Raw genomic sequence first — 55,641 nt, forward strand, 5'->3', positions numbered from 1 at the left:
ACGACTATGTCCGATCTCCCACCCACCCCTCCGTCCTTCCCCCATCGGCGTCCCCACGCTAGTCACCTCCCCGCTGCCTCCGGCGAGGTGCGGTGCCGGGCGGCGCGGGCCAGGCAAGATCCGAAAGAGACGGCCTAGTGCCCCCTCCACGGATCGCCCGATCAGTCGACCCCCAGCAGGCGCCTCAAGTCCTCGGGACGGGAGGCCAGTTCCGAGGCGGCCGACTGGTGGACGATGACGCCCTTCTGCATCACCGCCACGCTCCCGGCGACGGACAGGGCCAGCCCCAGGTTCTGCTCGACGAGGACGACCGACATGCCCTGCTCGCTCACCTCGCGGATCACCTCGCCCACCTGGGAGACGATCGCCGGCGCGAGGCCGTCGGACGGCTCGTCGAGGAGCAGCAGGCGCGGATTGCCCAGCAGGGCCCGGGCGATCGCGAGCATCTGCTGCTCCCCTCCGGAGAGCTGGTCGCCACGGTGACCGAGCCGCTCCCCCAGGCGCGGCAGCAGGCCGAGGACGCGGGCCCTGGTCCAGGGGCCGCGCGCCGGGCTCCGCGAGGCGATCGTCAGGTGTTCGTCCACGGTCAGCGGGGCGAACACCCTGCGCCCCTGGGGGACCACGCCGACCCCCGCCCGGGCGATCACGTCGACACGGGCTCCGGCCAGCTCCCGGCCGTCGAGGACGACGCTGCCTTCGTAGGGGCGGACGAGCCCCATGACGGTCGAGATGAGGGTGGTCTTCCCGACCCCGTTCCGCCCGAGGAGGGCGACGGTCCCGCCCTCCTCGAGGTCCAGGTCCACACCGCCGAGGACGACGCCCCCGGCATAGCCGGAGCGCAGTCCGCGCATGCGCAGGAGCGGGTTCACGAGGTGACCTCCATGGTGCCGAGGTAGGCGGTCTGGACTTCGGCGGAGGCGCGCACCTCGTCCGGGGAGCCGGTCTTCAGATGTCTGCCGAGGTGCATGACCGTCACCGTGTCGGCGAGCTCGAAGACCATGTCGAGGTCGTGCTCGATGAGCAGGACGGTGACCTCCCGGGGCAGGGCGGCGATCAGTTCGGTGAGCCGCGCCGTCTCCGCCGGCGACATGCCGGCGGCCGGTTCGTCCAGGAGCAGCAGCCGGGGTTCGGTCCCCAGCGCCACGGCGACCTCCAGTTGGCGGCGCTCGCCGTGCGAGAGCTCGGCGGCCGTGAGGCCGTGCCGGGCGGGCAGGCCCACCCGGTCGAGCAGTTCGTCCGCCTGCGCGATCGCCGCGGCTCTGGAGCCGGTGCGAGAACCGGTCCGCGAACCGGTGCGAGAACCGCTGCGGCGTACCACGGCGAGCAGCACGTTCTCCAGCACGGTCTCGCGCAGGAAGAGACTGGAGTGCTGGAACGTCGCCGCGACGCCGAGCCCGACCCGGCGGTGTACGGGCAGCCGGGTCACGTCCCGTCCGTCGACGTGGATGGTTCCGGCAGTGGTCGGCAAGGTTCCCGAGATCAGGCCGAACAGCGTGGACTTGCCCGCACCGTTCGGGCCGATGATCGCGTGCCGGGCACCCGCCCGCACCGTCAGGTCGACCTCGTCCAGGGCCCGGAAGGAGCCGAAGTGCCGGGATGCCCGGCGCAGTTCCAGTAGATCGTGAGCTGTCACGCCGTCCTCTTCCGGGTGAGCCTGTGCGGGATGCGTACGCCGGCCAGTCCTCGGGGCAGCGTGTAGACGGCGATGACGAAGAGCAGTCCGAGCAGCAGCGGTCCGCGGCCGGCGACGGCTTCGAGGTTTCCGAGGTAGTCGCGGGTGAGCCAGACCAGGGCGGCGCCGGCGCAGGCCCCCCGCATCGAGCCGGAGCCTCCGATGACCACGGCCAGCAGGGCCAGCGCGGCGATCTCGAAGCCGGCGTCGCCGGGCGAGACGAACCGCTGGACCGACACCCACAGGGCCCCGGCGGCTCCGGCCAGTGCTCCGGCGCCGCAGTAGACGGTCAGGGCGTACCGCTGGGTGGGGTAGCCGATCGCCCGCATGCGGGGCTCGTTGTCGCGGATGCCGCGCAGGGCCAGGGCGAAGGAGGTCGAGCCCAGGCGGGCGACCGCCGCGTAGAGCAGCAGGAACACGGCCAGGACGTAGAAGTAGACGAGTCCGTCGAGCTCCAGGGCGGGCATGCCGGGCAGCGGTACGACGGGCGGGACGCCCGACATGCCGTCGGTGCCGTTGGTCAGGGACTTCCAGTTGACGGCGGCGCTGTAGACGATCTCCCCGATGGCCAGCGTGAGCATCAGGAACACCACGCCCCGGGCTCTCACGGCCAGCCATCCGGTCCCCGCCGCCACCAGCGCGGAGACGGCCGCGGCGACGAGGAGTTGGAGGGGGCCGATGTCGGTGATGCGCGTCGCCACGATCGCCGCCGTATAGGCGCCGACGCCGAAGTAGGCGGACTGGCCGAGGGTCGGCAGCCCGGTCAGACCGGTGAGCAGGTTCACGCTCAGTACGAGGAGGGCGAACACCAGGATCCGCGACAGGGTGCCGACGGCGTACGGGCCCAGCACGAAGGGGGCCAGGGCGAGCACGCCGGCCACGGCGGTCGCCGACAGCCGCCGCCGGGTCGCGGAGCCGGCGGATGCGGGAGCAGAGGATGCGGGAGCAGAGGATGCGGGCGCGGCGGATGCGGAGCCGGCGGATGCGGGTGGCCTCATGCGCGCACCGCCGAAGCGACGAGGCCGTGCGGGCGGACCACGAGGACGAGCAGCATGGTGCCGAAGAGGAGGAAGGGGGCGTACTCCGGGAGCAGCGCCACCCCGAGCGTCTGCACCTGGCCGATCAGGAGCGCTCCGGCGAGTGCGCCGCGCACCGATCCGAGGCCCCCCACGACCACGACGACGAGGGAGAGGACGAGCACGGTCTCGTCGACGCCCGGCCCGGGGCCGAGGATCGGCGCTCCGAGGACTCCGCCGACCGTCGCCAGGGCGGCGCCGGACGCGAAGACTCCGTAGAGCACCTTGCGGATGTCGACGCCGAGCGCGCGGACCATGTCCCGGTCGGCGACGGTGGCCCGGACGAGGGCGCCGAGCGAACTGCGCTCGAAGACGAGGTACACGAGGAGCGCGAGGCCGGCCGCGACGGCGATGAACACCAGCCGGTAGACCGGATAGGAGTGGCCGAGGAGGCCGACCGTCCCGCGCAGGGCCGTGGGCGGGTCCGTGGGCAGTACGTCTCCGCCGAAGGACGCGGCGAGGAGGTCCGCCACGATGAAGGTGATGCCGAGCGTCAGCACGGCTTGGTCCAGGTGTCCGCGGCGGGCCAGGGGCTGGGTGAGGAAGGTGAGCGCGGCACCGCCCATGGTGCCCACCAGGACGCCCGCCAGCAGTGCGAGCAGGAGCCCCGACAGGCTGCCGTCGGACAGGGCGTAGGCGACGTAGGCCCCGGCCAGGTAGAGGGTGCCGTGCGCGAGGTTGAGCACGTCCATCATGCCGAAGACCAGGGAGAGTCCGACCGCGATCGTGAAGAGCAGCAGACCGAAGGCGACCCCGTCGACGACGCTGACGAAGTTGCCGTCCAACCATCCGGACATGTTCAGCCGCCCAGTCTGCCGAGCTCGGAACTGACCGTGTTGGCACCCTGCTTGACCTCGCGCAGGTACCAGGGCTGGACGGGCGTCCCGCCGCTGTTGAACCGCCAGGTGCCGCGCGGGCTGTCGATGTCGCCCACCCGGGCGATGGCCGCGTTGACCGATGCGGAGGTCACCGTGGAACCGGCCGCCTTGATCGCCTTGTCGAGGACCTGCGCCGCGTCCCATGACGCCATCGCGTACGTGGTCGGGGCCGTGCCGTGGGCGGCCGTGTACGCCGGTGCGAACTGCTTGTTGGCGGGATTGTCCAGGTCCGCACTGTAGTTGAGGGCCGTGAGGATGCCGTTGGCCGCGTCTCCCTGCCCCTTGAGCACGCCGCCTTCGGTGAGGAAGCCGGGCGCGTAGAGCGGGATCTTGCCGGCCAGTCCGAAGTCCCGGTACTGCTTGACGAAGTCGACGGCCGCGCCGCCGGCGTAGAAGCAGAAGACGGCCTTCGCGCCGGACTTCTCGATCTGCGCGAGGTACGGCTGGAAGTTCTTGGTGCCCGGGAACGGCGTGTAGACCTCCTCCCCCGCGATCGTGCCGCCCGCCGGGAGGAAGGTGGACTTGAAGCCCTCCACCTCGTCCTTGCCCGCCTGGTATCCCGCGGCGATCAGGAAGACCGGACCGCCGGACCGCTCGGCCACGTGCTTGCCGAGTGCCTTGCCCGGTTCGTCGTTGACGTACGAGGTGCGCCAGATGTAGGTGGTTCCGGTGAGTGTCGTGGGCGAGGCGTTCGAGCCGACGAGCGGGACCTTGCCGGTCTCGAACAGGTCCTTGACGCCGTTGATGGTGGCCGAGCTGACCACCCCGCTCACCGCGAGCACCCGGTCCTGCTTGACCAGCTTCTCCGCTGCGGCCTTGCCCGAGTCGGCCGTCTCCCCCTCGTCGGCGACCACGATCTCCACCTCGCGGCCGCCGAGCTTGCCGCCGTGCTGCGCGACGTAGAGCTCGAAGCCCTGCTTCATGTCGTCGCCCAGCGCCTTGTAGGTCCCCGACTGCGGGACGAGGAGCCCGATCTTCACGGGCCCGCTCTGCTGCTCCTCGCCGGTCCCGAGGCTCGCGCCACCACACGCGGTGGTCAGCAAGAGCGCCGTCGATGCGGCGACCAGACCAACGGGACGAAACCGACCTGCCATGGGAACTCCGTACGTTGTCAACCAGCCCTGAAGGGCGGGATGTTGCTGATGAGATCGCCGTGGGGAGTCCCAGGCGCGGAAGATCCGGCGCTCAGGTCCAGGCCTGGCCTCCGGTCGAAGTGACACGTGTCTATCGCGCTTTTGCGACGCTCGTCAAGACTACGCAAGATATACGCCCGCACCCGCCCCGGACCCCTTGACCCGCGCCCTGCGCATGGCGCAATACTGACCCTCGTCAAATTCACGCTATAGATATTCCGGCTACGGGCCCATGATCAGTCAGGGAGTGAAGCACCATGACCGACGATCCATCACGGCGCAAAGTCCTCAAGAACAGCGGGGTGTTGGCGGGCGCCGCACTGCTCTCCGGGGCGGGCGGGCGCGCGGCACAGGCCTCCCCGCGCACCGCGGCCGAGTCCTCACCCGTCGTGAAACTGCCCTCGGGCCGACTGCGCGGGGCCACGGAGGGGGGTCTCGCCGTGTTCAAGGGCGTGCCCTACGCGGCGCCGCCGGTCGGCGCCCTCCGCTGGCGGCCGGCCCAGCCCCATCCCGGCTGGCAGGGCACGCGCGACGCGACCGCCTTCGGCCCCAGCGCCCCGCAGCCCTACCGGGAGGGAGGCGACCAGGTGCTCGGCACCCACGGCTCGCCCCCCTTCGACGAGGACTGCCTCACGCTCAACGTCTGGACGCCCGGAACCGACGCCGCCAAGCGGCCGGTCATGGTGTGGATCCACGGCGGCGGCTTCATCTCGGGGTCCGGCTCGATGCCCAACTACTCCGGCGAAACCTTCTCGCGCGACGGCGACCTCGTGGTCGTGACCGTCAACTACCGTCTGGGCCCGCTGGGTTACCTCTACTTCGGCGAGGAGGGCGCCGGGGGCAACTTCTGGCTCACCGACCAACTCGCCGCGCTGCGCTGGGTGCGCGACAACATCGCCGCGTTCGGCGGCGACCCCGACGACATCACCCTCGCCGGCCAGTCGGGCGGCGCCCTGTCGGTCGCGGCGCTGGCCGGCGCCCGCACCGCTCGGCGGCCGGTTCGCCCGCTGTTCCGGCGCGCCATCCTGCAGAGCCCACCACTCGGGCTGAAGATCCCCACCCGCTCCGAATCCCTCGAGCGCACCGCCGCCTTCCTGGACATCCTGGGCGCCAAGAACGTGTCGGAACTGCGGGCCGTGCCCTGGCCGCGCCTGATCGCCGCCACCTTCGACATGTTCGGGCGCACCGGACGCTGGGGCTACTGGTCGACCCCGTTCCTGCCGGTGATCGACGGAGTCACCCTGGACCGTGACCCCGCCGACCTGCTGCTCGGCGGAGCCGGGGCGGACATCGACGTCCTGATCGGCTGGACCAGGGAGGAGGCCAACTTCGCCTTCGCGCTGAGCGATCCGTACGCCGCCGCGACCAAGGAGCAGGTGCTGGCCAGGGCTCGGGACACTTTCGGGAACCGGGCGGAGCAGGCGTACACCGCGTACCAGGAGGCCCGGCCGGGCGCCCGCCCGGTGGACGTACTGATGGACCTGATCACCGACGACCTGTTCCGCATGCCCGCCGTGGCGCTGGCCGAGCGGCGCGCGGCCCGCGGACGTCCGGTCTGGGCCTACCAGTTCAACCTTCCGACGCCGGCGCACGGCGGTCGGCTCGCGGCCGCACACTGCCTGGAACTGCCGTTCGTGTTCAACAACTTCGACAAGTGGTCGCAGGCGCCCTTCCTCGCGGGGCTGAACCCGAGGGTCCGTGACGGTCTCGCCTCCACGATGCACACGGCGTGGATCTCCTTCATCCGCACCGGCGACCCGAATCACCACCCCATGCCGCAATGGGGTCGATACGACCAGGACACCCGCACGACCATGGCCCTCGACTCGGTCACCACCTCCGTCGGCGACCTCGCGGGGTACTGGCGTCGCCTCCACCATCCGGCAGAGCGGTAACCGGTCATCCTCCGGGGGTCGCCCGACGGGACGGGCGACCCCCCACAGGTCTCGCGGTCTCCGCCTCCGAGCGCTTCCTCCGGCTGCCGGATGACAAACGCCCTGCTCGTAGCCCTGGGCAACCGTGATGTCCAGCAGGTGAGTTACTGGCCGGAAGGCATGGAACGGTGCGCACCGCTCCGGTACCTTTCCGTCACGTCGCCGCCACACCCGGGGCACAGGGCCCCATGGGACTTGCGGCGCGAAGGACCCGACACCTGTTGACGACATTGACCGAAGTCTTCACAGTCCGGCCGTACACCCCGCACTGCCAGGTGATCCACACCGAAGGCGATCACGCTGTCATCGGCATCTCCCCCGGAAACAGCTACTTCTCCGCGCAGCGCGTCATCGACCTCGCCCAGTGGGGCATGCGCAATTTCGCGCAGGTCGATCTCATCTACACCGACCTGCACGTGGCCGAGATGTACGAGGCCCTGGGCTACGACCCCGACGAAGCCCGGCGCAAGGCGGTCAAGAACCTGCGGGGCGTCCGTGCCAAGGTCAACAACGCGGCGGCCGAAGCCGATCCCACCGGCACGCGTTTACGCGCCCGGCCCATGTCCGCCCTCACCGACATCCCCGCGTACCGCGCGCTCCACGCGCATCTGTACGACCTGCTCGACACCGACCCGGAATTCCGCAGCACCTGCAATTCCCTGGTCGACTCGTTCCTCTCCTCCAAGGTGCTGGGCGGCAAGACCGCCACCACCCGGCAGCGCGAAGTCTGCCTGGAGTACGTCTGCGCCGAAGCGCCGCTCTTCCTCGACACCCCCGCGATCCTCGGGGTGCCGTCCTCCCTGAACTGTTACCACCAGCTCCTGCCGATGGCGGAACTGCTCTACTCGCGCGGCTCGGGCCTGCGCGCCTCCCGCAACCAGGGCCACGCCGTCATCACCCCCGCCGAAGGAGCCACCGATGTCCACTGAGACCCTCCTCGACTTCCCGTTCTCCGCGCGCGGCGACCAGCTCCCCCACCAGGTGGAGGAGCTGCGCGACGAGCCGGTCAAGCGGGTCCGCACGATCGCCGGGGACGAAGCCTGGCTCGTCTCCTCCTACGAGCTGTGCAAGCAGGTCCTCGAGGATCCCAGATTCAGCCTGAAGGACACCTCCGCCCCCGGGGTGCCCCGCCAGTACGCGCTGACGATCCCGCCCGAGGTCGTCAACAACATGGGCAACATCACCGGCGCCGGGCTGCGCAAGGCCGTCCTGAAGGCGATCAACCCCAAGACCGACGGCCTCACCGACTGGATGCGCGGCCACGCCTCCGAGCTCGTCGACGGTCTCCTCGCCCACGGGGCGCCGGTCGACCTGCGCGGCCAGTTCACCAACCCGTACGCCGAGAACCTGCACTGCCGCATCCTGGGCATCCCGCAGGCCGACGCCCCGCGCCTGGCGTCCAGCCTCGACATCGCGTTCATGAACTCGGCCTGCCCCGTCACCGGTGCCAAGCTCAACTGGGACCGGGACATGGCCTATATGGTCGAGCGTCTCGACGACCCCGCGACCACCGGGCTCGTCTGCGAGCTGGCGGCCCTGCGTCAGGACCCCCAGTACGCCCACCTCACCGACGAGATGCTCGCCACCGTCGGGGTGACCCTGTTCGGCGCCGGCGTCATCTCCACCATGGGCTTCCTGACCATGGCCGTCTTCTCCCTCCTCCAGAACCCGGACGTGTGGGAGCAGTTGCGGAAGGCGCCGGAGAAGATCCCGGCCGCCGTGGACGAACTCCTGCGGGTCAACCTCTCGATCGCCGACGGCCTGCCCCGCCTGGCCCTCGAAGACCTCACCCTCGGGGACGTCGAGGTGAAGAAGGGGGAGCTCCTCCTCGTCCTGGTCGAGGCCGCCAACACCGACCCGGCCGTGTACGGCGACCCCCACGTCGTCGACATCGACCGGGAGAACGCGGGCACCCACCTCTCCTTCGGCGGCGGACCGCACTACTGCCCCGCCACCGCCCTCGGCAAGCGGCACGCCGAGATCGCCATCGAGGTGCTCCTGGAGAAGATGCCCCGCCTCCAGCTCGCCGTACCGGTGGACCAGCTCGTCTGGCGCACCCGGTTCATGAAGCGCCTCCCCGAGCGGCTCCCCGTCCTCTGGTAGCAGGGCGGTGGGACTAGGGGTCACGGCCGGACCTTCCGGTCGGGACCCCTCGTCCCGGCACACCGGCACACCGGCACACCGGCACACCGGCACACGGGCGGGGCCGGTCGGCGGGTCAGTCCTCGGTGCGGCCCAGGTCGGGGCGGTCGCGCAGCTCCACCGTGCGGGTGGCCGAGGCGTGCAGTTCGAGGACGGTGATCTCGTTGCGGCCCGCCCGGAGCACCGGGGCGGGGACGTACAGGGTGGCCTGTGCGCCGCGGGACCAGTAACGGCCCAGGGCGAAGCCGTTGATCCAGACGCTGCCCTTGGTCCAGCCGGGCAGGGCGAGGAAGCCGTCGGCCGGCTCCTCGATGTCGGTGTACCCGCGGTGGAAGGCGGGGCCCACCGGCGGCGCCATCGGATCGAAGGCGCCGAAGGGCACAGCTGCGAGGTCGGCGGGATCGTCCAGGGGCAGGGCTCGGCTGGTCCACCGTTCCGGGGCACGGCCGTTGACGAGGACCCGGCCGAGCAGTCCCTTCCGGTCGTGGATGCCCGGTCCGTAGTTGACCCGGCCCTGGTTCTCGACGAGGACGGACAGCCGGGCTCCGGGGCGGGGGACGGTGAAGGCGAGGGCGTGCTCGTGGTTCTCGCGTTCGAGTACGCCGACGGGCTGGCCGTCCACGAAGACCTGCGCGCGGTCGCGCACGTCCTGGACGGACAGCACGGCCGGGCCGTGGGCCGCCAGCCGGGTCTCGTACAGGACGAAGCCGAAGTCCTGGCCGAGTTGCTCCATCGTGAGCGGCCGGTCGCCCTCCACCGGTCCGCCGAGGAGGTCTGCGCACTCCAACAAGGGTGCGGAGTGGGTGAGTTCGATGGTTCCGTGGTCGAGCTTCGCGCCGGGGGCGGGCACCGGCCCTTCGGGGACGGGGCCGTACTTCGCGAGGACCTCCCGGAAGGCCGTGTACTTGGCCGTGGGGTCGCCGGCCTCGTCCAGGAGCGCGTCGTAGTCGTACGAGGTGACCGTGGGCCGGTACGTGCCCTTGTCGTTCGCGCCGTTGGTGAAGCCGAAGTTCGTTCCGCCGTGGAACATGTAGATGTTCACGGAGGCGCCGGCGGCGAGCAGCCGGTCGAGGTCGGCCGCGGCGTCCTCGGCGCCGCGCACGGTATGGGGTCCGCCCCAGCGGTCGAACCAGCCGATCCAGAACTCCGAGCACATCAGGGGCCCTTCGGGGAGGTGCGCGCGCAGCTCCGTGAGCCCGGCCTCGACCTTGCTGCCGAGGTTGACGGTGCTCAGTACTCCTTCGAGGCTGCCGCGCGCCAGGTCCGCGGGCTGGTCGCAGGTGAACAGGGGGACGTCCACGCCGTGCCGGCGCAGCAGTCCGGCCAGTTCGGCGAGGTAGCCGGGGTCCTGGCCGTAGGCCCCGTACTCGTTCTCGAGCTGGACGGCGAGCACCGGGCCGCCCCGGCTGCCCAGCCGGGACAGCAGGGGCGGCAGGAGCGCGCCGAGGTACTCGTCCACGGCCCGCAGGAAGCGCGGATCGCGGCTGCGCAGTGCGATGCCCTCCTCGGCGAGGAGCCACGGGGGCAGGCCGCCCCCCTCCCATTCCGCGCAGATGTACGGGCCCGGGCGCAGCAGGACGTACAGGCCTTCGGCGGCGGCGAGGTCGAGGAACCGGGGCAGGTCGAGACCCCCGTCGAGCCGGAACTCCCGGCGCCGCGGGGCGTGGAGGTTCCACGGGACGTAGGTCTCGACCGTGTTGAGGCCCAGCAGGCGTGCCTTGTGGAGCCGGTCGGCCCATTGCTCCGGATGGACGCGGAAGTAGTGCAGTGCACCGGAGACGATGCGGAACGGCCGGTCGTCGAGACGGAAGCCGTCTGCGGCGATCTCCAGTCGGGGCATGCCGTGCGCTCCTAGGGGAGGGGGGAAGGTGTGGACGGGGTCAGCTCAGGGGGCGGCACAGCAGGGCGTCGGGAACCCCGCCGTGGTTCCACTTCCAGGTGTGGGCGACACCGGCGATGTACTCGGTGTCGTTGCACTGGCCCTTGTAGCGGCCCGGCGCCCAGTCGCTGGCGTTCGAGCCGCCGGTGGCCGGGCGGCTGTCACCCTTGTCGAACCAGAGCAGGCGGTTCGTGGCAGGCAGGGTGGCGGCGGCCGGTGCGCAGAGCAGGGCCGACATGGCGTTGCTGCGGACGCTGTAGCCGACCGCGAAGGAGTTCGCGGGGCACTGCAGCTTGTTGTAGCCGCTCGCCCAGTCACCCCCGGTGACGAATCGCTCGTCCGTGACCGTGGTCCAGGCGCCGCCCGCCTTGGCGGGTCCGCCCGCGTCGGTGCACAGGCCCCTGCCGGAGCTGCGGGCCAGGCCCGTCAGCCGCTCGGTGTCCGGGCAGTTGCCCTTCCGGTTGCCCGGGGACCAGTCCGGCTTGGCGGACATGACGGCGGAGACGTTGTAGTCGGCGTGGTCGAGGTCGAGCATGTTCCAGTGATTGACCTGCGGTACCCGGCCGGTCCGGCCGGCGGTTCCGACCAGCCTGTTCCAGTCGTCGGCGCGCCAGTCGCCGCCGTCCCCGATGCCCTGGCGGACGCCGGTGGCGCTGTAGGACAGCAGGGCCCAGTTGTCCATCGGGGCTCCGGCCGCGTTGGTCCAGCCGACGAGCGGCCAGATGGCGAAGTCGGTGTCGTTGGCGACGAGGATGTCGGTGAAGTTGTGCAGCCAGGCCTTTTCCTTGGCGTTGTCGGAGCCGAGGCCGCCGGCCCCGAACTCGCTGATCCACACCGGAGCGGTGAAGTGCTGGCCGGCCCGGGTGACGAACAGTGCCTCGGAGTCGACCACTTGGGCGAGCTGCTGGGGGGTGAAGTCCTGGTAGCGGGGGTCGTTGGTGGAGCCGGGTCCGCTGCCGGCGCCGGTGTTGGCGGGGCCGGTGTAGGCGTAGAAGTGCGCGGAGTAGACGAGCTTGCCGGATTCGATCAGCGTGTGGGAGAGGTTGGCCACCGGTGTCAGCTGCGGGCGCCCGTGCGGGAGTCCGGCGAGCGGGATGCCGTACCAGTTGATGCCCTCCATGACGATGAGCATGTCGGGGTCGGCCTTCAGGATCCGGTTCCCGGCCTCCTCGTAGGCGGCGTAGGCGTCGTGGTCGTCGTACCAGCCCCAGTTGGGGTCGTCCCAGGTGTCGCGGCGCACCTCGTTGCGCAGGTCGGCGCCCACCACCCGCTTGTCCGCCTTGTAGCGGTTCACCATGAACACCCAGTCGTCCACCCACTGCTGGGTGCTCTGGCTGCTGTTCCAGCGTTCGTTGCCGTCCAGTCCGCAGCAGAACCGGGCGGTGGTGGTGTGGTTGTTGAGAATGACCGCGAACCCGTCGGCGGTGAGCGCCGCGATGACCGCGTCGAGCACCTGCAGCGGGGTCTTGCCCTTCAGCTGGGGGTTCGCGGCGACCGCCGCGTCCGGGACGGGGACGGTGTCGTGGACGAGGGCGTTGGAGAAGGGCAGCCGGATGCTGTTGAGGCCCAGGTGATGGAAGTCGGCCAGGATGGCGGCCATGGGGGCGCGGTCCAGGCCGAGGGGCATGCTGTGGGCGGATATGCCCGCGTGGTGGCTGGCGGGATCGTTGATGTCCCCGCTGCCGGTCCATGTCCCTTGGGCGCCGGCCCAGTTGCCGGCCTTGAGCTTGAAGCGGTTGCCCGCGGCGTCGACGATCCAGCGGCCCCGGGTGCTGAGCGGTGCGGTCCAGGAGGCGGCCAGTTCGGGACCCGTGAGGACGGTGGGCGCCGCCGGGGCGCCTGCCGCGACGGGGGCGGGGGCCGTCGCGCCGGCCGCGGTCGTGGTGCCGAGGAGCAGCGCGGACAGCACGGCGAGTGCCGAGGCCGCGCGTCGGAGCAGTGGTGTGCCTGTCACGTTGGATCCTTCGGAGAGGGAGGATGTGCCGTGCCGTGCCGTGCAGTTGCGGTTGCGGTGGTGTGTGCGGTTCCGTGTCGTGCTCTCGGGGCTCAGCCCTTGAGGCCGCTGGTGGCGATGCCCGCGACGATGTAGCGCTGGGCGACCAGGAACATGACGACCAGGGGGACGATCGTCACGACGGCTCCGGCGAACAGGCCGGGCAGGTTGATGGTCTGCGCGGTGAGGAACGTCGACAGGGCGATCTGGGCCGTCCAGGCCGACGGGTCCTGTCCGATGACCAGGGGCCACAGGAAGGAGTTCCAGCTGTCGATGAACGCCAGCGCGCCGAGCGAGGCGAGCATCGCCCCCGAGTTGGGCAGGGCGATCCGGCGGTAGAGGCCGACCCAGCCGAGCCCGTCCAGCCGTCCGGCTTCCTCGATCTCGGCCGGGAACTGGAGGTAGAAGTTGCGGAACAGCAGGACGGCGAAGGGGTTGAACAGGCCGGGCACGATGATGCCCCACAGCGTGTTCACGCCGCCCATGGAGCCGACCACGACGAAGGTCGGTACGAAGGTCACCGATCCGGGGATCATCAGGGTGGCGACCACCAGGCCGAGCAGGACCCCGCGTCCCGGTACGGGGATCCTGGCGAAGGCGTAGCCGGCGGCGGAGGCCAGGAGCGTGGAGACGGGGGCCGTGATGAGGGCGATCACGGTGGAGTTCGCCAGCGCCCGGCCCATGGACAGGGTCGGGTCGTCGAAGAGTGCGGAGAAGTTCTCGAAGTGCATCGTCGACGGCCACCAGGTCCAGTGCGGCGACGTGATGCCCCGGGCGTCCATCAGGGAGCCCCGCAGCATCAGGTAGAAGGGCGTCAGGAAGGCCGTGGTCAGCAGGCCCACCAGCAGTCCGCGCGCGCAGAGGCGCAGCGCTCCGGACAGTCTCGCTGCGGACGGTCTCGCTGCGGTCGTCATGGGCGGTTCACCCCTCGCTCCTGCCGAATCCGGTGAAGCGCCCCTGGATCAGGGTCACCCCGACGATGAGCGCGGTGAGCACGAAGGCTCCGGCCGATCCGAGTCCGTAGTCCTGGCTGCCCATCGCAGTGTTGTACAGGTAGCCCAGCGGGGTCTGGACGGGCGCCGAACCGGTCCCGGAGAGACCGCTGTTGAAGAGGTTGTAGAACTCGTCGAAGGCCTGGAAGGCGGCGATGAAGAGCAGCATGAGCACGGCGACGGAGGTGCCCCGCAGCATCGGCAGCGTGATCCTGCGCAGCAGCCGCAGGCCGGTCGCGCCGTCGAGGGCGGCGGCCTCGTAGAGATCGTGGGGGATGCCCTGGAGCCCGGCCAGGAAGAGCACCATGTAGAAGCCGACCTGGAGCCAGAGCCGGAGGGTGACCAGCACGATCCAGTACAGCGGCGGCGAGGTGGTCTGCAGCCAGGGGACCGGGTCCATGCCGAACCAGCCGCCGAGGGTGTTGGCGATGCCGGCCGGGAGCCCGTTGAACAGGCACATCTTCCACAGCAGCGAGGCGGCGACGTAGGACACGGCCGCCGGGATGAGGAAGACGGTGCGCAGCGCCGCCCGCCCCCGCCTGATCCGGTGGACCAGCAGGGCGAGCCCGAGGGAGGCGGCGAAGGTGACCGGCACGATGAAGGCGGTGAACAGCAGGATCTGCGTCAGGGAGCCGCGGAACGCCCCGTCGGAGAGCAGCGCCCGGTAGTTGTCCAGCCCCACCCACCGGCCGGGAGCGATGGTGCCGCGCGCGTCGCTCAGGCTGAGCAGGAAGCTCCAGCCGATGGCGACGTACTTGAAGACGCCGAGTCCGATCAGCATCGGAGCGGTGAGCAGCGCGAAGGCGATCCAGGCGGAGCGGCCGGCACGGGGGCGGCCCGCGCGGGGGCGACCGGCGCCGGGGCGACCGGCCCGGGCCGCCCCGGCCACGGACCGCCGGGACGGTCCCGGCCGCCCGGACGGCCCTGTGGTGTGCGGTGCGGAGAGCATCAGCCGCGCTGCTTGTCGATGGCGCCCTGGGCCTGCCTCACCGCGTCCGCCAGGACCTCCGCGGGGACCCCCTGCCCGCCGGTGATCTTCGCGGCGGCTGCCGAGAAGGCGGAGCTGACCGCGGTGTCCCAGGTGCCCGGGTTGGACTTGCCGTACTTGGCGGCCAGTTCCACGGCCTCCTTGGCGGCTCCGTCGGTGAGCTTCGCGGCCCCCGCCGCCACGGACTTGCGGGGCGGGACGTGGAACCCGTAGCTCTCGGCCCAGTCCTTCTGCAGGTCCGCCTGCCGGATCCACAGCCACTGGACGAACTTCTTCGCCGCGTCCACGCTCTTGCTCTTGGCGTTGACGCAGCTGGTCCAGCCCCCGACGCGCACGACGGGGGTGCCCCCGGCCTTGAAGGCGGGCCACGGCAGGACGCCGAAGTCCTCGCCCAGTGCGGTCTTGACGGCGGGCATGGCCCACAGGCCGCACCACTGCATCGGAACGACGCCCTGGACGAGGGCGGACGGGTCCCACCAGTCGGTGGTGAAGCCGAGGAGCAGGGACTTGTCCTCGTGCAGGCGCCGCAGGCCGGTCAGTGCCTCCAGTCCCTGTGGGGAGCCGAAGGCCACCGTGCCGTCGGTCACCAGGTCGCCGCCGTTCGAGCGGACGGCGAGGATCGGGCTGTCGCCGAGGCCGTCGTTGCCGAGGAACAGGCCCTTGCCGGACTTGGTGGTGAGGGCCTTGGCCGCCGCGACCAGCTCGTCGAAGGTGGTGGGCGGGGTGATGCCGGCCTGGGCCAGCACGCTCTTGCGGAAGTACAGCATCATGACGTCGTCGATCATCTTGACGCCGTAGAGCTTGCCGTCGACGCCCACACCGGCGAGGGCGTTGTCGTTGAAGTCCGGCCTGTCGCTGCCGTAGATCTCGTCGAGGGCGGCGATCTGGCCCCGGCGGGCCAGGCTCTCGCTGAAGTCGCCGATCTCGAAGACGTCCGGGGCCGCGTCGGTGAGCAGGGTCGCGTTGAGCTTGCCGGAGTAGTCGCCCGGAACCCAGGTGACCTTGACGGCGATGTCCGGGTGGGCCTTGGTGAAGGCGGTCGCGTAGCGCAGTGCGGCCTGCTGCGTGCCGGCCTCGCCGTACGCGTGGAACCAGACGTTCAGGGTGGTCTTCGTCCCGGCGGAGGCACCGGCGTTCGGGTCGGTGGAGCAGGCGGTGGTCACCACCGCTCCGGCGACGATCATCAGTGATCCGCCGAGAAAACGCCGTCGGCTAAGCTCGGTTCTGTGCGCGCTCATGTCGCATCCTTCCGTGAGGGTAGGCGGGATGTGGGTGTGTCCGGCCCGGTCCGGCCCGGTCGGTGCCCTCCATCAGTGCTTGCCGGCAGTGAGGGGCACCGGCCGGGTGGGCCGGGTGCGGTACGCGTGGTGCGCCGCTACGGGAGTGCCGCGGCGGCCGTGCTCGCCGGGAACAGCGCCTGGACCGCCACCGCGGCGGCTCCGCGGGCCCACTCCTCCCAGGGGAGCGGGCGCAGGGACAGGGGGCACTTGACCGCGGCCCCGAAGGCGTGTGCCGCGTAGGCGTCCTTGATGTGCTGTCCGAACAGGTCGTAGGTACCGGCTCCCTCGCCGCTGACCACGACGCGTTCCGGGCCCACGAGGTTGACCAGGGTGGCGATGCCGACGCCGATCGCGTGGCCCGCCCGGGCGAAGGCCTCGCGGGCCACGGGGTCCCCGTCGCGGGCCAGTTCCACGGCCCGGTCGAAGCCGAGGTCGGCCACTCCGGTCCCGCGGCGGACCGCTTCGAGGATCGCGCCGGTCGAGGCGATGGCCTCGACGCAGCCGACCGCGCCGCAGCGGCAGCGCGGACCGGCCGGGTCGACGGGGATGTGCCCCATCTCCCCGGCCACTCCGTAGGCGCCGGTCACCAGCTCTCCGTTGACGACGAGGGCGGAGCCGATCCCCGCGCCGATCGTGACCAGCGCGAAGTAGCCGGTGCCGACCCCCTCCCCGAACCAGTGCTCGGCAATGGTGAGTGCTTTGACGTCGTTCTCGATGGTGACCGTCAGACCGGTGGTGCCGGCCAGCGTCTCGGCGAGCGGTACGTCGCGCCAGCCGAGGCGGCCGGAGAAACGGACCCGGCCGCCGCCGCGGTCCACATCGCCCGAGACCGCGATGCCCAGGTGCCGGGTGCGGTCCCGGAACGCGGTGTCGGTGTCGAGCAGTTCGTCGACCAGTTCGGTCAACAGTCCTGCAACGGAGCTCGGTTCATGGCTGTCGAGGGTTCGTTCGGCCGTGGCCCGGACCCGGGCCCGCAGGTCGCACACCACGCCGAACAGCCGGTCGTCGCTGATCTTCACCCCGACGAAGAACTCCCGGTCCGGGGTGACGGCCAGCGGGTTGACCGGACGGCCGGCCCCGGGAGCGGTGCGCTCGGGCGGGAGTTCGTACAGGTACCCGTCGTCGATGAGCGGCCGCGCGGCCTTGGTGATGGCCGTCGAGGAGAGCCCGGTCCGGCGCGCGAGCTCCACCCGGCTGAGGGGACCCTCGGCCAGGAGCAGGGCGAGGACCGCCGTTTCGGCCGGTGCGGTGACCAGGGGTGGCTGGGAGTGGTTTCGAAACACGGGTGCAACGTAGAGCAAATAAATAACTTCGTCCAGTATTGATTTCGCCCCGGGGTCACCCCTAGCCTCTGGCCAACTCCTTGCCCGTACGCGGGCCTTCGACCTCAGGGGACCTCTTCGTGCCTGCCGCGCTCCCGCCCGTCACCTTCGACCCCGCTTCCGGCGTCGCCGTGCTCCGCACTCCGAACAGCGCGTACGCCCTGCGCATCGGCCCCGACGGCAGCCCGCGGCACCTGTATTGGGGCGCGCCGCTCGACACCGCCGCCCTGACCCTGCTGCCGGAGGCCGCCTCCCCCGCCGCGAGCAGCTTCGAGGCCGGGGCCGCGGCGGACGAGCTGGCCCCGCAGACCGGGGCGCGGTTCGGTCCGGCGGGCCTCCAGGTCCGCTTCGCCGACGGAACCGTCGGCGCCCAGTGGGAGTTCGCCGGGCACCGCATCGACGGCGGCGAACTGCGGCTGCTCCTCGCGGACCGCCGCTACCCCCTGCGCACGGAGCTCTGCTACCGCGTCCGGCCGGAGAGCGACGTCGTCGAACGCTGGGTGGAGCTCACGCACACCGGAGCCGGGGTCGGGGTCGAGGCCGAGGTCGGGGGCGAGGCCGGGGCCGGGGCCGAGGCCGGTCCGATCACCGTCGACCGGCTGGACTCCGCCTCCTGGACGGCCCCGAAGCTCGCCGACTACCGGCTCAGCCACCTCACGGGCGGCTGGAACAGCGAGTTCCAGCTGCACCGCGACCGGCTTCCCGTCGCCGAGACCGTCCTGACCAGCCGCCGCGGGCTCACCGGCCACCACGCCAGTCCCTGGCTCGCCCTCGACGACGGCTCCGCGACCGAGGAGCGGGGCGAAGTGTGGAGCACCGCCCTTGCCTGGAGCGGCAGTTGGCGCATCACGCTGCACCGCGACGCGGTCGGCCGCACCACCTGGACAGGAGGGTTCGGCCACGAGGGGCTGCGATGGACCCTGGAACCGGGCGGGAGCCTGCGCACCCCCGTGTTCGCCGGGCTCTACACCCCGCACGGCTTCGGCGCCGCCAGCCGGGCCTGGCACGGCTACGTCGCGGACCACGTACTGCCGGAGCCCGAACGGGAGCGGCCCGTCCTCTACAACTCCTGGGAGGCCACCGGATTCGACGTCGACCAGGCCGGCCAGATCAAACTGGCCCACCTGGCCGCCGGACTCGGCGCCGAGCTGTTCGTCCTGGACGACGGCTGGTTCGGGACGCGGCGCGACGACCGGGCCGGGCTGGGCGACTGGACCCCGCGCCCCGAAGCCTTTCCCGAGGGGCTGCGGCCCCTCGCCGACGAGGTCCACCGTCTCGGCATGACCTTCGGTCTGTGGGTGGAGCCCGAAATGGTCAACCGGGACAGCGAGTTGTACCGCGCGCATCCGGACTGGGTCCTGCACTCCCCCACCCGGGAGGCGACCGAACTGCGTCATCAGCTCGTACTGAACTTCGCCCGGCCCGAGGTCGAGGCCTGGGCCCACCGCACCCTGGACCGCCTCGTACGCGACCACGGGGTGGGCTGGCTCAAGTGGGACGCCAACCGCGCCTTCACCGAGGCCGGCTGGGAGGGGAACCCCGATCCCGACCGGCTGTGGATCGACCACACCCGGGCCGTCTACCGCGTCATGGACCGGCTGCGCGCCGACCACCCGGGCCTGCGCATCGAGGCGTGCGCGGGCGGTGGCGGGCGCGCCGACCTCGGCATCCTGGCCCGCACCGACCAGGCGTGGACCTCCGACAACACCGACCCCGTCGACCGGATCGCGATCCAGGACGGCTTCAGCCAGCTCTTCCCGGCCCGGACCATGGCCGCGTGGGTCACCGACAGCCCCAACACGGCCACCGGCCGGAGCACTCCGCTGCGCTTCCGCTTCCACGTCGCCATGTCCGGTGCGCTCGGCCTCGGCGGGGACCTGACGGGCTGGTCCGCCGAGGAGCTCGACGAAGCCGCCGCGCTCGTGGCCCAGTACAAGCAGATCCGCCCGCTGGTCCAGTACGGGATCCAGTACCGCATCAAGGCCGCGGACGGGGTGACGGCCGTCCACTACGCCGCCGGGGACGGTGGCGAGCACGCCGTGCTCGCCTGGCGGCCCGCGACCCGGTTCGGCCACCGGCCCGCCCCCCTCAGACTGCCCGCACTGGACACCGGCGCCCACTACCTGGACCCGGACCGGGACCAGGTGCACAGCGGCGCCGTCCTGGTCCACCGCGGCATCGAGCTCGCGCTTCCCGCCGGGGACTACGCGAGCCGCCTGATCCGGCTGCGCCGCATCACCCCTTGACCCTGCGGACCGGCCACCGCGCCGCTCCGCAGAGATCCGCACCCACCCACAGACACCCTGGACCGGCCCATGCACACTCAACACGTTCTGGTCGTCGGCATCGACGGCGTACGGCTCGACCTGCTGCCGCGGCTCGACACCCCCCACCTCGACGGGATAGCCGACGCGGGGTTCCTCGCCCCCGTCGAGATCGACGAGGCCACACCGACCATGTCCGGGCCGTGCTGGGCCACCATCGCCACCGGGGTCACCGTCGCCAAGCACGGGGTGTGGGGCAACCGGCTCGACGGCAACCGGCTCGACGTGTTCCCCGACTTCACCACGCGGCTGGCACTCGAATGCGGGCGGCGCACCTTCGCAGCCGGCGGCTGGGCCCCCTTGTTCCTCGCCCAGCAGGGCGGCCCGCTCTTCACCGCCCCCAGCCGGCTGAGCTTCATCGCCCCCCGCGCGGACACGCCGGAGGCCTGGGAGGAGGCGGACGAGGCCGTGACCGCCGAAGCGGCGCACGTGCTGGGCTCCGGGGAGGAACTCCACGCCTCCTTCGTCTACCTCGGCGCCGTCGACGAGACCGCCCACTTCCTCGGCTGCGGCGAGGAGTACCGCCGGTCGATCGAGACGGCGGACCAGCGCCTGGGCCGCCTCCTCAAGGCCGTGCGCGACCGCCCGGGCCACCCCGGGGAACAGTGGACGGTCATCGTGGTCACCGACCACGGGCACCGCGACGAGGGGGGCCACGGGGGACGCAGCGAGCTGGAGCGGACCGCCTGGGTGGCCGCCTGCGGACCGGGCCTGGCCGCCGGCGCGACGCCGCCGGCGGTCCGGCACACCGATGTCGCCGCCCACGTCTACGCCGCGCTGGGCATCGGCCTGGACGCCCACTGGACGCTGGACGGCACGCCCTTCACCGCCTGAACGGGCGGGCTCGGCTACAGCTCCAGTCGGCGCGCGCCCGCCGCCGGGGTCGCGGTGAGGAGCCGCGGCAGCCGGTGGCCGGCCGCCCCGAAGGCCGCCGTGACGGCCCCGCCCACCGCGTCCTCGCGGCCCGCCTCCACCAGCGCGATGACGGAGCCGCCGAAGCCGCCTCCCGTCATCCGGGCCCCGAGGGCCCCGGCGCCTAGCGCGGCCGTCACGGCGAGGTCGGTCTCCGGGCAGGAGACCCGGTAGTCGTCGCGCAGCGAGGCGTGACCGGCCGTCAGGATCGGGCCGAGGGCGGCCGCATCGCCCTCCCGGAGCCGGGCGACCGCCTCGGCGACCCGGCCGTTCTCCGTCACCACGTGGCGGACCAGCGGTACGAGTTCCGCCGGGAGCTCGTCCAGGGCCCCCGCGAGGTCCCCGGCGGGCAGATCCCGCAGGGCGCGCAGGCCGAGCAGCCCGGCCGCCCGTTCACAGCCCGCGCGCAGGGCCGCGTACGCCCCGTCGCCCAGGTCGTGGGAGACCCGGGTGTCGATCACGAGCAGGACGAGTCCCTGCCCCGGGAGGTCGAGGGGGACCTGCCGGTGGAGCTCCGGGGCGCGGGCGTCGAGGTGGAGGGCGGCGCCGGTGGTGCAGCACACGGAGGCCATCTGGTCCATGATCCCGCAGGGGACGCCGGCGAAGGCGTTCTCCGCCCGCTGGGCGATCCGGGCCAGTTCGGGCCCGGGCAGCCGCAGTCCGTACAGCTCGTCGTGGGCGACGGCGACCGCGCACTCCAGCGCGGCGGACGAGGAGAGGCCCGCGCCGGTGGGCACCGTGCTGTCGAAGTGCAGGTCGGCGCCACCGACCCGGTGTCCGGCCTCGGCGAGGGCCCAGACCACTCCGGCCGGGTACGCGGCCCAGCCCGGCACCGCGCCGGGGGCCAGGTCCGCCACGGCGAGCTCGGTGATCCGGCCGTCGCCCTGCGCGCTGTGCAGCAGCAGTCGGCCGTCCGTACGGGCGCGGGCGGCGAGCAGGGTGGTCTGCGGGAGGGCGATGGGGAGGGCGAACCCGTCGTTGTAGTCGGTGTGTTCACCGATCAGGTTGACCCGGCCGGGCGCCGCCCAGATCCCGTCGGGGGCGCCGCCGTAGAGCTTCGCGAAGGTGGCCGCGGCCTGCTCGGTGCGGCTCATGCCAGGGCCTCCCGCAGTCGTCGCGCGGCCGTCTCGGGGGCCACGTCGTTGATGAAGGCTTCCGTCCCGGACTCCGTCCCGGCAAGGAACTTGAGCTTGTCGGGGGTCCTGCGGATGGTGAACAGCTCCAGGTGCAGGGCCAGTTCCTCGCCGTGGGTGCGGGGCGCCTGGTGCCATGCGGAGATGTACGGGGTGGGGGCGGGCTCGTGCGGCCGCTCGGTCTCCGTCCCCGCCTCCGTCCCCCTCTCCGTCGCCCTCCCCCTCTCCGTCGCCCTCCCCCTCTCCGTCTCCGTCTCCGGTACGGGGAACAGCCGGTCGAAGCGGCGCAGCAGGTCGAGGTAGACGGAGGGGAACTCGGCCCGCTCGGCTTCGGTGAGGCAGGTCAGGTCGGGGACCCGGCGGTGCGGGTAGAGGTGGACCTCGTACGGCCAGCGGGCGGCGTGGGGCACGAAGGCGGTCCAGTGCTCCCCGGCCGTCACCACCCGCTCGGTGGCGGCGCGGGCCCTGCTCAGCAGATCCTCGAAGAGGTTGCGGCCGGTGGCGGCGCGGTGCGCCTGCGCGGCGGCCGTCATCTTGGCGGTGCGCGGCGTGACGAAGGGGAAGGCGTAGATCTGGCCGTGCGGATGGGCGAGGGTCACCCCGATCTCGGCCCCCCGGTTCTCGAAGCAGTACACCTGCTCGACGCCGGGGAGCGCGGAGAGCTCGGCGGTGCGGTCGGTCCACGCGTCGAGCACCAGCCGGGCGGCGGCCGGGGTCAGGTCGGCGAAGCCCGCGTCGTGGTCGGGGGTGAAGCAGACGACTTCGCAGCGTCCGGCCTCGCCCGCGAGGGAGGGGAAACGGTTCTCGAAGACGGCGACCTCGTAGTCGGCGGCGGGGATCTCGCTGAGCCGGCCGTCCCGGGACGGGCAGAGCGGGCATTCGCCGGCGGGCGGGTGGTAGGTCCGGTTCTGGCGGTGGGAGGCGATGGTGATCCAGTCGCCGGTGGCCTCGTCCCGCCGCAGTTCCGGCCGGCTGTCGACCGGATCCAGTGGGCGCAGGTCGGGCGCGTCGCGCACGGCACCTTCGTCGGTGTCGAAGTAGATCAGTTCGCGGCCGTCCGCGAGTTTCGCGAGGGTCTTCTTCACCCACCGAGAATAAACACTCTCGAACATTTTCCACCAGCCCGAACCGAGGTTTCCCCCAGACTTCAACAACATGGCCGTGTTATCTTGCTGCCTTCTGACCGGTTTCGCCGATTCCCGGGAGCGACCCGTGGCCGAGCAGGCTGCCCAACTGGCCCACCAGCGACGCGCTCTCATCCTCGACGCGGTCCGGCGCGAGGGCGCGGTACGGGTGGCCGACCTGGTCGGGCAGCTCGGCGTCTCGGACATGACCGTCCGCCGGGATCTGGACGCCCTCGCCCGGCGCGGTGTCGTGGAGAAGGTCCACGGCGGAGCCGTCGCCCCGGCCGGGGCGAGCGGGCACGAGCCCGGGTTCGAGGCCAAGTCGGACCTGGAGGGCGATGCCAAGGCCGCCATCGCGGACACGGCCGCGGCCCTGGTGGAACCGGGCAGCGTGGTCGCGGTCTCGGGCGGCACCACCGCACACGCCGTCGCCACCCGGCTCCTCGGGGTCCCCCGGCTCACCATCGTCACCAACTCCCTCCCGGTCGCGGAACTGGTGTGGGCCGACGGCCGCGACCGCGGAGCCGGCGCCCCGACCCTGCTGCTCACCGGAGGCTCCCCGACCCCCTCGGCCGCCCTGGTCGGACCGCTCGCCGACCTGGCGATCGGCTCGCTCCACGTGGACCTGCTCTTCCTCGGCGCGCACGGGGTGGCGCAGGGCGCCGGTCTGACCACCCCGAACCTCATGGAGGCCCAGACCAACCGCGCCCTGGTGGCCTCGGCACGCCGGGTCGCCGTCGTGGCGGACCACAGCAAGTGGGGGGTGGTGGGGCTCAGCGGCTTCGCGGCGCTCCACCAGGCCGACTGGTTCATCACCGACGCCGGCCTGCCCGCCCCTGCACGCGCCGCCCTCGCGGAAGAGGTCGGCGAGCTCCTCGTCGCGGGCGAGGAGCGGCACTGAGTCCGCCCCCGGATCAGGCCCCGGGCTCCGCGGGGGCCGGTCCGGTGGTCGCCCGGATGACCAGTTCGGGGTCGAAGAGCAGTTCCCCCGTGGGCACGTCCCGGTTGCTGACCAGGGCCAGTACGCTGCGCCCGACCTCCAGGGCCAGCCGGTCGGCGGGCTGGCGCACCGTGGTCAGGGGCGGGTCGGTGAACTCGGTGATGGACGAGCCGTCGTACCCCACGACCGAGACGTCCCCGGGCACCGCCCGTCCGTGCCGGCGGATGCCCCGGATCGCCCCGAGGGCCATGTAGTCGCTGGCGGCGACGATCGCGGTGGCGCCCAGGGCGAGCAGCGGGCCGACGGCGGCCTGGCCGCCCTCCACCGTGTACGACTGCCGGATCACCCAGCGCTCGGGCTCCGCGATGCCCCGCTTGGCCATGGCCTCGAGGAAGCCCCGCACCCGACGGTCCGCGGGCTGGTTCCCGGCCGGTCCGGAGGCCATCCCGATCCTGCGGTGGCCCAGCCGGTGGAGGTGGTCGACGGCCAGCTCCGCGGCGAGCGCGTCGTCCGTGGAGAAGACCGGGGTCGGCACTCCGTCCGCGAACTCGCCGTTGATGCCGACGTACGGGACCCTGCGCTGGCGCAGCAGTTCGTACGTCTCGGTGTCGGCGCCCTCGACGGTGTTGGAGGCGGAGAGGAAGACGACGGCCGCGACGCCCTTGTCGACGAGCGCGGAGATGAAGTCCCGTTCCTGGACCCCGCCCGGGAAGGCCGGGCACAGAATGGTCTTGAGTCCGTGCGGGGCGAGCGCCGACTCGATGCGCTCGGCGACATCGGCGAAGAACGGATTGGACACGAACTCGGTGATCACCGCGACCAGTTGGCCTTGGGTCTGCCGTTCGTAGCCGACGTCCGCCATGGCCTGTTCGACCGCGTCCCGGGTCTTCTTCGACACGCCCTGGCGCCGGTTGATCACCCGGCTCACGGTCGCCTCGCTGACCTGGGCGCGAGCGGCGACCTCGGTGATCCCGACCTTCATCGCGGTCCTTCCGTGAGCGTGAGCGATACCAGCCCCCCGCGCGGCACCGCCAGCGAGCGTGCTCCCTCCGGCAGGTACGACGGCGGACCGTCCATGATACGGCCGTCCGGCCCGTGGACCACTCCCCGGACCTCGCCCCCGCCGCCCAGCACCTCGACCATCACCCGGTCCCGGTCCGAGCCGTTGACCAGGTCGAAGCGGCGGTACGCGGAGAAGTCCAGCGGGACGACCCGGTCCCCGTGCACGCTCAGCAGGCAGTGGTCCCCGGCGCTCACCCGCACCAGCGGGTACAGCTCGTCGGGCCGGCCCGGTTCCACCTCCCCGTCCAGCAGCAGTTCCCGGTGCACCCGCCACTGCGCCAGCCAGAACCCGATCGCCTCCCGGTGCGCCGCGGGTACCCGGTCCAGCCGTACGGAGATCTGCGGCACCGAGTGGAGTGCCCCGATCAGCTGCCGGGCCACCGTCGTCACGGGCGCGTCGGGTGACCACAGGAGCATGTCGGAGTGGACGGCCCCGCCGACGGCGAGCAGCGAAGTGTCGAGGGTGCGGACCCGGTTCGCGGTGGCGTCCGCGGGGCAGTCGAAGGAGCGCAGCATGTTGCCGAAGGGGGCCATGCCGGGTCCCGTGTAGGGCTGGCGCAGCTCCAGCAGCACGCCGGGGCGTACGGTCTCCAGGGCAGCGCGGAGTTCCGTCAGCAAGGCCACCATGGCCTGTCCGACGTCACCGGCTCCGTCGCCCGCGTAGACCATGGCCTGCTCGAGGAAGTCGAGCTTGAGTCCGTCGAGCCCGTACGCGCGGACCAGCCGGACGCAGAGCCCGACGACGTGCGCGCGCACCTCGGGGTGGCGGGGGTCGAGCACGTGCGCGCCGGGCACGCCGGACGGGGCGGGCGCGCAGGCGGCCCAGCGGTCGTGGCAGGCGGCTCCGGAGCCCAGGAGCAGGGGTGCGACCCAGGCGAGGTAGCTCAGCCCGTGGGCCCGGACCCGGGCCACGTGCCCGGCGAAGTCGGGGAACTTGGCCCGGTCGGGCTCCCAGTCCCCGCAGCCGGCGTAGCCGCGGCCGTGGCCGCCTTCCTGCCAGCCGTCGTCGAGGATCAGTGCTCCGCAGCCGAGTCCGGCGGCCAGTTCGGCCTGGGTTTCGACGGCGGGGGCGCTGACGCCCTGGTTGAAGGCGTACCAGGTGGAGTAGACGGGAGTGCGCGCCGCGTCGGGCACCGGCGCCGGGGCGAGCTCGGCGTCGAACCAGGAACGCAGGGCCCGCATGGCCCGTGCCACGGTGGGTGCGCGGGGGGCGAGCAGGATCCGGTGGGCCTGCCGTGCGGCGGGCAGCCGCAGGTGGACGACGTGGGTGTCGTTCTCCTCGGAGACCCCGAAGCGGAGCTCCGCCTCGGGTACCGGGTCGGTGGCGGCGAAGGTGAGCAGGGTGGCGCCGCCGTGGTCGTAGAGGCAGCCGGCGGCGTGCCCGTGGACCAGCGAGACCTGTGAGCGGCCCTCCCAGTCGGCGAGCAGGGTGCGCTGCCAGCCGCCCTGCGGGTGCCAGTATCCGGCGGCGTCGCCGAGGGGCACGGAGAAGCGGATCTCGACGGGGGCGCCGTCGGCCCGCACCTCCAGCATCCGCAGTCCGCCGGGCAGTTCGGCCAGGGCCCAGGCGGGGTGGACGCCGGGGGCGTGGGCGAGGACGGCGAGCGAGACCCCGTCGAGCAGCGGCTCCTCGGCGGCGGGTGCGAGCCCCGCGGTGGTGACGGGTTCGACGGTGGTCACGGCAGTGGTCACGATGGCGGTCACGGCGCTGGTCACGGTCACTCCTTCACGGCGCCGGCGAGCAGGCCGGACACGAACTGGCGCTGGAGCGCGAGGAATACGAGGGCCATCGGGATCGCGGCGGCCGCGGTTCCGGCGAGGATCGCTCCGTAGTCGGTCTCGTCGAGGCCCTGGAGGGAGGCGAGGGCCACGGGGACGGTGAACGTGGCGCTGTCGCGCAGGACGATCAGCGGCCAGACGAAGTCGTTCCACTGGTACAGGAAGAGGAAGATCGCCAGGGCGGCCAATGCCGGTTTCATCGGCGGGAGCACCACCTTCCAGAACAGCCGCAGTTCGCCGCAGCCGTCCATGCGCCCCGAGTCGAGGAGTTCGTCGGGGAGCGCGGCCATCGACTGGCGCATCAGGAAGATGCCGAAGGGCAGGGCCAGGTTGGGCATGATCACGGCCTGGTACGTGCCCAGCCAGCGCAGTTCGGCCATCAGCTGAAAGAGCGGTACGAGGGTGACCTGGGCGGGGACCACGAGTCCGAGCATGAGCAGTCCGAACAGCGGTTCGCGGCCGCGGAAGCGGTACTTGGCGAAGCCGTAGCCGGCCAGTGTGCAGACGGCGCCCGCGCACAGGGTGTAGATCGCCGCGATGAGCAGGGAGTTGAGGAGCACCCGGCCGAACTGCGCGGTGTCCTGGAGGGTCTGGAGGTTCTCCGCCAGATGGCCGCCAGGCAGCAGCGGCGGCGGGCTGTCGAAGATCTCCCCGGAGCTGTGCGTGGCGGCGACCACGAGCCAGTAGAAGGGGATCAGGACGGCGGCCAGCGCGATGGCGAGTCCGGAGGTGAGCAGGATGCTCCTGCCGCGGTGGCGGGCGGCGGTCATGACTTCTCCCCCAGGAAGCGGAACTGGATCACGCCGAGGATGCCGATGAGGACGGCGAGGGCGTAGGCGATGGCGGAGGCGTAGCCGAAGTCGAAGTATTTGAAGGCGTTCTGGTAGAGGTACACGCCGATGGTCAGGGTGGCGTTGTCCGGGCCGCCGCCGGTGAGCACGTACGGCTCGTCGAAGATCTGCAGGGTGCCGATGGTGGACAGCACCGTGGTGAGCAGCAGGGCGGGGCGCAGGCCCGGCAGGGTGACGTGGCGGAAGGAGGCCCAGGCGCCGGCCCCGTCGACGGACGCCGCGTCGTACAGCTCGGCGGGTACGGACTGCAGGCGGGCGAGCAGGATCACCGCGTTGTAGCCGGTGTAGTGCCAGGTCAGCGCCAGGCCGAGGGAGACCTTCGCCCACAGGGGGTCGGTCAGCCACGGCACCGGGTCCAGGCCGGCGAGGCCCGTCAGCCAGTTGACCAGTCCGTAGTCCTTGTTGAGGAGGACGGAGAAGATGATCCCGTAGGCGACCAGCCCGGTGACCATGGGCAGGAAGAAGCCCAGCCGGAAGACCGTGCGGCCGCGCAGCAGGGTGGAGTCGAGGGCCACGGCGAGTCCGGTGGCGAGGGCCAGCATGACCGGCACCTGGACGGCGAGGATCACCGCGGTGTTCTTCAGGGCGGTCCAGAACAGCGGATCGCCCATCAGCCGCGTGTAGTTGTCGGCGCCGACGAACCGCTCGGTCCCGCCGACGGTCTTGTGCAGGCTGATCACGAAGGACCGGCCGATGGGGTAGAGCTTGAAGGCGGCGAAGAGGAGCAGCGCGGGCAGGACGAAGAGGTACGGGGCCGCGCGCCGGCGGGGCCGGGTGCGCGGGGCCGTCCCCCGGGAGGGGACGGCCCGGGTCTCGCCGCCGGTGAGCGTGACCGTCATCGGGAGACCTTGCGTCCGGTCTGCTGGGCGAGCTGGTCGGCGGCCTCCCCCAGCACCTTCGCCGGGTCGGCGCCGCCCAGCAGCACCTTGGACTGGGCGTCGGTGACGAGCTTGAGGGCGCGGGCGTAGTCGGCGGTGTAGTTGAAGGCGGACGAGGGGGCCTTCAGGGCCTCCAGGAAGACCTCGCCCTTCTTCTGGCCGCCGAAGAAGGGGGACGGCTCGTGGAAGACCGCGTCGTCGTACGCCTTCATCAGGGCGGGGGCGATGCCCTTGCCCTTGTAGATCTGCACCTGGGAGGCCGGGCGGGTGAGGACGAACTCGACGAAGGACCAGGCCGCGGCCTGGTGCTTGCCGGCGCCCGCCACCGCGAGGTGGGTGGAGTTGACCGTGGCCGCCGTCGAGCCGCCGCGGCGGACGGCCGGGGGAAGCCGGACCTTCCACTTCCCGGCCTCCTCGGGCACCTGCTCCTGGATGATGCCGCCGAACCAGGTGGGCATGGGCAGGACGGCTGCGGTCCCCTGCTTCAGGGAACTCATCAGCGCGTTCCAGCCGCCGGCGAGATCGCTGACCAGGCCGGCGTCGTTCATCGTCTTGATGAGGGTCATGGCCTTCACGGCTTCCGGGGAGTCGAGCGTGATGTCCCCGGCGAGGCTGAAGTAGAAGGAGCCCTGGAGCTGGAGCAGCATCTGGAAGAAGTTGGCGGCGTCGGCCTGTGAGGCGGGCTTGTCGATGCCCAGCAGGTGGGCGCCGGTCTTCGCCTTGATCTCCTTTCCTGCTTCGATGGTCTCCTCCCAGGTCTGGAGGGCGCCGGCGTCGACTCCGGCCTTCTCGAAGAGGTCGGCCCGGTAGTAGAAGCCCGCCGAATTCGCCTCCCAGGGGAGGGCGTTGACGCGCTTGCCGTCGGGGGACACGGTCTGCCACATGCCTTGCGCGAAGGCGTCGCGGTAGGCGTTCGCGCCGAGCGGGCCGAGGTCGGCGAGGCCGCCGGGGAACTTCTCCACGTAGCCCGGCAGGTAGTCGACGCCGATGTGCAGGACGTCGGCGAGGCCCTGGCCGCCGGCGGCGAGCCCGGTGGTGATCTTGTCCCAGATCGCCGGGTTGCCGATGTCTTCGACCGTCACCTCGATCCCGGGGTACTTCTTGTTGAACTCCGGGACGAGGGCCTTCATTTCGGCGGCGGGACCCTGCCAGGACCAGACCGTGATCTTGCCCTTGTCCTTCTCCCCCACGGCTCCCGCCGCCCCGCCCCGGCCCGTGTCGCCCGTTCCGGAACAGGCGGTCAGGCCGGTGAGTCCGGCCCCCGCGGCGATCGCGCCACCCATCTGCAGCACTCTCCGACGTTCCAGTTCCATACCTGACCCACCCCTGCTCGCACCGTTGCGGAAGCCGACTGGCCAGGACTGTAACCAGGCCGACTCTCGACTTGCAAGAGTTCGATGAAACCTTTCAGTCCGATCGTGCAGAGAATTCTGACAAGTTCATTGCAATTCCTCCGACGGGGTTGCTAGCGTGCCGCCCGCCCTGCTCCGTGCGGGTTGGCCGCTCCACCGCGCGGCCACCCCGCCCCACCGCAGCCCACCCCCATCAGGGAGAACCCGATGACGCGTTCCCGTGTGTCGCTCCTGTCCGCCCTCGCCCTGCTCCTCCCGTTGACCCCGCTCGCCCTCGGCGGCCGGGCCGCGGCGGTCGAGCAGGCCGCGCCCGCCCCGCTCACCGTCACCAACCCGGGCTTCGAACAGGGCCGTACGGGCTGGCAGTTCACCTCCGGGACCGGAGTCGCCACGAACTACCCGCACGGCGCGGCCCGGCTCGCCTACCTCGACGCCGGGTCCGGGATGAAGGTGTCCCAGACCGTGACGGCCGCGGGCCGGGGGACGTACGACGTATCCGCCTGGATCGCGACGGGCGGGCCGAACGGCCGCTACACCGCCCGCGTCAACGGCGCGGTCGCCGCCGCGCTCACCCTGCCGAGCGCGGCGAACTACCGCCGCTACACGCTCAGCCGGATCACCCTCGCCCCCGGGGATCGGCTGGAGATCGCCTTCGAGTCGGGGGACGGCTGGGTCAACGCCGACGACGTGATGCTCTCCCCGGCCTCCCCCGCGGACCCGCGGGTCAGCTCGTCCGACCCGAAGATCGTCGAGATGTTCGACTGGTCCAAGCGCAAGGCCAACAGCTGGGTCCACCTGCCGGGCACGAAGGGCCCGCTCAACGTGGACGAGAACCGCACCGGTGGCAGCGGCACCGGCACCTACGCCGCCTCCTACTGGGCCGGGTACGCCAACCGCAGCGGCTACTACTCGCGCGACATGGCCCACCAGCTGTCCGGGGCCGGAGTCCTCGCCCTGCACGCCGAGAACAAGTCGATGCTCCGCTCGTTCGCCGCGTCCGCCACCCCCGCGCACAAGTACTACCCGGCGTGGGCCTTCAACTTCGACACCTCGACGTACCTCTCGATCGACTACAAGAGCCCGACGAACTTCGTCCGCGAGGTGCCCGCCACCTTCGAGCTGGTGCAGAAGTCCGAGGAGGCGTACCGCTGGAGCGGGGACCGCGCCTACCTCGACGATCCGGCCCTGTGGAACTTCTACCGCCGCGCCACCGACGAGTTCGTCACCCTGCACGACGGGCTCAAGAACAACGGCGCGGTCCAGGTGGCGGAAGGCACGGGCCAGGGCATCTTCCAGGGCACCGCCAGCTACAACGAGCAGAGCGGCGAGCCCCTCGCCGAGGCCGGCGACGCGATCGGCTCCCAGTACCAGGCCTACCTTGCGATGGCCTCGCTCGCCCGGTCCAAGGGCGACGGCGCCCTCGCCGACCGGTACGAGACCAAGGCCCGGGACCTGAAGACGTACTTCAACTCCACCTGGATCGGCGCTGGTTCGGGCTCGGCCATGGTGCGCGGCTACACCACGGACGGGCGCGCCCTGACCGGCTGGGGCAAGGAGAACAGCTGGTTCATGCCGATGAAGCAGATCATCGACCCCGGCCCCCGCCGGGAGGCCTACCTGGACTACATCGACCAGCAGGCCTCGGGTCCGGGCCGGCCCTCCAACATCGAAGCCCTCACCTACCTGCCGGACACCTTCTTCCGGAACGACCGGAACGACACCGGCTGGAAGTGGATGAAGGACGTCTACGACCACAAGGACGTCCAGCACGTGAACACCAAGCAGGGCACGAACGGGGACTACCCCGAGGTCTCGTTCACCCTGCTCGGCCAGACCGTCGAAGGCCTGCTGGGCGTCACCCCCGACGCACCCTCACACGCCCTGAGCACCCGGTCCCGGCTGCCCTCGGGCATGGACTGGCTGCGGATCGACGACCTCAGGATCGGCGACTCGACGTTCTCCCTCCGCCACGACGGGGCGACGAAGTCCACCCTCACGCACGCTTCGGGCACCTCCCCCTACACCTGGGAGGCCCGCTTCCCCGGCACCTACGCCACCCTCACGGTCGACGGAGTGCCCCAGCCGGCGCGCACCAAGGTCCTGGACGGGGTGACGTACACCTACGCGACCCCGACCGTCGCCCCGGGCCGGACGATCACCGTCCAGACGGGCTGACCCCGGCGTCAGCGGGAGATGAACTCGCGCAGCTCGCGCTGGAGGGCGGCCTTGGGCTTGGCTCCGACGATGGTCTTGGCGACCCGACCGCCGACGAAGACGTTCATCGTCGGGATGGACATGACCCCGTAGGCGGCGGCCGTCTCCGGGTTCTCGTCGATGTTCAGCTTGACGATCTTGATTTTGTTGCCGTGCTCCGCGGCGATGGCTTCCAGCGACGGGGCGAGCTGGCGGCAGGGGCCGCACCAGGCAGCCCAGAAGTCGACGAGTACCGGCTTGTCGCTCTGCAGGACGTCCGCGAGGAAGGTTTTGTCGGTGACGTTCTTGAGGGCCATGGTGCGGCCTCCTCTCGTGTGTGGTCAGCGCTTGTCGGCGAGGGCGTCGATCTCGGCGATCAGGCCCTCGATGAGGCCCTTGATCTCGTCGCGGATGGGGCGTACGGCCTCGACGCCCTGGCCGGCCGGGTCCTCGAGCTGCCAGTCGAGGTAGGTCTTGCCGGGGAAGTACGGGCAGGCGTCGCCGCAGCCCATGGTGATGATGTAGTCGGACGCCTGCGCGGCCTCCGGGGTGAGGACCTTCGGCTTCTGGTCGGAGATGTCGATCCCCAGCTCGGCCATCGCGGCGACGGCGGAGGGGTTGATCCGGTCTCCGGGGACCGAGCCGGCGGAGCGGACCTCGACGCGGTCGCCGGCGAGGTGGCGCAGGAACCCGGCCGCCATCTGGGAGCGGCCCGCGTTGTGGACGCAGACGAACAGGACGGAGGCGGCAGGAGCGGAGGACATCTGTTCTTCCCTGGGGTGAGATGTGCTGCGGTGGAGACGTCCGCAGGAGTCGGCGAGGTCAGCTCGGGCTGGTGTCAGCTCCTACTGATGTGACAGTATCAGCGCATGATGACGTCAGTCGACACTGAACTGATCCGAGTCCTGGCAGACCCCCTCAGGCTCCAGATCGTGACCCTGCTCTCCCGCGAGACGCTGTGCACCACACACCTCGTGGAGGAGACCGGCGCCAAGCAGACCAACCTCTCCAACCACCTGAAGGTGCTCAGAGAGGCCGGGGTCGTGGAAACCGAACCGTGCGGCCGCTTCACCTACTACAGGCTCCACCCGGACGTCATCGAGGCCATCGCCGGTCAGTTCGCCGACCTCGCACAGACCGCGCGCGCCACCGCCGAAGCGAACATCAAGCGGTCCTGCCCGTAGTCCGCTTGGTTTCCCCCTCACCTGCCCGAGGAGAACCTGCCTTGTCCGTCACCGAGCCCGTCGTCGCCCCCGCAGCGGCGCCAGGCATAGCCGCCGACGCCCCCCGGCCCACTCCCGTGGCGAGCGCCAGCCCGTTGGTGGCGCGCGCCGCGGCCGAACTCGTCGGAACGGCCGCGCTGGTCGCGGTCGTCGTCGGGTCCGGCATCCAGGCGACGAAGCTGACCCAGGACGTCGCCCTGCAGCTGCTGGCCAACTCCACGGCCACGGTCTTCGGCCTGGGCGTGCTGATCGCGCTCCTCGGCCCGGTCTCCGGGGCCCACTTCAACCCGGTCGTCAGCCTCGCCGAGTGGTGGGCCACCCGCCGCACCGGCGACGGCGTCACCGCCCGCGAACTGGCCGCCTACGTGCCCGCGCAGATCGCCGGCGCGATCGCGGGCGCGGTCCTGGCCGACGCGATGTTCGGCGAGCCGCTGGTGAAGTGGGCGACCCACGACCGCTCCGCGGGGAACCTGCTGCTCGGCGAGGTCGTCGCCACCGCCGGCCTGATCCTGCTGATCTTCGGCCTGGCCCGCACCGACCGGCTGCGGTTCGCGCCCGTCGCCGTGGCCTCGTACATCGGCGCCGCCTACTGGTTCACCTCCTCCACCTCCTTCGCCAACCCGGCCGTCACCATCGGCCGCGCCTTCACCGACACCTTCGCGGGCATCGCCCCCGCCTCGGTCCCGGCGTTCATCGGCGTACAGCTGGTCGGCGCGGTGGTGGGCCTGGCCCTGGTCGCGGTCATCTTCATGCACGGCAAGACGGCGACCGCCGGAGCGCCCGCGGCATGACCCCGGACGGCGCGCTCAGCTGATCGCCGGGCTGCGGCGCTCCAGCAGGACGACGTCGCGCCACACGCCGCGGTGCCGGCCGATGCGCACGCGGGTGCCGATGACCCGGAAGCCGGCCCGCTGGTGCAGGGCCAGGCTCGCGGTGTTCTCGGGGAAGATCCCGCACTGGATCGTCCAGATGCCCGCCGCCTCGGTCGAGGCGATCAGGGCGTCCAGCAGCGCTCGGGCGACTCCGCGGCCCCGGGCGGCGGGGTGGACGTAGACGGAGTGCTCGACCACGCCGGCGTACGCGCACCGGTCCGAGACCTTGGACGCGGCGACCCAGCCGAGCAGCTTTCCGTCCGGGTCGACCGCGGCGAAGCGGTGCTCGGGCAGCCTCGCCGCGTCGAAGGCCTCCCAGGTGGGGGCCTCGGTCTCGAAGGTGGCGTTGCCCTCCGCGATCCCGGCCCGGTAGATCGCCAGGACCTCTTCCGCGTGCGCCCGGGTCAGCGGCTCGATACGGAGGCTCATGCCGAGCCCGCCCGGGTGAGCAGGGCGCCCATGGCGGCGAGGACGGCGGGCTCCACGCGGTAGTAGACCCAGGTGCCGCGCCGCTCGGAGGAGAGCAGGCCCGCGTCCTTCAGCTTCTTCAGGTGGTGGGAGACCGTCGGCTGGGAGACGCCCACGTCCGAGATGTCGCACACGCACGCCTCGCCGCCCTCGTGCGAGGCGACGGCGGAGAAGAGGCGCAGGCGCACCGGATCGCCGAGGGCCTTGAACATCACCGCGGTCCGCTCGGCCTCCTCGGCCGTCAGCGGGCGCTCCGACAGGGGCGGGCAGCAGGCCGCGACGGCCTCCGGCTCCAGCAGCGGCAACACCTTCGTAGTCATGCCCCCATCATCCGTTGAAATTCGACGGATGTCTATGTTGACGAACGTCGATACAGGAGTCACTCTAGAGGTGCCAGGACATCGACAAACGTCAAACCAGCCAGGGAGCCTGCCGTGACCGCTTCAACCGAGACCCTGCCCGTCGTCGTGATCGGCGCCGGCCCGATCGGACTCGCCGCAGCGGCCCGCCTGATCGAGCGGCGCATCGAGCCCCTGGTGCTCGAGGCCGGCCCGGCCGCCGGGTCCGCGGTGCGCGACTGGTCGCACGTACGGCTCTTCTCCACCTGGTCCGAGGTCGTCGACCCCGCCGCCGAGAAGCTCCTCGCCCCCACCGGCTGGATCAAGCCGGACGGTGACACCTACCCCTCCGGCGGCGAATGGGCCGACCGCTACCTCCAGCCCCTGGCGGACGTCCTCGGCGAGCGCGTCCGCTACGACGCCACCGTCACCGGTGTCTCCCGCGCCGGCCGCGACCGCATCGTCGACGCCGACCGCGAGGCCCAGCCCTTCGTCGTCCACCTCACCGGCGCCGACGGCAGCGAGGCGCGGATCTTCGCCCGCGCCGTCATCGACGCCTCCGGCACCTGGTCCACCCCCAGCCCGGCGGGCGCCGCCGGCCTGCACGCCCTCGGCGAGCGCGCCGCCTCCGACCGGATCTCCTACCGCGTCCCCGACCTGAAGGACCCGGCCGTCCGTGCCCGGTACGCGGGCAAGCGCACCGCCGTCATCGGCGCCGGCGCCTCCGCCTTCACGGCCCTGGCCTACCTCGCCGACCTCGCGAAGACTGAGAACGGCAGCGGCACGCACGCGACCTGGATCCTGCGGCGCGGCATCAGCGGCTCCACCTTCGGCGGCGGCGCAGCCGACCAGCTCCCCGCCCGCGGCGCCCTCGGCCTCGCCGCGAAGGCAGCCGTCGACGACGGATACGCCGACGCGGTCACCGGATTCCGCACCGACGTCTTCGAGAAGACCGGCGACGGCCGGCTGGTCCTCGTCGGCGAGGACGGCCGCCGCCTGGACCCGGTCGACGAGGTCATCGTCCTCACCGGCTTCCGCCCCGACCTCACCTTCCTCGCCGAACTGCGCCTCGCCCTCGACGAGCGCCTCCAGGCCCCCGTCGAACTGGCGCCCCTGATCGACCCCAACCAGCACTCCTGCGGCACCGTCTACCCCCACGGCGCAACCGAGCTCGCCCACCCGGAGAAGGACGTCTACCTCGCCGGCATGAAGTCCTACGGCCGCGCCCCCACCTTCCTCGCCATGACCGGCTACGAACAGGTCCGCTCCATCGCCGCCGCCCTCGCCGGCGACCACGAGGCCGCCGCACGCGTCGAACTCACCCTCCCCGAAACCGGCGTCTGCGGCGGAGCCGGTCTCTTCGACCAGCCCGAACCCGCCGAAGAGACCGGTGGCGGCTGCTGCGCGACCCCGGCCACCCTCACCATCGGCGCCCCTGCCTCCTCCGGCGGCTGCTGACCGACGAAGTGACGCGCCGCGGAATCCGAGGTCAGGTCACCACTGCGGCATGGGGCAGCGGGTTCCGGGCCCTAGAGCCGGCCCGTCATCCCAGCAGGGCGTAGACCGTCGAGGCCTTCGCGGCCGGTTCCTCGGCGCCCTCGGGGGTCATGGTGATGTCGGCGAAGGCCATCCGCTTGCCGAGTTTGGTGATCCGTACGTCGATCAGCACATCGGCGCCGACCACCGGCCGCTGGAAGCTGGTGGACTGCTGGACGGTGGTCATCGGACCGTAGGCCCCGCGCGCGGCGGAGATCGCGATCACGGTGGCGGTGTCCGCGGCGGCCATCAGGGCCTGGCCGCTGAGGCCCCCGCCGTCCCGGGCGAGGGTGTCGGACCAGGGCAGCCGCAGGACGGCGTGCCGTTCGCCGGTGTCCTGGACCGTGAGCCCGAGGGCGAGCACCCAGGGGGCGAAGTTGTCGTGGAGGATCTTGTTCGCGTCAGCCGGTGTCAGCATCGTCACCGGGTGATTGTGGCGGCCCCGGCCGGGCCGCCACAACTCCCCTTGCGTCAGCCGGTCCTCAGAGGGTGGCGGCCAGTTCCGTGCCCTGGCGGATGGCCCGCTTGGCGTCGAGTTCGGCGGCCACGTCGGCGCCGCCGATCAGGTGCGCCTCGATGCCGGCCGCGCGCAGGGCCTCGTACAGGTCGCGGCGCGGTTCCTGGCCGGTGCACAGGACCACCGTGTCGGCGGGTACGAGGCGCTGCTCGCCCTCCACCGTGATGTGCAGGCCCTCGCCGTCGATCCGGTCGTACGCGGCCCCCGCGACGGAGACGACCCCGCGGTGCTTGAGCTCCGCCCGGTGGATCCACCCGGTGGTGGTGCCGAGCCCGGAGCCGACCTTGGTGGTCTTGCGCTGGAGCAGGTGGACCTGGCGCGGCGGGGCGGGGCGCTCGGGGGCGGTGAGGCCGCCGGGGCCGGTGTAGGCGGTGTCCACGCCCCAGTGGCGGAAGTAGACCTCGGGGTCCTGGGAGGCGCCTTCGCCGCTGTCGGTGAGGAACTCGGCGACGTCGAAGCCGATTCCGCCGGCGCCGAGGACTGCGACGCGCTGCCCGACCGGGGCGCCGTCGCGCAGGACGTCGAGGTAGCTGACGACGTTGGGGCCGTCGACGCCCTCGATGTCGGGGGTGCGGGGGGTGACGCCGGTGGCGACGACGACCTCGTCGTAGCCGCGCAGGGTCTCGACGTCGGCGCGGGTGTTCAGCTTGACCTCGACCGCGTGCTCGGCGAGTTGGGTGCCGTAGTAGCGGATGGTCTCCTCGAACTCCTCCTTGCCGGGGATGCGGCGGGCGATGTCGAGCTGGCCGCCGATGTGGCCGGAGGCTTCGTAGAGGGTGACGGCGTGGCCGCGGCCGGCCGCGGAGACGGCGCAGGCCAGGCCGGCCGGGCCGGCTCCGACGACGGCGACGCGCTTCTTCAACTGGGTCGGAGACAGGATGAGTTCCGTCTCGTTGCAGGCGCGCGGGTTGACCAGGCAGGTGGTGAGCTTGCCGCTGAAGGTGTGGTCCAGGCAGGCCTGGTTGCAGCCGATGCAGGTGTTGATGGTCTCGGAGCGGCCGGCGGCGGCCTTGGCGACGAAGTCGGCGTCGGCGAGGAAGGGGCGGGCCAGCGAGACCAGGTCGGCGCGGCCGTCGGCCAGCAACTCCTCGGCGATTTCCGGGGTGTTGATGCGGTTGCTGGTGACGAGGGGGACGGAGACCGCGCCCATCAGCCGCTTGGTGACCCAGGTGTAGGCGCCGCGCGGGACGGAGGTCGCGATGGTGGGGATGCGGGCCTCGTGCCAGCCGATGCCGGTGTTGATGATGGTGGCGCCCGCCGCCTCGACCTCCTTGGCGAGGTGGACGACCTCGTCGAGGGTGGAGCCGCCGGGGATCAGGTCGAGCATCGAGAGGCGGTAGACGAGGATGAACTCCTCGCCGACGGCCGCGCGGGTGCGCCGGACGATCTCCAGCGGGAAGCGCACGCGGTTCTCGTAGGCGCCGCCCCAGCGGTCGGTGCGCTTGTTGGTGGCGGCGGCGATGAACTCGTTGACCAGGTAGCCCTCGGAGCCCATGATCTCGACGCCGTCGTACCCGGCCAGCTTGGCGAGGCGGGCGGCGCGGACGAAGTCCTCGATGGTGCGCTCGACTTCGGCGTCGGTGAGCGCGTTCGGGACGAAGGGGCTGATGGGGGCCTGGAGGGCGCTGGGGGCGACCAGGTCCTTGTGGTAGGCGTAGCGGCCGAAGTGGAGGATCTGCATCGCGATCTTCCCGCCCTCGGCGTGCACCGCGTCGGTGATCACCCGGTGCTCGGCGGCCTCCTCCTCGGTGGTGAGGCGGGCACCTCCCTCGAAGGGGCGGCCGGCGTCGTTCGGGGCTATGCCGCCGGTGACGATCAGGCCGGCGCCGCCCCGGGCGCGCTCGGCGTAGAAGGCGGCGAGGCGCTCGAAGCCGCGCTCGTGCTCCTCGAGGCCGGTGTGCATGGAACCCATGATCACGCGGTTCGGCAGGGTGGTGAAGCCGAGGTCCAGGGGGCTCAGCAGGTGCGGGTACCGGCTCTGGGAACTCATGGAGGCGCCTCCTCGCGCGGGGGTGATGCTCCTGTTCTAGCTGAGCGGCCGCTTATTATGCAACTAGGTGCACAACCGGGTGCGGGACGCCGCAGCCCGGAACTCCGGGGATTCCCGTGGTCCGGGACCCGCGCCGCGGGGGCGTGTGGCGCAGTTCACGGCCCGGCCCGGCCGGGTCGAGGGAACCCGAGCCGGGCCGAGCGGCTGCGGGGCACCGGGACAGCGCGCCGGACTCCTTCGAGGCCCGGGCGCGACACGCCCCTGTACCCTCTGGCGGATGACGCGCGAGCCCGGGACCACCCGGCCGACCGAGCAGCACACGGTGACGGTGAACGGCGGGATCCGCCTCGCCTACGAGGTCACCGGCCCGCCGGCCGGACCGCCGGTGCTCCTCCTCCCCGCGCTGGGCGAAACCGCCGCGGACTGGGCGCCCGTACGCGACGAACTCGCCCGGGACCGGCGGGTGTTCGCACTGGACCTGCGCGGCCACGGAGCCAGTGCGCGGCCGTCCGCGTACTCGCTCCCGCTGATGCGGGACGACGTACTGGGCTTCCTGGACGCCCTCGGCCTCGACCGGGTGGACCTCGTGGGCCACTCGATGGGCGGTGTCGTCGCGTACCTGGCGGCCTCCGCGCAGCCGCACCGCATCGGGCGTCTCGTCCTGGAGGACGCCCCCGCGCCGCTGCCCCGTGAGGCCGTGGCGCCCGTACGCCCCGAGGGCGAGCTCGCCTTCGACTGGGCGATGGTGCTCGCGGTCCGCCCCCAGCTCGACCGCCCCGACCCGGCCTGGCTGGCGGGCCTGGCCCGCATCACGGCCCCGACCCTGGTCGTCTACGGCGGCTCCACCAGCCACCTGGCACCCGCCTCCGTCGACGAGCTGGCCCGCCGCATCCCGGACGCCCGCCTGATCACGCTCCCGTACGGCCACTTGATCCACGCGGCGGCGCCGGAAGAGTTCACGGCGGCCGTTTCGGCGTTCCTCGCGGAATGAGCCCGGCCCGTACCACCGGCCGGGCTTCCGCCCAGGCGGCCGACTGCAGGGCCGACGGGCGGCGCACGAAGAGGACGGCGAACACCGCCGCCACGGCGTAGACCAGGTCCTTCCGCTGCGCGAGGGCGGCATCCGCTTCGGCGGCTCCACGGTCGAGATCAGCCGCGCGGCGCGCGAGGCCGCCGGCGGCGACACCGTCACCCTGGGCATCCGCCCGGAGCACCCCACGTTGGTACGAGGGCGACTGGAAGCAGCTGATGGCTGCCGGCGGAGGCGTATCCGAGTCCGCGCTCAGCCGGTTCAACACCAAGGGCTACATCCTGTTCCCGCAGGAATGAGGCCCGCAGAGCTGCGCCAGGTCGTCTCCGGCCGGGGGGCGGGCTAACCGGCTCGTACGGGAACCACCGCCACCGGGCACAGGGCGTGCAGGAGTACCGCGTTGGACACCGAGCCCATCAGGAGGGAGTTGGCGCGCAGGCGGCGGCGGTGGCGGCCCACCACGATGAGGTCGGCCTGCTGGGAGGCGGTGACCAGGCGGCCGGCCGGGTCGCCCGGGGTGACCACCGCTTCGACGGTGACGTCGGGGTAATGCCTGGTCAGGTACGGATGGAGCCGGGTGCGCTGGTCCTCGGCGAGTTCCCGGGCCGCCTCGGTGGCCTCGCCGTCGGCCGTGCCCGGCGGGTAGCCGCCGCCGCGCTCCGCGACGAGGGAGCCGACCAGGGTCAGCGAGGACAGCGGGACCAGGTGCGTGGAGACGACCTGGAGCACCGCGCCCCGACGGCGGGCCTCCGCGAAGGCGAAGTCGACGACGTCCTCGGAGGTTTCGTCGGGTGCCAGGCCCAGGACGACCCTGCGCTCGCCGCCCGGCGCCCGCCCTCCGGGCTCCTGTGTGACGAGCCGCGCGCTGTGCGGGACGACCACGACCGGGCAGGGCGACTGGGCCGCGCACACCCGGCTGTTGGAGCCGAGCAGCAGGCTGGCGAAGCCTCCGAGTCCGCGCGAGCCCATGACCAGGAGCTGCGCTCCCGCCGCGAGTTCGGTCAGGGTGGCGGAGGGGGTTCCGTCGCGGGAGACGTAGGTGACGGGCGGCAGGTCCTCCCGGCCGGCCAGCCGGTCCCGTACCGCCCCCAGCACCGGATCGGTGTCCCAGTCGGGCGGCGGTACGAGCGACTCCCCGGGGGCGTGGACCCGCGGGGAGTCCGGCCGTACGTGTGCCACGTGGAGCGCCGCTCCGCGCGTGCGGGCGGTGTCGAGGGCCCAGTCCAGGGTCTTCAGGCTGTGTTCCGAGCCGTCCACCGCGGCCAGGACGGGCCTGGCGGGGAGGGTACCTGCCGAGTTGGTCTGCATGCCTCCACCTTCCGGCGGAGCGGGCCCGGCGGGCAGGGACCGAAGGCCCTACTTCACACGGTAGTCGGCCTTCTCGGCGAGCTTGCCGTCCTTGTAGCAGAAGCGCAGCACCGTATCGCCGCTCCCGGAGTCGGACAGGTACCAGGAGCACTGGCTGCCGGCGGGCACCGCGGGGCCGCCGTCCTTCAGGGCCGAGGTGACGAAGCTTTCGCCGGACGGCAGCTTGGCGCGGACCTCGGCCTCGGAGTCGCCGACGCTGACGGCCTCGTAGATCTTGTGGTCGACGAGGGTCTTGTCGGCCACGTCGATGACCTTGCCCACCCCGAACAGCAGCGCCACCAGCAGTCCGATCCCCAGCACCCCGGCCACCGCACAGCCGATCAGACATCCATTGCGTCGCGCCACGTCGAGCTCCTCGTTCCTCTTCGGACGGCTTCCGTCCGTGTTCTCGACTCTCGCAAGCGCGGGCGGCCGCTGCTGTTCTCCAAAGTCTTGGGTCCGCGCAACGATCGTCGTTCGAGGTCGGAGCCGGTGCGGCGTGTATACAGGGATGAGAACGATCATTCGGACGAAACGTGAGGAACCATCGTGAGCCAGAACACCGAGCCTCTGATCGTCGTCGGCGTGGACGGTTCGAACCACTCGAAGCAGGCCCTGCGCTGGGCCGTGGCCCAGGCGAAGGCCATCGGCGGCCGCGTGCACGCCGTGATGAGCTGGGACTGGAACACCAACCCCTTCGGCATCAGCCCGGCCGAGCAGACCGAGCTGGTCCACGCCGAGGACGCGGCCCGGCAGAAGCTCGCGGACACCGTGGCGGAGGCGGTGGGCACCTCGCCGGGCGTTCCGGTCTTCCGCCGGGTGGAACAGGGCTCGCCCGCACAGGTGCTGGTGGAGGCCTCGAAGGAGGCGGCGCTGACGGTCGTCGGCACCCGCGGCTACGGCGGCATCAAGGGCGCACTGCTGGGCTCGGTGAGCCAGCAGGTGGTGCAGTACGCGGCCAGTACGGTCGTCGTGGTCCGCGAGGACGGCTCCGCCTGAGGGCCGGACCCGTCCCCCCTCAGGACAGCCCCGCGCCCAGGTCCGCCGGGTCGGTGTTGGCCCCGCAGAGCACCACGGCCACCCGCTCGCCGAGCGGCCCGGGCGCGGTGCGTACGGCCGCCAGGGCGGTGGCCGCGCCCGCTTCGACCACGATGCGGTGCTCGTCCCAGAGCGCGCGCCGGGCGGCGGTGATCGCCGCGTCCGGAACCAGGACCGATGCGGCGTTCGGCTCCCGTACGGCGGCCAGCGCGTCCGCGGAGACCCGGGTTGCTCCGAGCGAGTCGGAGGCCACGGAGTCCACCGGGACGTCCACGGGCCGGCCTGCTTCGAGGGCAGCGTTGAGGGCCCGGCAGTTCTCCGGCTCGGCCGCGACGACCCGTACGCCGTGTTCCCGCGCGGCGGTCGCGATGCCGGCGAACAGCCCGCCTCCACCGACCGCGACGACGACCGTGTCCAGGCCGGGCAGCGCGGTGCGGATCTCGTCGAGCAGGGTTCCGGCGCCCGCGGCGATGAGCGGGTGGTCGTACGCGTGGCTGCTCAGCGCCCCGCTCCCGGCGGCGAACTCCCGGCAGGCGGCGAGTGCTTGGGCGTACCGGTCGCCGACGAGCCGTACGTCGGCCCCGTAGCCGCGCAGTCGCTCCACCTTCACGCGCGGGGCCGTGCCCGGCAGGAACACGGTGGCGGGTACCCCCTCGGCGCGGGCCGCCCAGGCGCAGGCGAGCCCGGCGTTGCCGCCGGAGGCGATGGTGACCCCGGCATCGGGGAGGGTGCCGGCGTCGCGGTGGGCGACGAGGAAGTTGCGGGCGCCGCGCGCCTTGAAGGAGCCGGTGTGCTGGAGGTACTCCAGGGCGTACGAGATCCCTCCGCCCGCCGGTATCACCGTGACGGGGCGCACGGCCCCGGCGATCCGGCCGGCGGCGGCGCGCACGGCGGCGTAGTTGAGCGGCACCGCGTCGAGCGGCACCTCGTCGAGCTGCACCGCATCGAGCGGCAGCGAGTCGAGCCGCACCGCTTCCGGCTGCTGTTCCATGAACCCGTACTCCTGTCGTTCGACACTCTCGTCAGGCTCCGGCGGGCCGGTTCGCCTCGATCAGCTGGCGCAGGGCGCCGTAGTACACCTCGTGGTCGGTCAGGGAGGGCAGTACGTCGGCCAGCCCGGCCGAGAGCACGGGGAACTCGGCGGGGTCCAGGGCGGCCAGCGCCCCGCGCGAGGCGGCGGTGGAGGCGGCCGGGTCCCGGTGGTCGACGAAGGCCGCGCTGCCCAGGGTCAGCAGGTACATCCGCCGGTACGCGGTCATCGCCTCGGCGGGGGTCATCCCGGCGGCCACGCTGTCGGCGAGCGCCGGTTCCACGAGCCGGGCGAGCAGCTGCCGGCCGAGCCAGGGGCGGCCGCCGCGCAGGATCATCAGCCCGGGGTGCGCCGCGAGGAGCCGGTAGAGGGCGGTGAACCGCTGCTCGGCGGCTTCGGCCCAGCCGACCTCGGCCGGGATGTCGGGCAGCTGGGCGGCGAGGTGTTCGGTGCAGAGGTCGAGCAGCCCGGCGAGGTCGGTGCACCGGCGCTGGACGGTGGCGTGCGAGACGTCGAGCTGCTCGGCGAGCGCGCGGAAGCTGAGCGCGGCGGGCCCCTGCTCGTCGAGGATTCGCAGGGCGGCGGCGGCGATGGCCGCGGGCGTGGCGCGGTCCAGGGCGGCTGATCTCCTCGGCATGAGATACACCGTATCAGCCATCGTCACGTACGACGTAACGTACGCAGTACGAAACGACGTATCAGCCCCTTCGCGCGTACTCGACTACACCCATATTGCTGGTCATTGATCAATAACCCCCGACTTATGTTGACAGCGGGTAGTCACACCGCTGCACTGAGCCCTCGACAGCCCCCACGTCAAGGAGACTCCGTGCCGCCTCGCCTGCGTGCGTCGCTCCCCTGTCTGACCGCGGCCGCCCTGCTCGCCCTCGCGCTCTGCCCCGCCCCGGCGGCGGCCGAGCCCACCGCGACGTCGGACACCCCGCTCGCGCTCACCCCGCCCATGGGCTGGAACAACTGGGCGCACTACATGTGCGACATCGACGAGGCCAAGGTCGTGGCGAACGCGGACGCGCTCGTGTCCACCGGCCTGGCCGCCAAGGGCTACGACACCGTCACCATCGACGACTGCTGGATGACCAAGAGCCGCGACGCGGACGGCAATCTGGTCGTCGACACGGAGAAGTTCCCGCACGGCATGGCCTGGCTCGGCGCGTACCTGCACGCCAGGAAGCTGAAGTTCGGCATCTACCAGGACGCCGGCTCCCTCACCTGCGAGCGCTACCCCGGCAGCGGCTCCCCCGAGGGCGGCGGCCCCGACCACTACGCCCGCGACGCCCGCCAGTTCGCCTCCTGGGAGGTGGACTACGTCAAGATGGACGGCTGCAACCTCTGGGTGCCCGAGGGCAAGACCAAGGAGCAGGCCTACCGGGACGCCTACAACTCCGTCGCCCGGGCGCTGCGCGACAGCGGCCGGGACATGGTGCTGTCCGCCTCGGCGCCCGCCTACTTCCAGCAGGGCGAGTGGGGCGGGTCGGACTGGCACAAGGTGATCGACTGGGTCGGCGAGACCGGCCAGCTGTGGCGCGAGGGCCGGGACATCAAGGTCTACAACCCGACCGCCCCGGCCACCTCGCGCTGGAGCTCGGTCATGGGCAACTACGGCTACAACCGCTGGCTCGGCCGGTACGCCGGCCCCGGCAACTGGAACGACCCCGACTTCCTGATCGCGGGCGCCCCCGGACTCAGCGCGGCGGAGAGCCGCAGCCAGGTCGGCCTGTGGGCCATGATGGCCGCGCCGTTCATCCTGTCCTCGCAGGTATCCGAGCTCACCCCGGACGGCCTCGCCGCCCTGGGCAACACCGACCTGATCGCGCTGGACCAGGACCCGATGGGCCGCCAGGGCACGGTGGTCTCCTCGAACGCCACCTTCGACATCCTGGTGCGTCCGCTGGCCAACGGGGACCGCGCGGTCGCCGTGCTCAACCGGTCCGGCGCCGTCCGCGACATCCGGGTACCGCTCGACGAGCTCGGGCTGGACTCCTGCACCGTCGAGGCGAAGAACCTGTGGAACGGTGAATCCCGGGAGCTCTCCGACACGTTGACCGGATCGCTCGCCGCGCACGACACGGGCGTGTGGCGGCTCACCCCGCACACCGGCTGCGCCGAGGCCGTGCCCACCGGGCAGATCGCCGGCCGCGGCTCCGGCACCAGCGCCGCCTGCGCCGACGGGGCGAACACCACCGGCGTCGGCGCCGTCGTGATGGCCGCCTGTACGGGTGCACCCGACCAGCGCTGGACCGTGGGCCGGGACAGCAGCCTGCGCCTGGCCGGTGCCTGCCTGTCGGCGGGCGAGGAGGGCCTCGTGGAGCTGGCCGACTGCTCGGACGGGCGGCAGCGCCGCGCGGCGGGCCAGAGCTGGACGCCCCGCCGGGACGGAGCCCTGGTCGAGGACGCGAGCGGGCTCTGCCTGACGGCGCCCGCCCCCGCGGCGGCCCCCGTCGAGCCGGGCACCCCCGCCGAGCGGCTGCGGCTGACGCCCTGCGGCGACCACCAGGTCGACCAGGCGTGGGCCCTGCCGGTCTGACGGCCCGCCCCATGGGAGAGCAGACGAGGCACCAGACGAGGAAGCACCCACCCACCGAGCCGAGCGAGCCGGCCGCAGCGCCGGTGCCGACCGAGCCGACCGAGCCGACCGAGCCGACCGAGCCGACGAAAACGAGGACGACGCGCATGCCGGTCCCCCTCCCCCACCGCGGCCGGGCCGCCCGGCGGGTGCGCCGCCGGGTCACCCTGGCCGCGCTGCCCGCGGCCCTGCTCACCCTGGCCGTCGCCGGGGCGGCCCCCGGAGCGACCGCTCCCGCCGCGGGGGCGACGGCTGCCGCGGCCCGGTCCCCCATGTCCCCCGCCCCGGCCCCCGCCCCGTCGCCCGCGCGGGCCGGGGCGGGACACGCCGCGGCGGCGCCCCCGGCCCGGCCGCGGGTCTTCGACTCCGCCCCCGCGCGGGCCTCGCTGCAGCGGCTGCTGCCGCGCCACGCGGGGCAGTTCACGCTGGTGCCCGACGCGGGAGCCGGGCCCGACACCTTCACCGTGTCCGGGACGGCCGGCGCGATCACCGTCCGGGGCTCCACCGGCGCCACCCTGCTCACCGGGGTCGGCTGGTACCTCCAGCACGTCGCCGGAGCCGACATCGGCTGGCCCGGCGACAGCATCGGACTGCTGCCCGCCGAGCTGCCGGCGGTGCCCTCCCCGGTCACCCGCAGCGCGCAGGTGGCGCACCGGTACGCGCTGAACGACACCGACGACGGGTACTCCGGCCCGTACCGCACCTTCGAGGAGCACCAGCGGCAGATCGACCTGCTCGCCCTGCACGGCATCAACGAGGTGTTCGTGCAGGTCGGTGCCGAGTACCCGTACTACCGGGCGCTCCAGCAGTTCGGCTACTCCGCCGAGGAACTGCGGGAGTGGATCCCCGGTCCGGGTCACCAGAGCTGGTGGCTGCTGCAGAACCTGAGCGGCTTCGGCGGTCCGGTGTCCGAGGAGCTGATGCGCGGGCGCGCCGAGTTGGGCGGCAGGATCGCCGAACAACTGCGCGGCCTCGGCATGACCCCGGTACTCCCGGGCTACTTCGGAACGGTGCCGCCGGCCTTCGCCGGGCACAACCCGGGCGCGGTGACGGTTCCGCAGGGCGACTGGGCGGGCTTCGAACGGCCCGACTGGCTGGACCCGATGTCGCCGCCCTTCGCCCGGCTGGCCGCCGCGTACTACGCGGAGCAGCGCGCGGTGTTCGGGGACAGCACGATGTACCGGATGAGCCCGCTGCACGAGGGCGGGCAGACCGGCTCGGTGGACGTGAAGACGGCCGCCGGGGCGGTGCAGCAGGCCCTGTGGGCGGCCCATCCGGGCGCGCTGTGGGCGGTGCTGGGCTGGCAGGACGATCCGACCAAGGAGCTGCTGGCCGGGGTGGACACCTCGAAACTGCTGATCCTGGACGGGCTCTCCGACCGCTACAACCGGCTGGACCGCGAGACCCGTTGGGGCGGGACCTCGTACGCCATCGGCTCGATCTACAACTTCGGCGGGCACACGACGATCGGCGCCAACACCTCGGTGTGGATCGACCGGTACCAGTCCTGGCGGGCGAAGCCCGACAGTGCGCTGACCGGCATCGCCTACCTGCCCGAGGCCACCGGGACCAATCCGGCGGCCTTCGACCTCTTCACCGACCTGGCCTGGGAGCCCGGACCCGTCGACCAGCAGAAGTGGTTCGCGGACTTCGCGAGCCGGCGGTACGGAGCCCCGGACACCGCGGCCGCCGCGGCCTGGGAGGAGCTGCGCAAGGGCCCGTACAGCACCTCCTCGGGGCTGTGGTCGGAGTCCCAGGACAGTCTGTTCAGCGCTCGTCCGAGCCTGACCGCGGTGGGGTCGGCCTACTGGAGCCCCAAGGCGATGCGGTACCAGGCCGGTTCGGTGCGCCGGGCCCTGGACCACCTGCTCGAGGTGGACCCCCGGCTGCGCGGCTCCAGCGCCTACCGCTTCGACCTGGTGGACACCGCCCGGCAGGCCCTCGCCAACCACTCGCGGGTGCTGCTGCCCCGGATCAAGGCGGCCTACGAGGCCCGGGACCTGGCCCTGTTCCGTCAGCTGATCGCCGACTGGGCCCGTCGGGAGCAGCAGTTGGACACGCTCGTCGGCTCCGATCCGAACTTCCTGCTCGGCTCCTGGCTGTCGGCGGCCCGCGCGCACGGCGCGGACAAGGCCGAGCAGGACCGGTACGAGTACGACGCCCGCTCGATCCTCAGCGTGTGGGGGCGGCAGAGCACCAGCGAGGGCGGCTTCCTGCACGACTACGCGAACCGCGAATGGAGCGGCCTGATCAGCGAGTTGTACGCCCGGCGCTGGTCCTCCTACTTCGCCTCGCTGGAGGAGGCGCTGGTGCGGCGCGCCGCGCCGAGGGCGATCGACTGGCATGCCTTCGAGGAGGACTGGGCCAAGCTCACCACCCGCCACCCGGCGCGGCCGAGCGGTGACCCGTACACCTTGGCGAGCGGCATCGCAGCCACCCTGCCCGAGGTCAACTGACCCACACCACACGGGAGATCGGAGTCCCCCGGTCGGGGGACAACCGGGCCGACCGCGCCGCGCTCCAGGGCGGCACCGGGTTCACTGAAGGACACTGCCGGAAACGGATCAGGGGCGGTCGCCGGAACATCCGGCGACCGCCCCTTCCGGCGCCGCCATCGCCGGAAGGACGCCCGCCATGTCCGAGACCGACCCGCACCGCACCTCCACGGCGCTGGAGCTGCTGACGCTCCTCACCGGCGGGGCCACGGCGCCCGCCACCGCCCGGTTACGGCCGCCCGCGGACCGGGACCAGCAGCTGGGGAACCCTTCGGACCAGCAGCTGCGGAGCCCTTCGGACCTGCGGGAACGGCTCACCGACGGGATCGTGGAACTGCGCAAGCGCCGACAGATCGCCGTCCACCGGGCGGCGGAGGCACCCTGGTACCTGGGGGGACACATCCCACCGAGCGGGGCGGCGGTGACTCCGCATGATCCGTACGAAACCGCAGCGGGCCGGCCCCGGCAGGCCCCGCAGGCCCGGCCGTGACGCGCTGGGCGCCGTCAGCGGACTGCTCGCCGCCTTCGCCGGGCTCGCCCTGGCCCAGCTGGCCGCGGCGGCCGTCCGGCCCGAGGCCGCCCCGATCACCGCCGTCGGCGGGGCCGTGGTCGACGCGACCCCGGCCGCCGTCAAGGAGTGGGCGATCCGCCGGTTCGGCACCGACGACAAGCTGGTCCTGACCCTGGGCATCGGCGCCCTGCTGGCCGCGGTGGCCCTCGCGGCCGGTCTGCTCGCCGTACGCCGCCCCGCCGCGGGCACGGCCCTCGCGGCCGCCTTCGGCGTGCTCGGCGCGGCGGCCGCACTCGGCCGGCCGGAGGCGGCCTGGCAGGACGCGTTGCCCTCACTGGCGGGCGGGTTCGCGGCCGCCGGAGTGCTGTACGTCCTGGTCAGAGCCATCCCGCGGCCCCGTTCGCGGCCCTCCGGCGCCGGCCCGCCCGGCGCCATGGACCGGCGCGGTTTCGGCCGCCTGGCTCTGGCCACCCTGGCCCTCTCGGCCGGAGCCGGGTACGCCGGGCGGCGGCTCGGCGCCTTCGGGGACGCGGGGGCCACGGCCTCGCGGGCCGGGTTCGTCCTTCCCCCGCCCACCGTGCCCGCCCCGCCCGTACCGGCCGGGTCGGAGCTGCGGATCCCCGGAACGACCCCCTTCATCACCCCCAACCGGGCGTTCTACCGGGTGGACACCGCGCTGGTCGTCCCGCGCGTGGACGCGGACACCTGGCGGCTGCTGGTGCACGGGGACGGGGTCTCCAGGCCCCTCACCCTCGGCCTGCGGGAGCTGCTCGCCCGGCCCCTGGTCGAGCACGACGCCACCCTCACCTGCGTGTCGAACGAGGTCGGCGGCCCGTACGCGGGCAATGCCCGCTGGCTGGGCGTGCGCCTCGCCGATCTGCTCCGCGAGGCGGGGGTCCGGCCGCCTTCGCAGGGCGGTCCCGCAGACCAGCTCGTGGCGCGCTCGGTGGACGGGATGACCCTCGGCACCCCCGTCGAGGCCGTGATGGACGGCCGGGAAGCGCTGCTGGCCGTGGGCATGAACGGCGAGCCGCTCCCCTTCCGGCACGGCTTCCCCGTCCGGATGATCGTGCCGGGCCTGTACGGGTACGTCTCCGCGTGCAAGTGGCTGCGCGAGCTGCGGCTCACCACCTTCGCCGCGTACGACGCGTACTGGGTGCGCCGCTCCTGGGCGCAGCAGGCCCCGGTCAAGACCCAGTCGCGCATCGACGCCCCGCGCCCCTTCGCCGAGGTCGCGGCGGGCCGGGTGGCGGTCGCCGGGGTGGCGTGGGCGCTGCACCGGGGCATCGCGCGGGTCGAGGTACGGGTGGACGCGGGCCCGTGGCGGGAGGCCCGGCTCGGCGCGGCGGACGGGGACGATACCTGGCGCCAGTGGGTGTGGCTCTGGGAGGCGGCTCCCGGCGGGCACACCCTCCAGGTCCGCGCCACGGACGGCACCGGCGCCGCACAGACGGGGGAACGCACCGGAACCCTCCCGGACGGCGCCACCGGCTGGCACACCGTGACGGTCCGGGTGCGGGGCTAGAGGGACTAGGGGGTCTAGGGGGTCTAGGGGGTCCTGCCCATTAGACCGGATCGCGGATCAGGGGCCCGTCCAGTCGAAGGTGATGTGCTTGCTGGACCGGCCTTCGCGGCTCCAGAGGAAGCCGTGGGCATCGGCACGGTCCGCCGTCGAGCGGCCCCAGGTCGCGACCTGGCCCGGTCCGGTCTCCGAACCCGGCAGGTTGGTCGACTGGACGCGCGCACCCTCCGGGGTCGTGGGTCCCGTGAGTGCGACCGCGCTCGCCTCGACCCGGCCCGGCACCACGGCCCGCCAGCTCGCGAGGTCGTCGGCGACCTCGATCTCGATGGGGGCGAACTCCATGCCGCGCATCTCGGCGCCCATCATGCCCACCATCTCGGCGGGCCAACTGCCCGCCTGCCCACCGAAGATCATCTGAAGGGCCGCGCGCTGGGGGTCGTCGGCACGTTCGTCGACGAAGACCGCGGCGTACGTGTCCGTGTGCTCGGCCCAGACGTTGCCGACGAAGGAGCCCAGCATCAGCACGTTCAGGCCGTCCAGCGGTACGTCACCGTAGCGGCCCTCGCGGATGTGCCAGGCCAGGATGCCGTCGCAATCGCCGTGGGTGGGCAGTTGAGCGAAGGAGCAGGGGCAGGGCACGTTGCACTTGCAGGTGTCGAACCAGTCGCCCGCCGCGTGCCACCGGGGAACGGCCGCCGTCGTTTCGGACATCTCCCTGCCTCCTCGTGAGCACGGGAATCCACTCCGATTGTCCCACCGCAGGCGTCACCCGGAGGAGGTTCTTTCCGCATACACGCGTTCCCGCGTCCCCCCGCGCACGCACGGGTCCGCCGTGATGTGCTGGAGGTGTGCGCCTTGACCGGAAGGCCCTGTCACCCCCTCTCCGTCCGGCGAATCTGCTGTCGGCCCGTCGGCTCGCGTTCGCCTGGTCCGTGATGGTGGCGATCGCCGTCCTGGCCTGGGTGCTGGTGGTCGACCAGGCCCGTGACATGGGGGTGGAGCCGGGGACCATGGGCATGGGCGTCCCGCTGTTCCTGCTGCTGTGGCTGGTCATGATGATCGGCATGATGTTCCCGTCGGTGGCCCCGGTGGCCCTCACCTGGGTGCGGGCCATCGGGCGCCGGTCGCCCACGGGGGTCGTGCGGGCGGCTCGTACCGCCCAGTTCCTGGTCGGGTACCTGCTGGCCTGGACGGCCTTCGGCCTGATCGCCTATGGGCTCCTCGCCGGGACCGGGGCCCTGGTGGACGAGCACCCGGGCTCCGGGCGCTGGATCGGCGCCGGGGCGTTCCTGGTCGCCGGGCTGTACCAGTTCGGCCCGTGGAAGGACCTCTGCCTGCGGCACTGCCGGAGCCCGATGGGCCAGCTCGTGCGCTACGCGGGCTTCCGGCCCCGGGCCCGCGACCTGCGGGTCGGTGCGCACCACGGGGCGTACTGCGTGGGCTGCTGCTGGGGGCTGATGGTCGTGCTCGTCCCGCTGGGCGTCATGAACGTCCTGGCGATGGCCGCGGTGGCCGTGGTGATCTTCGTCGAGAAGCTGTGGCGGCTGGGCCCCGTCTTCTCGCAGGTCGTCGGGGCCGCCTTCCTCGTGCTCGCGGTACTGAGCCTCTTCCAGCCCTGGCTGCTGCCGGGCCTGATCCCGCCGCAGTCGCCCATGACGGAGATGCTCAGCCGCTAGGGCGTCTCTTTCGGATCTTGCCGATCGGGCCCCGTCATCAGGAGACGGCCGCGCCCTCGGCCGGGCAGACCATGGCGGCCGGGCCGGCCAGGGTGCGGGCCTCGTGGAGGAGGTCGGGCGGGGTGGCGGCGCTGAGGGTCCAGACGACGGCGCCGCCGCCCGGCGGCTCCGGGACGGCCGCGAACCGGTCCCGCAGGTCGGCCTCGGCGGTCTCCGGGTACGGGAGGTGGAGCGTCTCGTAGCGCACCGGGGCCGTGTCCACCGGGAGGATCCCGACCCGGTGCCGGTCGCCACCGGGGCCCGGGTCGATCAGCAGCTCCGTGAAACCGCGGCCGCCCGTCTCTCCGGGGCCGCGGGCGTGCGTGTTGCCCGGGTAGGCGGCGAAGGCGCCGGCGCCGGGGACCAGGCGGTGGTGGACGTGGCCCAGCGCCCAGTAGTCGTACCCGGCGCGGGCCAGCGTCCGCGGGTCGGCGGGTGCGCAGATCCGGCGGCTCCAGGCCCCGTGCAGGCTGGTGTGCAGCAGCCCTATGTTGACGGCGCCGGGGGTCGCGGACGGGAAGCCGGCCGCGAGGTCGCGGCGCTCGTCGGGCTCCGCCACCGACTGGCCGTGGACGGTGATGCCGAGGTCGGGCCAGATCACCGACTCGGGGGCGTCGGCGCCGAGCCAGCGCACCGAGGGCGGGAGGTGCAGCTTGTGCGGCAGCGGGGTCTCGGCGTCGTGGTTGCCCGAGACCACCACGGTGCGCAGACCCGCGTCGTGGAAGGCGCCGAGGGCGTCCTGGCAGGCGGTCAGCGCACGGGCGTCGCTGTGGCGGCGGTCGAAGACGTCCCCGGCGATGAGCACCGCGTCGTAGCCGCCGTCGACGATGCGGCGCACGGCCGCGCGCAGGGCCTCGTACGGGGCTTCGCGCCGGTCCATCGCGGGCGCGCCGGGGTAGTCCGCCAGCCCGCGCAGGGCGGAGCCTATGTGCAGGTCGGCCAAGTGGGCCACGCGTATCGGTGCGGTCGCGGAGGCGTTCACGGGCCGAGGATGAGTTCGGTCTTGAAGGCGTCCCGCTCCAGCAGCCAGCCCTCGGCGCGGAGCTTGCCCATCAGGTCGGAGCGCAGCTCGACCGCGTCCCGCAGGGTGCGCCCCTTGGCGGTGATCTCGGCGAACCAGGCCAGCTCTCCGGAGGCGGTCCGCAGCCGGCTGACTTGCGTCTCCATCGCGCGATCGAGCATCCGGCCAGGGTAGTTGGCCTGTCTTACGGGACCGTGGAGTCGAGATGAAGCGGTGACCGACTCCGCCCAACCGGCAGGTTTCGCAGCCCACTTGGCGAGCTTTCCGGGGAGACGCTCCAGGACCAGCGCGCGGGAGGCATCGAGCCCCGGGAGTTCGCCGGGCTCCAGGCCCGGGACCGGCCGGCACTTCTTGTTGGTGAAGTCGAGGGTGGCGCGGGTGTGGCTGAGGTTGACCTGGACGGAGTAATTGCCGTCATCCGCACAGAAGTTGTGACCGGAGGCCCGGTCCATCACGCGCCGCACCGCGGCCGGGTCCGTGCCGTCGCCCTCGATGTCGAAGCGGGCCTTGTAGGCGAGGCGGATCCGGTTCTCGTCGTCGTGGCGCCGGATCCGGACGATCCAGCCCTGCCCGTTGAGGCTGCGCCCGGCGTCGTCCATGTACTGGGCGACCTCGAAGCGGCCGGGCGCGCCGAGGGACAGCGCGGCGGCCGCGGCGGCCGTGGGCAGGCCGTCGGCGTCGAGCACCCGGTCCGGGTCGACCAGCAGCTTGACCTGGTAGCCCGCGCGCACCGGAGTCACCGGCGACATCCTGGTGTGCACGCCGGAACGAATCCGGCGGCTCGCCGCTTTCTGCACCTTCTTCGCGCTCTGCGCGTTCTGGACTTTCTGCGTTTTGCGCATATCCCCGTCGATCATGCCTCATACGGCACCAGCCCGTCCGAAAGCCCCGGAACCGTGCAGGTGAACAGGCGGTGAATCTACCCCAGGACCGAGGTCCCGACCCGCGAGGTCTCACGGCCCGCAGGCTCGGGATCTTCGCCGCACGCTCACGCCGGACGAAGATCCTAGGTTGTGAATGCATTCACAAGTTGTTCGGGCTCGGATTCGGCCCCGCCCGCTCCCGACGCCGACACGGTGCGCGCCACCCGCTCCCCCGGGCGGTGCGCATCGTAGATTTGGCGTAATGTCCGGAATTCTCCGATTCCGTCGCACGTCAGGAGCCGGCGCAGTGGAGCTGACCAGTACGTCGTTCCTCATCACGCTGATCGTCGTCACCGGGCTCGCGATGCTCGCCGCGCTGCTCCTGTGGAACCGGATCCCCGGCCCCGGCTGGGTGCGCTGGCCGGCCCGGCTGCTGATGATCGGTCTGTGCCAGCTCACCGCCATCTGCGTGGTGGCCACCTGGATCAACGGGAGCTACGGCCTCTACTCCTCGTGGGACGACCTGCTGGGCACCGACGCCGGGCAGAACGACGCCGCCATGACCGGGCCGCCGCTCGGGCGGGCCAAGTTCACCCTCGGTGGCGACGGCACCCGGACCACGTACTTCCGCGGCTCCCACTCCAAGCTCGCCGGGCAGGTGATCGTGTGGACTCCCCCGGAGTACGACGCACCGGGCGCGGAGAAGACCCGGTTCCCCGTGCTGATGCTGCTGCACGGCTATCCGGGCTCGCCCCGGTCCTGGCTCGACATCGGCGACATGCCCGGCGCGCTGGAGCAGCTCGTCCAGCTCGGTGCGGCGCACCCCTTCATCCTGGTGATCCCAGACCTGTACCCCGGAGGCGTGAACACCGACTGCACGAACACCCCGCAGCGCAAGGTGGCGAGCTGGCTCGCGGAGGACGTGCCGGACCTGGTCGCCAAGAACTTCCGCACGCTCCCCGAGCCCAAGGGCTGGGGGCTGATGGGCATCTCCACCGGGGCCTTCTGCGCGGCCAAGCTCCCGCTCCAGTACCCGAAGGCGTTCCGGGCCGGCGCGGCCCTGGACCCGGATCCGCTGACGGGCGACCCGGACGTGCTGTCCGATCCGGTGCTGCGCGAGCACAACAGCCCGATGTGGCTGGTGCAGCAGGCGAAGCGCGACAAGAACACGGACGTCGGGCTGTTCCTGGCCACCTCCGCGCAGGACAAGGACAGCCCGCCGCAGCAGCTGACCGAGTTCACGAAGGCGGCCCAGAACTCCGGAGTCCGGGTCAAGACGCTGGTCCGCCCTCAGGGCGGGCACAACTTCCAGACCTGGATCGGCATGTACCCCGACGCACTGGGGTGGCTCAGTACGGAGATCTCACCGCCGGCCGAGGCCCCGTAGGCGGACCGGCAGCGACTCGACGCTGTTGCCTATGAAGCTGCGCTGGTGCGGGAGTTCGGCCTCGGGGACGGCCAGGTCCAGGTCCGGGAAGCGCGCGAAGAGGGCTTCCAGGGCGACGGTGGCCTCCAGCCGGGCGAGCGGGGCTCCGACGCAGTAGTGGGCGCCGTGTCCGAAGGAGAGGTTGCGGGCGGCGGTGGGGCGGGTCAGGTCGAAGCGGTCGGCGTCCGGGCCGTGGAAGGCCTCGTCGCGGCCGGCCGCCGTGTAGCCGGCGAGGACCGGGGTGCCCTGCGGGATCACGGTCCCGTCGATGGTCAGAT

51 protein-coding genes (1 of these 51 only partly in view) are annotated in these 55,641 nt (G+C 72.3%); 18 read left to right on the top strand and 33 right to left on the bottom strand.

Features of this window, described 5'->3' with window-relative positions:
* Positions 1-161: 161 nt before the first annotated feature.
* The 5 genes from ACFRU2_RS17255 to ACFRU2_RS17275 are packed head-to-tail and all read right to left on the bottom strand — an operon-like array spanning position 162 to position 4,720.
* Positions 162-869 carry an ABC transporter ATP-binding protein gene (locus tag ACFRU2_RS17255; protein ID WP_382972710.1) on the bottom strand — a complete coding sequence of 236 codons (708 nt, stop codon included), beginning with the start codon at positions 867-869 and terminating at the stop codon, positions 162-164.
* Entirely contained in the window at positions 866-1,633 is a 768-nt protein-coding gene (locus tag ACFRU2_RS17260) for an ABC transporter ATP-binding protein (RefSeq protein WP_382972712.1), read from the bottom strand. Before ACFRU2_RS17260 ends, ACFRU2_RS17255 begins: the two co-directional genes overlap by 4 nt.
* Positions 1,630-2,670: a branched-chain amino acid ABC transporter permease gene (locus ACFRU2_RS17265; protein WP_382972714.1), complete on the bottom strand. Its 1,041-nt coding sequence runs from the start codon at positions 2,668-2,670 to the stop codon at positions 1,630-1,632. Before ACFRU2_RS17265 ends, ACFRU2_RS17260 begins: the two co-directional genes overlap by 4 nt.
* Complete coding sequence (locus ACFRU2_RS17270) at positions 2,667-3,545, bottom strand: branched-chain amino acid ABC transporter permease (protein ID WP_382972716.1); 879 nt, start codon at positions 3,543-3,545, stop codon at positions 2,667-2,669. The genes ACFRU2_RS17265 and ACFRU2_RS17270 overlap by 4 nt, the downstream gene beginning before the upstream one ends.
* 2 nt (positions 3,546-3,547) lie before the next feature.
* The gene (locus tag ACFRU2_RS17275; RefSeq protein ID WP_382972718.1) at positions 3,548-4,720 is read right to left on the bottom strand and encodes an ABC transporter substrate-binding protein; all 1,173 of its coding nucleotides are present in this window, start codon (positions 4,718-4,720) and stop codon (positions 3,548-3,550) included.
* Between the two features lie 296 nt (positions 4,721-5,016).
* Here ACFRU2_RS17275 and ACFRU2_RS17280 point away from each other — a divergent pair, with 296 nt between their 5' ends.
* The 3 genes from ACFRU2_RS17280 to ACFRU2_RS17290 all read left to right on the top strand — a co-directional run bounded on the left by ACFRU2_RS17280 (position 5,017) and on the right by ACFRU2_RS17290 (position 8,796).
* Positions 5,017-6,654, top strand: a complete 1,638-nt coding sequence (locus tag ACFRU2_RS17280) for a carboxylesterase/lipase family protein (RefSeq protein WP_382972720.1) — start codon at positions 5,017-5,019, stop codon at positions 6,652-6,654.
* A 260-nt stretch (positions 6,655-6,914) separates the two neighbouring features.
* Entirely contained in the window at positions 6,915-7,622 is a 708-nt protein-coding gene (locus ACFRU2_RS17285) for a tRNA-dependent cyclodipeptide synthase (protein WP_382972722.1), read from the top strand.
* Complete coding sequence (locus ACFRU2_RS17290; RefSeq protein WP_382972724.1) at positions 7,612-8,796, top strand: cytochrome P450; 1,185 nt, start codon at positions 7,612-7,614, stop codon at positions 8,794-8,796. Before ACFRU2_RS17285 ends, ACFRU2_RS17290 begins: the two co-directional genes overlap by 11 nt.
* Positions 8,797-8,911: 115 nt before the next feature.
* On the opposite strand, the gene ACFRU2_RS17295 is transcribed toward ACFRU2_RS17290, so the two are convergent.
* The 6 genes from ACFRU2_RS17295 to ACFRU2_RS17320 all read right to left on the bottom strand — a co-directional run bounded on the left by ACFRU2_RS17295 (position 8,912) and on the right by ACFRU2_RS17320 (position 17,250).
* Positions 8,912-10,675, bottom strand: coding sequence for a beta-galactosidase family protein (locus tag ACFRU2_RS17295; protein WP_382972726.1), 1,764 nt, complete (start codon positions 10,673-10,675; stop codon positions 8,912-8,914).
* Positions 10,676-10,715: 40 nt separating this feature from the next.
* A complete protein-coding gene (locus ACFRU2_RS17300; RefSeq protein WP_382972727.1) occupies positions 10,716-12,668 on the bottom strand; it encodes a glycoside hydrolase family 5 protein in 1,953 nt (650 codons plus the stop codon).
* A 92-nt stretch (positions 12,669-12,760) separates the two neighbouring features.
* A complete protein-coding gene (locus ACFRU2_RS17305) occupies positions 12,761-13,621 on the bottom strand; it encodes a carbohydrate ABC transporter permease (RefSeq protein ID WP_382972729.1) in 861 nt (286 codons plus the stop codon).
* 7 nt (positions 13,622-13,628) lie between these two features.
* Positions 13,629-14,648 carry a carbohydrate ABC transporter permease gene (locus tag ACFRU2_RS17310; protein ID WP_382972731.1) on the bottom strand — a complete coding sequence of 340 codons (1,020 nt, stop codon included), beginning with the start codon at positions 14,646-14,648 and terminating at the stop codon, positions 13,629-13,631.
* A complete protein-coding gene (locus ACFRU2_RS17315; RefSeq protein WP_382972733.1) occupies positions 14,648-15,925 on the bottom strand; it encodes an ABC transporter substrate-binding protein in 1,278 nt (425 codons plus the stop codon). The genes ACFRU2_RS17310 and ACFRU2_RS17315 overlap by 1 nt, the downstream gene beginning before the upstream one ends.
* Positions 15,926-16,062: 137 nt before the next feature.
* The gene (locus ACFRU2_RS17320; RefSeq protein WP_382972735.1) at positions 16,063-17,250 is read right to left on the bottom strand and encodes an ROK family protein; all 1,188 of its coding nucleotides are present in this window, start codon (positions 17,248-17,250) and stop codon (positions 16,063-16,065) included.
* 119 nt (positions 17,251-17,369) lie between these two features.
* Here ACFRU2_RS17320 and ACFRU2_RS17325 point away from each other — a divergent pair, with 119 nt between their 5' ends.
* Together ACFRU2_RS17325 and ACFRU2_RS17330 are read left to right on the top strand one after the other, a co-directional pair.
* The gene (locus ACFRU2_RS17325; protein WP_382972737.1) at positions 17,370-19,535 is read left to right on the top strand and encodes an alpha-galactosidase; all 2,166 of its coding nucleotides are present in this window, start codon (positions 17,370-17,372) and stop codon (positions 19,533-19,535) included.
* 69 nt (positions 19,536-19,604) lie between these two features.
* Positions 19,605-20,447 carry an alkaline phosphatase family protein gene (locus ACFRU2_RS17330; protein ID WP_382972738.1) on the top strand — a complete coding sequence of 281 codons (843 nt, stop codon included), beginning with the start codon at positions 19,605-19,607 and terminating at the stop codon, positions 20,445-20,447.
* A 14-nt stretch (positions 20,448-20,461) separates the two neighbouring features.
* On the opposite strand, the gene galK is transcribed toward ACFRU2_RS17330, so the two are convergent.
* Complete coding sequence (gene galK, locus ACFRU2_RS17335; RefSeq protein WP_382972740.1) at positions 20,462-21,619, bottom strand: galactokinase; 1,158 nt, start codon at positions 21,617-21,619, stop codon at positions 20,462-20,464.
* Positions 21,616-22,743, bottom strand: a complete 1,128-nt coding sequence (gene galT, locus ACFRU2_RS17340; RefSeq protein WP_382972742.1) for a galactose-1-phosphate uridylyltransferase — start codon at positions 22,741-22,743, stop codon at positions 21,616-21,618. Before galT ends, galK begins: the two co-directional genes overlap by 4 nt.
* A 127-nt stretch (positions 22,744-22,870) precedes the next feature.
* On the opposite strand from galT, the gene ACFRU2_RS17345 reads away from it, so the two are divergent.
* Positions 22,871-23,683 (top strand): DeoR/GlpR family DNA-binding transcription regulator, encoded by an 813-nt coding sequence (locus ACFRU2_RS17345; RefSeq protein ID WP_351441497.1) that lies wholly within the window; start codon positions 22,871-22,873, stop codon positions 23,681-23,683.
* Between the two features lie 13 nt (positions 23,684-23,696).
* Here ACFRU2_RS17345 and ACFRU2_RS17350 read toward each other — a convergent pair whose 3' ends face one another.
* The 5 genes from ACFRU2_RS17350 to ACFRU2_RS17370 are packed head-to-tail and all read right to left on the bottom strand — an operon-like array spanning position 23,697 to position 29,575.
* Entirely contained in the window at positions 23,697-24,704 is a 1,008-nt protein-coding gene (locus ACFRU2_RS17350; RefSeq protein WP_382972744.1) for a LacI family DNA-binding transcriptional regulator, read from the bottom strand.
* Positions 24,701-26,500: a glycoside hydrolase family 36 protein gene (locus ACFRU2_RS17355; protein WP_382972746.1), complete on the bottom strand. Its 1,800-nt coding sequence runs from the start codon at positions 26,498-26,500 to the stop codon at positions 24,701-24,703. Before ACFRU2_RS17355 ends, ACFRU2_RS17350 begins: the two co-directional genes overlap by 4 nt.
* A gap of 2 nt (positions 26,501-26,502) precedes the next feature.
* Complete coding sequence (locus ACFRU2_RS17360; protein ID WP_274550582.1) at positions 26,503-27,333, bottom strand: carbohydrate ABC transporter permease; 831 nt, start codon at positions 27,331-27,333, stop codon at positions 26,503-26,505.
* Positions 27,330-28,253 (bottom strand): carbohydrate ABC transporter permease, encoded by a 924-nt coding sequence (locus ACFRU2_RS17365; protein ID WP_382972748.1) that lies wholly within the window; start codon positions 28,251-28,253, stop codon positions 27,330-27,332. Before ACFRU2_RS17365 ends, ACFRU2_RS17360 begins: the two co-directional genes overlap by 4 nt.
* A complete protein-coding gene (locus ACFRU2_RS17370; protein ID WP_382973291.1) occupies positions 28,250-29,575 on the bottom strand; it encodes an ABC transporter substrate-binding protein in 1,326 nt (441 codons plus the stop codon). The genes ACFRU2_RS17365 and ACFRU2_RS17370 overlap by 4 nt, the downstream gene beginning before the upstream one ends.
* Before the next feature lie 276 nt (positions 29,576-29,851).
* Between ACFRU2_RS17370 and ACFRU2_RS17375 the strand changes: the two genes are divergently transcribed.
* On the top strand, positions 29,852-31,819 hold the full coding sequence (locus tag ACFRU2_RS17375) for a hypothetical protein (RefSeq protein ID WP_382972750.1): 1,968 nt from the start codon (positions 29,852-29,854) through the stop codon (positions 31,817-31,819).
* Positions 31,820-31,827: 8 nt separating this feature from the next.
* Here the strand turns inward: ACFRU2_RS17375 and trxA are convergent, their stop codons facing one another.
* Both trxA and ACFRU2_RS17385 read right to left on the bottom strand, forming a co-directional pair.
* Complete coding sequence (gene trxA, locus ACFRU2_RS17380) at positions 31,828-32,154, bottom strand: thioredoxin (RefSeq protein ID WP_382972752.1); 327 nt, start codon at positions 32,152-32,154, stop codon at positions 31,828-31,830.
* A gap of 24 nt (positions 32,155-32,178) precedes the next feature.
* The gene (locus tag ACFRU2_RS17385) at positions 32,179-32,601 is read right to left on the bottom strand and encodes an arsenate reductase ArsC (protein WP_382972754.1); all 423 of its coding nucleotides are present in this window, start codon (positions 32,599-32,601) and stop codon (positions 32,179-32,181) included.
* A gap of 105 nt (positions 32,602-32,706) precedes the next feature.
* On the opposite strand from ACFRU2_RS17385, the gene ACFRU2_RS17390 reads away from it, so the two are divergent.
* Both ACFRU2_RS17390 and ACFRU2_RS17395 read left to right on the top strand, forming a co-directional pair.
* The gene (locus ACFRU2_RS17390; protein ID WP_382972756.1) at positions 32,707-33,021 is read left to right on the top strand and encodes an ArsR/SmtB family transcription factor; all 315 of its coding nucleotides are present in this window, start codon (positions 32,707-32,709) and stop codon (positions 33,019-33,021) included.
* Positions 33,022-33,062: 41 nt separating this feature from the next.
* Positions 33,063-33,851 carry an aquaporin gene (locus ACFRU2_RS17395; RefSeq protein WP_382972758.1) on the top strand — a complete coding sequence of 263 codons (789 nt, stop codon included), beginning with the start codon at positions 33,063-33,065 and terminating at the stop codon, positions 33,849-33,851.
* Positions 33,852-33,866: 15 nt separating this feature from the next.
* Here ACFRU2_RS17395 and ACFRU2_RS17400 read toward each other — a convergent pair whose 3' ends face one another.
* On the bottom strand, positions 33,867-34,361 hold the full coding sequence (locus ACFRU2_RS17400; protein ID WP_382972759.1) for a GNAT family N-acetyltransferase: 495 nt from the start codon (positions 34,359-34,361) through the stop codon (positions 33,867-33,869).
* The gene (locus ACFRU2_RS17405; protein ID WP_382972761.1) at positions 34,358-34,720 is read right to left on the bottom strand and encodes an ArsR/SmtB family transcription factor; all 363 of its coding nucleotides are present in this window, start codon (positions 34,718-34,720) and stop codon (positions 34,358-34,360) included. The genes ACFRU2_RS17400 and ACFRU2_RS17405 overlap by 4 nt, the downstream gene beginning before the upstream one ends.
* A gap of 114 nt (positions 34,721-34,834) precedes the next feature.
* Here ACFRU2_RS17405 and ACFRU2_RS17410 point away from each other — a divergent pair, with 114 nt between their 5' ends.
* Positions 34,835-36,196, top strand: coding sequence for an NAD(P)-binding domain-containing protein (locus ACFRU2_RS17410; RefSeq protein ID WP_382972763.1), 1,362 nt, complete (start codon positions 34,835-34,837; stop codon positions 36,194-36,196).
* Between the two features lie 85 nt (positions 36,197-36,281).
* Here the strand turns inward: ACFRU2_RS17410 and ACFRU2_RS17415 are convergent, their stop codons facing one another.
* Positions 36,282-36,692, bottom strand: coding sequence for a PaaI family thioesterase (locus ACFRU2_RS17415; RefSeq protein ID WP_382973293.1), 411 nt, complete (start codon positions 36,690-36,692; stop codon positions 36,282-36,284).
* Positions 36,693-36,756: 64 nt separating this feature from the next.
* Complete coding sequence (locus ACFRU2_RS17420; protein ID WP_382972765.1) at positions 36,757-38,781, bottom strand: FAD-dependent oxidoreductase; 2,025 nt, start codon at positions 38,779-38,781, stop codon at positions 36,757-36,759.
* Between the two features lie 277 nt (positions 38,782-39,058).
* Between ACFRU2_RS17420 and ACFRU2_RS17425 the strand changes: the two genes are divergently transcribed.
* Positions 39,059-39,772 (top strand): alpha/beta fold hydrolase, encoded by a 714-nt coding sequence (locus ACFRU2_RS17425; RefSeq protein WP_382972767.1) that lies wholly within the window; start codon positions 39,059-39,061, stop codon positions 39,770-39,772.
* Here ACFRU2_RS17425 and ACFRU2_RS17430 read toward each other — a convergent pair.
* From ACFRU2_RS17430 to ACFRU2_RS17440, 3 genes are all read right to left on the bottom strand, one after another.
* Complete coding sequence (locus ACFRU2_RS17430; RefSeq protein WP_382972769.1) at positions 39,738-39,995, bottom strand: hypothetical protein; 258 nt, start codon at positions 39,993-39,995, stop codon at positions 39,738-39,740. The genes ACFRU2_RS17425 and ACFRU2_RS17430 overlap by 35 nt on opposite strands.
* 158 nt (positions 39,996-40,153) lie before the next feature.
* Positions 40,154-41,119 (bottom strand): universal stress protein, encoded by a 966-nt coding sequence (locus ACFRU2_RS17435; protein ID WP_382972771.1) that lies wholly within the window; start codon positions 41,117-41,119, stop codon positions 40,154-40,156.
* A gap of 48 nt (positions 41,120-41,167) precedes the next feature.
* Entirely contained in the window at positions 41,168-41,524 is a 357-nt protein-coding gene (locus ACFRU2_RS17440) for a hypothetical protein (protein WP_382972773.1), read from the bottom strand.
* A gap of 183 nt (positions 41,525-41,707) precedes the next feature.
* Here ACFRU2_RS17440 and ACFRU2_RS17445 point away from each other — a divergent pair, with 183 nt between their 5' ends.
* Entirely contained in the window at positions 41,708-42,157 is a 450-nt protein-coding gene (locus ACFRU2_RS17445) for a universal stress protein (protein ID WP_382972775.1), read from the top strand.
* A gap of 19 nt (positions 42,158-42,176) precedes the next feature.
* On the opposite strand, the gene ACFRU2_RS17450 is transcribed toward ACFRU2_RS17445, so the two are convergent.
* Together ACFRU2_RS17450 and ACFRU2_RS17455 are read right to left on the bottom strand one after the other, a co-directional pair.
* Positions 42,177-43,187, bottom strand: coding sequence for a serine/threonine dehydratase (locus ACFRU2_RS17450; RefSeq protein ID WP_382972777.1), 1,011 nt, complete (start codon positions 43,185-43,187; stop codon positions 42,177-42,179).
* A 31-nt stretch (positions 43,188-43,218) separates the two neighbouring features.
* A complete protein-coding gene (locus tag ACFRU2_RS17455) occupies positions 43,219-43,863 on the bottom strand; it encodes a TetR/AcrR family transcriptional regulator C-terminal domain-containing protein (protein ID WP_382972779.1) in 645 nt (214 codons plus the stop codon).
* 192 nt (positions 43,864-44,055) lie between these two features.
* Between ACFRU2_RS17455 and ACFRU2_RS17460 the strand changes: the two genes are divergently transcribed.
* From ACFRU2_RS17460 to ACFRU2_RS17475, 4 genes are all read left to right on the top strand, one after another.
* Complete coding sequence (locus ACFRU2_RS17460; RefSeq protein ID WP_382972781.1) at positions 44,056-45,771, top strand: ricin-type beta-trefoil lectin domain protein; 1,716 nt, start codon at positions 44,056-44,058, stop codon at positions 45,769-45,771.
* Positions 45,772-45,917: 146 nt separating this feature from the next.
* Positions 45,918-48,266: an alpha-N-acetylglucosaminidase gene (locus tag ACFRU2_RS17465; protein ID WP_382972783.1), complete on the top strand. Its 2,349-nt coding sequence runs from the start codon at positions 45,918-45,920 to the stop codon at positions 48,264-48,266.
* Between the two features lie 178 nt (positions 48,267-48,444).
* The gene (locus tag ACFRU2_RS17470) at positions 48,445-48,795 is read left to right on the top strand and encodes a hypothetical protein (protein ID WP_382972785.1); all 351 of its coding nucleotides are present in this window, start codon (positions 48,445-48,447) and stop codon (positions 48,793-48,795) included.
* Positions 48,737-50,341, top strand: a complete 1,605-nt coding sequence (locus tag ACFRU2_RS17475; RefSeq protein WP_382972787.1) for a molybdopterin-dependent oxidoreductase — start codon at positions 48,737-48,739, stop codon at positions 50,339-50,341. Before ACFRU2_RS17470 ends, ACFRU2_RS17475 begins: the two co-directional genes overlap by 59 nt.
* A 57-nt stretch (positions 50,342-50,398) precedes the next feature.
* On the opposite strand, the gene ACFRU2_RS17480 is transcribed toward ACFRU2_RS17475, so the two are convergent.
* A complete protein-coding gene (locus ACFRU2_RS17480) occupies positions 50,399-51,049 on the bottom strand; it encodes a DUF1326 domain-containing protein (RefSeq protein ID WP_382972789.1) in 651 nt (216 codons plus the stop codon).
* Positions 51,050-51,186: 137 nt separating this feature from the next.
* Here ACFRU2_RS17480 and ACFRU2_RS17485 point away from each other — a divergent pair, with 137 nt between their 5' ends.
* The gene (locus ACFRU2_RS17485; RefSeq protein ID WP_382972791.1) at positions 51,187-52,014 is read left to right on the top strand and encodes a DUF2182 domain-containing protein; all 828 of its coding nucleotides are present in this window, start codon (positions 51,187-51,189) and stop codon (positions 52,012-52,014) included.
* Positions 52,015-52,051: 37 nt separating this feature from the next.
* Here ACFRU2_RS17485 and ACFRU2_RS17490 read toward each other — a convergent pair whose 3' ends face one another.
* Both ACFRU2_RS17490 and ACFRU2_RS17495 read right to left on the bottom strand, forming a co-directional pair.
* Positions 52,052-53,035 (bottom strand): exonuclease SbcCD subunit D, encoded by a 984-nt coding sequence (locus ACFRU2_RS17490; protein ID WP_382972793.1) that lies wholly within the window; start codon positions 53,033-53,035, stop codon positions 52,052-52,054.
* Positions 53,032-53,916, bottom strand: coding sequence for a hypothetical protein (locus ACFRU2_RS17495; RefSeq protein ID WP_382972795.1), 885 nt, complete (start codon positions 53,914-53,916; stop codon positions 53,032-53,034). The genes ACFRU2_RS17490 and ACFRU2_RS17495 overlap by 4 nt, the downstream gene beginning before the upstream one ends.
* A gap of 328 nt (positions 53,917-54,244) precedes the next feature.
* Between ACFRU2_RS17495 and ACFRU2_RS17500 the strand changes: the two genes are divergently transcribed.
* Complete coding sequence (locus ACFRU2_RS17500) at positions 54,245-55,324, top strand: alpha/beta hydrolase (protein WP_382972797.1); 1,080 nt, start codon at positions 54,245-54,247, stop codon at positions 55,322-55,324.
* On the opposite strand, the gene ACFRU2_RS17505 is transcribed toward ACFRU2_RS17500, so the two are convergent.
* On the bottom strand, positions 55,301-55,641 hold the 3' portion of the coding sequence (locus tag ACFRU2_RS17505; protein ID WP_382972799.1) for a cytochrome P450. 961 nt of this gene lie beyond the right edge of the window; the window shows 341 of its 1,302 coding nt (coding positions 962-1,302); its start codon lies beyond the right edge, outside the window — the gene reads right to left on this strand; it ends in the stop codon at positions 55,301-55,303. The two genes, ACFRU2_RS17500 and ACFRU2_RS17505, sit on opposite strands and share 24 nt — an antisense overlap.

Origin of the sequence: Streptomyces sp. NPDC056883 (assembly GCF_042788835.1) — a bacterium.
Lineage (GTDB): Bacteria > Actinomycetota > Actinomycetes > Streptomycetales > Streptomycetaceae > Streptomyces > Streptomyces stoeckheimensis.

Excerpts from the sequence above, each read along its gene's own strand:
- ACFRU2_RS17310 (WP_382972731.1), bottom strand. The coding sequence starts at position 14,648 with ATGCTCTCCGCACCGCACACCACAGGGCCGTCCGGGCGGCCGGGACCG.
- ACFRU2_RS17265 (WP_382972714.1), bottom strand. The coding sequence starts at position 2,670 with ATGAGGCCACCCGCATCCGCCGGCTCCGCATCCGCCGCGCCCGCATCC.
- ACFRU2_RS17365 (WP_382972748.1), bottom strand. The coding sequence starts at position 28,253 with ATGACGGTCACGCTCACCGGCGGCGAGACCCGGGCCGTCCCCTCCCGG.
- ACFRU2_RS17315 (WP_382972733.1), bottom strand. The coding sequence starts at position 15,925 with ATGAGCGCGCACAGAACCGAGCTTAGCCGACGGCGTTTTCTCGGCGGA.
- ACFRU2_RS17470 (WP_382972785.1), top strand. The coding sequence starts at position 48,445 with ATGTCCGAGACCGACCCGCACCGCACCTCCACGGCGCTGGAGCTGCTG.
- ACFRU2_RS17385 (WP_382972754.1), bottom strand. The coding sequence starts at position 32,601 with ATGTCCTCCGCTCCTGCCGCCTCCGTCCTGTTCGTCTGCGTCCACAAC.
- ACFRU2_RS17425 (WP_382972767.1), top strand. The coding sequence starts at position 39,059 with ATGACGCGCGAGCCCGGGACCACCCGGCCGACCGAGCAGCACACGGTG.
- ACFRU2_RS17360 (WP_274550582.1), bottom strand. The coding sequence starts at position 27,333 with ATGACCGCCGCCCGCCACCGCGGCAGGAGCATCCTGCTCACCTCCGGA.
- ACFRU2_RS17420 (WP_382972765.1), bottom strand. The coding sequence starts at position 38,781 with ATGAGTTCCCAGAGCCGGTACCCGCACCTGCTGAGCCCCCTGGACCTC.
- ACFRU2_RS17305 (WP_382972729.1), bottom strand. The coding sequence starts at position 13,621 with ATGACGACCGCAGCGAGACCGTCCGCAGCGAGACTGTCCGGAGCGCTG.
- ACFRU2_RS17275 (WP_382972718.1), bottom strand. The coding sequence starts at position 4,720 with ATGGCAGGTCGGTTTCGTCCCGTTGGTCTGGTCGCCGCATCGACGGCG.
- ACFRU2_RS17455 (WP_382972779.1), bottom strand. The coding sequence starts at position 43,863 with ATGCCGAGGAGATCAGCCGCCCTGGACCGCGCCACGCCCGCGGCCATC.
- galK (WP_382972740.1), bottom strand. The coding sequence starts at position 21,619 with ATGAGCCGCACCGAGCAGGCCGCGGCCACCTTCGCGAAGCTCTACGGC.
- ACFRU2_RS17495 (WP_382972795.1), bottom strand. The coding sequence starts at position 53,916 with ATGCGCAAAACGCAGAAAGTCCAGAACGCGCAGAGCGCGAAGAAGGTG.
- ACFRU2_RS17465 (WP_382972783.1), top strand. The coding sequence starts at position 45,918 with ATGCCGGTCCCCCTCCCCCACCGCGGCCGGGCCGCCCGGCGGGTGCGC.
- ACFRU2_RS17390 (WP_382972756.1), top strand. The coding sequence starts at position 32,707 with ATGATGACGTCAGTCGACACTGAACTGATCCGAGTCCTGGCAGACCCC.
- ACFRU2_RS17415 (WP_382973293.1), bottom strand. The coding sequence starts at position 36,692 with ATGCTGACACCGGCTGACGCGAACAAGATCCTCCACGACAACTTCGCC.
- ACFRU2_RS17475 (WP_382972787.1), top strand. The coding sequence starts at position 48,737 with ATGATCCGTACGAAACCGCAGCGGGCCGGCCCCGGCAGGCCCCGCAGG.
- ACFRU2_RS17375 (WP_382972750.1), top strand. The coding sequence starts at position 29,852 with ATGACGCGTTCCCGTGTGTCGCTCCTGTCCGCCCTCGCCCTGCTCCTC.
- ACFRU2_RS17400 (WP_382972759.1), bottom strand. The coding sequence starts at position 34,361 with ATGAGCCTCCGTATCGAGCCGCTGACCCGGGCGCACGCGGAAGAGGTC.
- ACFRU2_RS17405 (WP_382972761.1), bottom strand. The coding sequence starts at position 34,720 with ATGACTACGAAGGTGTTGCCGCTGCTGGAGCCGGAGGCCGTCGCGGCC.
- ACFRU2_RS17270 (WP_382972716.1), bottom strand. The coding sequence starts at position 3,545 with ATGTCCGGATGGTTGGACGGCAACTTCGTCAGCGTCGTCGACGGGGTC.
- ACFRU2_RS17450 (WP_382972777.1), bottom strand. The coding sequence starts at position 43,187 with ATGGAACAGCAGCCGGAAGCGGTGCGGCTCGACTCGCTGCCGCTCGAT.
- ACFRU2_RS17370 (WP_382973291.1), bottom strand. The coding sequence starts at position 29,575 with ATGGGTGGCGCGATCGCCGCGGGGGCCGGACTCACCGGCCTGACCGCC.
- ACFRU2_RS17435 (WP_382972771.1), bottom strand. The coding sequence starts at position 41,119 with ATGCAGACCAACTCGGCAGGTACCCTCCCCGCCAGGCCCGTCCTGGCC.
- ACFRU2_RS17350 (WP_382972744.1), bottom strand. The coding sequence starts at position 24,704 with ATGAAGGTCGGGATCACCGAGGTCGCCGCTCGCGCCCAGGTCAGCGAG.
- ACFRU2_RS17330 (WP_382972738.1), top strand. The coding sequence starts at position 19,605 with ATGCACACTCAACACGTTCTGGTCGTCGGCATCGACGGCGTACGGCTC.
- trxA (WP_382972752.1), bottom strand. The coding sequence starts at position 32,154 with ATGGCCCTCAAGAACGTCACCGACAAAACCTTCCTCGCGGACGTCCTG.
- ACFRU2_RS17295 (WP_382972726.1), bottom strand. The coding sequence starts at position 10,675 with ATGCCCCGACTGGAGATCGCCGCAGACGGCTTCCGTCTCGACGACCGG.
- ACFRU2_RS17290 (WP_382972724.1), top strand. The coding sequence starts at position 7,612 with ATGTCCACTGAGACCCTCCTCGACTTCCCGTTCTCCGCGCGCGGCGAC.
- ACFRU2_RS17480 (WP_382972789.1), bottom strand. The coding sequence starts at position 51,049 with ATGTCCGAAACGACGGCGGCCGTTCCCCGGTGGCACGCGGCGGGCGAC.
- ACFRU2_RS17280 (WP_382972720.1), top strand. The coding sequence starts at position 5,017 with ATGACCGACGATCCATCACGGCGCAAAGTCCTCAAGAACAGCGGGGTG.